At 73.3% G+C, this 56,657-nt stretch carries 51 protein-coding genes (1 of these 51 running past the window's edge); 32 read left to right on the top strand and 19 right to left on the bottom strand.

Annotated elements, in window-relative coordinates; translation table 11 throughout:
- The 11 genes from ABZ930_RS25905 to ABZ930_RS25855 all read left to right on the top strand — a co-directional run.
- Positions 1-795: the 3' portion of a hypothetical protein gene (locus ABZ930_RS25905; RefSeq protein ID WP_361552198.1), read on the top strand. It extends 159 nt beyond the left edge of the window; 795 of the gene's 954 nt are visible here — the last part of the coding sequence; its start codon lies off the left edge, out of view; the stop codon is at positions 793-795.
- 473 nt (positions 796-1,268) lie between these two features.
- A complete protein-coding gene (locus ABZ930_RS25900) occupies positions 1,269-2,843 on the top strand; it encodes an ABC transporter substrate-binding protein (RefSeq protein WP_361552195.1) in 1,575 nt (524 codons plus the stop codon).
- Positions 2,840-3,871 (top strand): ABC transporter permease, encoded by a 1,032-nt coding sequence (locus ABZ930_RS25895; protein WP_361552192.1) that lies wholly within the window; start codon positions 2,840-2,842, stop codon positions 3,869-3,871. Before ABZ930_RS25900 ends, ABZ930_RS25895 begins: the two co-directional genes overlap by 4 nt.
- Positions 3,868-4,806: an ABC transporter permease gene (locus ABZ930_RS25890; protein WP_361552189.1), complete on the top strand. Its 939-nt coding sequence runs from the start codon at positions 3,868-3,870 to the stop codon at positions 4,804-4,806. The genes ABZ930_RS25895 and ABZ930_RS25890 overlap by 4 nt, the downstream gene beginning before the upstream one ends.
- Complete coding sequence (locus tag ABZ930_RS25885) at positions 4,790-5,818, top strand: ABC transporter ATP-binding protein (protein WP_361552186.1); 1,029 nt, start codon at positions 4,790-4,792, stop codon at positions 5,816-5,818. Before ABZ930_RS25890 ends, ABZ930_RS25885 begins: the two co-directional genes overlap by 17 nt.
- Positions 5,815-6,816 carry an ABC transporter ATP-binding protein gene (locus tag ABZ930_RS25880; RefSeq protein ID WP_361552183.1) on the top strand — a complete coding sequence of 334 codons (1,002 nt, stop codon included), beginning with the start codon at positions 5,815-5,817 and terminating at the stop codon, positions 6,814-6,816. Before ABZ930_RS25885 ends, ABZ930_RS25880 begins: the two co-directional genes overlap by 4 nt.
- A 38-nt stretch (positions 6,817-6,854) precedes the next feature.
- Entirely contained in the window at positions 6,855-7,946 is a 1,092-nt protein-coding gene (locus ABZ930_RS25875; RefSeq protein WP_361552180.1) for an LLM class flavin-dependent oxidoreductase, read from the top strand.
- Positions 7,943-9,160: an acyl-CoA dehydrogenase family protein gene (locus ABZ930_RS25870; protein ID WP_361552177.1), complete on the top strand. Its 1,218-nt coding sequence runs from the start codon at positions 7,943-7,945 to the stop codon at positions 9,158-9,160. Before ABZ930_RS25875 ends, ABZ930_RS25870 begins: the two co-directional genes overlap by 4 nt.
- Positions 9,161-9,201: 41 nt before the next feature.
- Positions 9,202-10,284 carry an LLM class flavin-dependent oxidoreductase gene (locus ABZ930_RS25865; RefSeq protein ID WP_361552312.1) on the top strand — a complete coding sequence of 361 codons (1,083 nt, stop codon included), beginning with the start codon at positions 9,202-9,204 and terminating at the stop codon, positions 10,282-10,284.
- Entirely contained in the window at positions 10,281-11,048 is a 768-nt protein-coding gene (locus ABZ930_RS25860) for an alpha/beta hydrolase (RefSeq protein WP_361552174.1), read from the top strand. The genes ABZ930_RS25865 and ABZ930_RS25860 overlap by 4 nt, the downstream gene beginning before the upstream one ends.
- A 26-nt stretch (positions 11,049-11,074) precedes the next feature.
- Positions 11,075-11,614: a flavin reductase family protein gene (locus ABZ930_RS25855; protein WP_361552171.1), complete on the top strand. Its 540-nt coding sequence runs from the start codon at positions 11,075-11,077 to the stop codon at positions 11,612-11,614.
- Positions 11,615-11,649: 35 nt separating this feature from the next.
- On the opposite strand, the gene ABZ930_RS25850 is transcribed toward ABZ930_RS25855, so the two are convergent.
- Positions 11,650-12,093, bottom strand: coding sequence for a hypothetical protein (locus tag ABZ930_RS25850; RefSeq protein ID WP_361552168.1), 444 nt, complete (start codon positions 12,091-12,093; stop codon positions 11,650-11,652).
- Between the two features lie 124 nt (positions 12,094-12,217).
- Positions 12,218-12,709: a nuclear transport factor 2 family protein gene (locus ABZ930_RS25845; protein WP_361552165.1), complete on the bottom strand. Its 492-nt coding sequence runs from the start codon at positions 12,707-12,709 to the stop codon at positions 12,218-12,220.
- 93 nt (positions 12,710-12,802) lie between these two features.
- Here ABZ930_RS25845 and ABZ930_RS25840 point away from each other — a divergent pair, with 93 nt between their 5' ends.
- The gene (locus ABZ930_RS25840; RefSeq protein ID WP_361552162.1) at positions 12,803-13,282 is read left to right on the top strand and encodes a MarR family transcriptional regulator; all 480 of its coding nucleotides are present in this window, start codon (positions 12,803-12,805) and stop codon (positions 13,280-13,282) included.
- On the opposite strand, the gene ABZ930_RS25835 is transcribed toward ABZ930_RS25840, so the two are convergent.
- From ABZ930_RS25835 to ABZ930_RS25825, 3 genes are read right to left on the bottom strand one after another with little or no spacing between them, the layout of a single operon-like run.
- Positions 13,260-14,618, bottom strand: coding sequence for an MFS transporter (locus ABZ930_RS25835; RefSeq protein ID WP_361552159.1), 1,359 nt, complete (start codon positions 14,616-14,618; stop codon positions 13,260-13,262). The two genes, ABZ930_RS25840 and ABZ930_RS25835, sit on opposite strands and share 23 nt — an antisense overlap.
- A 60-nt stretch (positions 14,619-14,678) precedes the next feature.
- On the bottom strand, positions 14,679-15,599 hold the full coding sequence (locus tag ABZ930_RS25830) for an amidohydrolase family protein (RefSeq protein WP_361552156.1): 921 nt from the start codon (positions 15,597-15,599) through the stop codon (positions 14,679-14,681).
- 48 nt (positions 15,600-15,647) lie between these two features.
- The gene (locus ABZ930_RS25825; protein ID WP_361552153.1) at positions 15,648-16,673 is read right to left on the bottom strand and encodes an amidohydrolase family protein; all 1,026 of its coding nucleotides are present in this window, start codon (positions 16,671-16,673) and stop codon (positions 15,648-15,650) included.
- Positions 16,674-16,869: 196 nt separating this feature from the next.
- Between ABZ930_RS25825 and ABZ930_RS25820 the strand changes: the two genes are divergently transcribed.
- From ABZ930_RS25820 to ABZ930_RS25800, 5 genes are all read left to right on the top strand, one after another.
- Positions 16,870-17,538, top strand: a complete 669-nt coding sequence (locus ABZ930_RS25820; protein ID WP_361552150.1) for a response regulator transcription factor — start codon at positions 16,870-16,872, stop codon at positions 17,536-17,538.
- A 12-nt stretch (positions 17,539-17,550) separates the two neighbouring features.
- Entirely contained in the window at positions 17,551-18,957 is a 1,407-nt protein-coding gene (locus ABZ930_RS25815) for a HAMP domain-containing sensor histidine kinase (protein WP_361552147.1), read from the top strand.
- Entirely contained in the window at positions 18,954-19,934 is a 981-nt protein-coding gene (locus ABZ930_RS25810) for a TAXI family TRAP transporter solute-binding subunit (protein WP_361552144.1), read from the top strand. Before ABZ930_RS25815 ends, ABZ930_RS25810 begins: the two co-directional genes overlap by 4 nt.
- Before the next feature lie 117 nt (positions 19,935-20,051).
- On the top strand, positions 20,052-21,281 hold the full coding sequence (locus ABZ930_RS25805) for an ROK family protein (RefSeq protein WP_361552141.1): 1,230 nt from the start codon (positions 20,052-20,054) through the stop codon (positions 21,279-21,281).
- 95 nt (positions 21,282-21,376) lie between these two features.
- Positions 21,377-22,849, top strand: a complete 1,473-nt coding sequence (locus ABZ930_RS25800; protein ID WP_361552309.1) for a sulfatase-like hydrolase/transferase — start codon at positions 21,377-21,379, stop codon at positions 22,847-22,849.
- Positions 22,850-22,913: 64 nt separating this feature from the next.
- Here ABZ930_RS25800 and ABZ930_RS25795 read toward each other — a convergent pair whose 3' ends face one another.
- Positions 22,914-24,239, bottom strand: a complete 1,326-nt coding sequence (locus ABZ930_RS25795; protein WP_361552138.1) for a family 43 glycosylhydrolase — start codon at positions 24,237-24,239, stop codon at positions 22,914-22,916.
- A 380-nt stretch (positions 24,240-24,619) separates the two neighbouring features.
- Here ABZ930_RS25795 and ABZ930_RS25790 point away from each other — a divergent pair, with 380 nt between their 5' ends.
- The 5 genes from ABZ930_RS25790 (at position 24,620) to ABZ930_RS25770 (ending at position 28,919) form a co-directional block, all read left to right on the top strand.
- Entirely contained in the window at positions 24,620-25,849 is a 1,230-nt protein-coding gene (locus tag ABZ930_RS25790) for an ROK family transcriptional regulator (protein ID WP_361552306.1), read from the top strand.
- A gap of 19 nt (positions 25,850-25,868) precedes the next feature.
- The gene (locus ABZ930_RS25785; RefSeq protein ID WP_361552135.1) at positions 25,869-26,681 is read left to right on the top strand and encodes an ABC transporter permease; all 813 of its coding nucleotides are present in this window, start codon (positions 25,869-25,871) and stop codon (positions 26,679-26,681) included.
- Complete coding sequence (locus ABZ930_RS25780) at positions 26,678-27,457, top strand: ABC transporter ATP-binding protein (RefSeq protein WP_361552132.1); 780 nt, start codon at positions 26,678-26,680, stop codon at positions 27,455-27,457. Before ABZ930_RS25785 ends, ABZ930_RS25780 begins: the two co-directional genes overlap by 4 nt.
- A gap of 108 nt (positions 27,458-27,565) precedes the next feature.
- Complete coding sequence (locus ABZ930_RS25775) at positions 27,566-28,501, top strand: aliphatic sulfonate ABC transporter substrate-binding protein (protein ID WP_361552303.1); 936 nt, start codon at positions 27,566-27,568, stop codon at positions 28,499-28,501.
- 46 nt (positions 28,502-28,547) lie between these two features.
- Positions 28,548-28,919 carry an SRPBCC family protein gene (locus ABZ930_RS25770; RefSeq protein ID WP_361552129.1) on the top strand — a complete coding sequence of 124 codons (372 nt, stop codon included), beginning with the start codon at positions 28,548-28,550 and terminating at the stop codon, positions 28,917-28,919.
- Between the two features lie 17 nt (positions 28,920-28,936).
- Here ABZ930_RS25770 and ABZ930_RS25765 read toward each other — a convergent pair whose 3' ends face one another.
- Complete coding sequence (locus ABZ930_RS25765) at positions 28,937-29,812, bottom strand: oxygenase MpaB family protein (protein ID WP_361552126.1); 876 nt, start codon at positions 29,810-29,812, stop codon at positions 28,937-28,939.
- Between ABZ930_RS25765 and ABZ930_RS25760 the strand changes: the two genes are divergently transcribed.
- On the top strand, positions 29,702-30,091 hold the full coding sequence (locus ABZ930_RS25760) for a DUF6480 family protein (protein WP_361552123.1): 390 nt from the start codon (positions 29,702-29,704) through the stop codon (positions 30,089-30,091). The two genes, ABZ930_RS25765 and ABZ930_RS25760, sit on opposite strands and share 111 nt — an antisense overlap.
- A 3-nt stretch (positions 30,092-30,094) precedes the next feature.
- On the opposite strand, the gene ABZ930_RS25755 is transcribed toward ABZ930_RS25760, so the two are convergent.
- From ABZ930_RS25755 to ABZ930_RS25740, 4 genes are read right to left on the bottom strand one after another with little or no spacing between them, the layout of a single operon-like run.
- Complete coding sequence (locus ABZ930_RS25755) at positions 30,095-31,108, bottom strand: DUF5914 domain-containing protein (protein ID WP_361552120.1); 1,014 nt, start codon at positions 31,106-31,108, stop codon at positions 30,095-30,097.
- Positions 31,105-32,133, bottom strand: coding sequence for a phytoene/squalene synthase family protein (locus tag ABZ930_RS25750; RefSeq protein ID WP_361552117.1), 1,029 nt, complete (start codon positions 32,131-32,133; stop codon positions 31,105-31,107). Before ABZ930_RS25750 ends, ABZ930_RS25755 begins: the two co-directional genes overlap by 4 nt.
- Positions 32,130-33,668, bottom strand: coding sequence for a phytoene desaturase family protein (crtI, locus tag ABZ930_RS25745; protein WP_361552114.1), 1,539 nt, complete (start codon positions 33,666-33,668; stop codon positions 32,130-32,132). The genes ABZ930_RS25750 and crtI overlap by 4 nt, the downstream gene beginning before the upstream one ends.
- On the bottom strand, positions 33,665-34,900 hold the full coding sequence (locus ABZ930_RS25740; RefSeq protein WP_361552111.1) for a polyprenyl synthetase family protein: 1,236 nt from the start codon (positions 34,898-34,900) through the stop codon (positions 33,665-33,667). Before ABZ930_RS25740 ends, crtI begins: the two co-directional genes overlap by 4 nt.
- Before the next feature lie 217 nt (positions 34,901-35,117).
- Between ABZ930_RS25740 and ABZ930_RS25735 the strand changes: the two genes are divergently transcribed.
- From ABZ930_RS25735 to ABZ930_RS25725, 3 genes are read left to right on the top strand one after another with little or no spacing between them, the layout of a single operon-like run.
- Positions 35,118-36,302 carry a lycopene cyclase family protein gene (locus tag ABZ930_RS25735; protein WP_361552108.1) on the top strand — a complete coding sequence of 395 codons (1,185 nt, stop codon included), beginning with the start codon at positions 35,118-35,120 and terminating at the stop codon, positions 36,300-36,302.
- A 24-nt stretch (positions 36,303-36,326) separates the two neighbouring features.
- Positions 36,327-37,049, top strand: a complete 723-nt coding sequence (locus tag ABZ930_RS25730; RefSeq protein ID WP_361552105.1) for a class I SAM-dependent methyltransferase — start codon at positions 36,327-36,329, stop codon at positions 37,047-37,049.
- Positions 37,046-38,620 (top strand): FAD-dependent oxidoreductase, encoded by a 1,575-nt coding sequence (locus ABZ930_RS25725; protein WP_361552102.1) that lies wholly within the window; start codon positions 37,046-37,048, stop codon positions 38,618-38,620. Before ABZ930_RS25730 ends, ABZ930_RS25725 begins: the two co-directional genes overlap by 4 nt.
- Here the strand turns inward: ABZ930_RS25725 and ABZ930_RS25720 are convergent.
- The 4 genes from ABZ930_RS25720 to ABZ930_RS25705 form a co-directional block, all read right to left on the bottom strand.
- The gene (locus ABZ930_RS25720) at positions 38,593-39,363 is read right to left on the bottom strand and encodes a polysaccharide deacetylase family protein (protein ID WP_361552099.1); all 771 of its coding nucleotides are present in this window, start codon (positions 39,361-39,363) and stop codon (positions 38,593-38,595) included. The genes ABZ930_RS25725 and ABZ930_RS25720 overlap by 28 nt on opposite strands.
- A 155-nt stretch (positions 39,364-39,518) precedes the next feature.
- Entirely contained in the window at positions 39,519-40,343 is an 825-nt protein-coding gene (locus tag ABZ930_RS25715) for a carbohydrate ABC transporter permease (protein WP_361552096.1), read from the bottom strand.
- Positions 40,340-41,314 carry a sugar ABC transporter permease gene (locus ABZ930_RS25710; RefSeq protein WP_361552093.1) on the bottom strand — a complete coding sequence of 325 codons (975 nt, stop codon included), beginning with the start codon at positions 41,312-41,314 and terminating at the stop codon, positions 40,340-40,342. The genes ABZ930_RS25715 and ABZ930_RS25710 overlap by 4 nt, the downstream gene beginning before the upstream one ends.
- A complete protein-coding gene (locus ABZ930_RS25705) occupies positions 41,311-42,636 on the bottom strand; it encodes an extracellular solute-binding protein (protein WP_361552090.1) in 1,326 nt (441 codons plus the stop codon). The genes ABZ930_RS25710 and ABZ930_RS25705 overlap by 4 nt, the downstream gene beginning before the upstream one ends.
- Positions 42,637-43,432: 796 nt before the next feature.
- Here ABZ930_RS25705 and ABZ930_RS25700 point away from each other — a divergent pair.
- The 3 genes from ABZ930_RS25700 (at position 43,433) to ABZ930_RS25690 (ending at position 49,165) form a co-directional block, all read left to right on the top strand.
- On the top strand, positions 43,433-47,326 hold the full coding sequence (locus tag ABZ930_RS25700) for a Pls/PosA family non-ribosomal peptide synthetase (protein WP_361552087.1): 3,894 nt from the start codon (positions 43,433-43,435) through the stop codon (positions 47,324-47,326).
- A gap of 71 nt (positions 47,327-47,397) precedes the next feature.
- The gene (locus tag ABZ930_RS25695; protein ID WP_361552084.1) at positions 47,398-48,723 is read left to right on the top strand and encodes a M1 family metallopeptidase; all 1,326 of its coding nucleotides are present in this window, start codon (positions 47,398-47,400) and stop codon (positions 48,721-48,723) included.
- Positions 48,724-48,733: 10 nt separating this feature from the next.
- Positions 48,734-49,165: a MazG nucleotide pyrophosphohydrolase domain-containing protein gene (locus tag ABZ930_RS25690; RefSeq protein ID WP_361552081.1), complete on the top strand. Its 432-nt coding sequence runs from the start codon at positions 48,734-48,736 to the stop codon at positions 49,163-49,165.
- Positions 49,166-49,184: 19 nt separating this feature from the next.
- Here ABZ930_RS25690 and ABZ930_RS25685 read toward each other — a convergent pair whose 3' ends face one another.
- Positions 49,185-50,084, bottom strand: coding sequence for an Lrp/AsnC family transcriptional regulator (locus ABZ930_RS25685; protein ID WP_361552078.1), 900 nt, complete (start codon positions 50,082-50,084; stop codon positions 49,185-49,187).
- 172 nt (positions 50,085-50,256) lie between these two features.
- Here ABZ930_RS25685 and ABZ930_RS25680 point away from each other — a divergent pair, with 172 nt between their 5' ends.
- Together ABZ930_RS25680 and ABZ930_RS25675 are read left to right on the top strand one after the other, a co-directional pair.
- The gene (locus ABZ930_RS25680; RefSeq protein WP_361552075.1) at positions 50,257-51,270 is read left to right on the top strand and encodes a C-terminal binding protein; all 1,014 of its coding nucleotides are present in this window, start codon (positions 50,257-50,259) and stop codon (positions 51,268-51,270) included.
- Entirely contained in the window at positions 51,267-52,055 is a 789-nt protein-coding gene (locus tag ABZ930_RS25675; RefSeq protein WP_361552072.1) for a class II aldolase/adducin family protein, read from the top strand. The genes ABZ930_RS25680 and ABZ930_RS25675 overlap by 4 nt, the downstream gene beginning before the upstream one ends.
- 21 nt (positions 52,056-52,076) lie before the next feature.
- On the opposite strand, the gene ABZ930_RS25670 is transcribed toward ABZ930_RS25675, so the two are convergent.
- Positions 52,077-52,526, bottom strand: a complete 450-nt coding sequence (locus tag ABZ930_RS25670) for a hemerythrin domain-containing protein (protein ID WP_361552069.1) — start codon at positions 52,524-52,526, stop codon at positions 52,077-52,079.
- A 4-nt stretch (positions 52,527-52,530) separates the two neighbouring features.
- Positions 52,531-54,234, bottom strand: coding sequence for a SpoIIE family protein phosphatase (locus ABZ930_RS25665; RefSeq protein ID WP_361552066.1), 1,704 nt, complete (start codon positions 54,232-54,234; stop codon positions 52,531-52,533).
- A gap of 184 nt (positions 54,235-54,418) precedes the next feature.
- Between ABZ930_RS25665 and ABZ930_RS25660 the strand changes: the two genes are divergently transcribed.
- The gene (locus ABZ930_RS25660; RefSeq protein ID WP_361552063.1) at positions 54,419-55,309 is read left to right on the top strand and encodes an aminoglycoside phosphotransferase family protein; all 891 of its coding nucleotides are present in this window, start codon (positions 54,419-54,421) and stop codon (positions 55,307-55,309) included.
- A gap of 16 nt (positions 55,310-55,325) precedes the next feature.
- Here ABZ930_RS25660 and ABZ930_RS25655 read toward each other — a convergent pair whose 3' ends face one another.
- Positions 55,326-56,417: a mechanosensitive ion channel family protein gene (locus ABZ930_RS25655; protein WP_361552060.1), complete on the bottom strand. Its 1,092-nt coding sequence runs from the start codon at positions 56,415-56,417 to the stop codon at positions 55,326-55,328.
- Positions 56,418-56,657 lie beyond the last annotated feature (240 nt).

Below are 56,657 nucleotides of genomic sequence, written 5' to 3'. Positions count from 1 at the left end.
CTCTTCGACGAGGACGACGACCCCGCGCCCGACCCCGACGCCGAAGCGCGCTGGTACGAGGGGTTCATCGAGGGCGTCGCGGGCCACACCCGCGCACCGTACGCCGCCCGGCTGCACTGGCTGACCCGGACCAGCTGGCCCGCGTCCGTCGTGGCCAAGTCCGCCGAGGCGCAGGGCCCGCAGGTGGCCGACCGGGTGCTGCGCAGGCTCCGCGAGACCACCTTCGTCCTGGGCCGCCCCGCGGACGGCCCCGCCGCGGTGGAGGAAGCCGTCCGAGGGGTGCCGGGTCTCGACGTACGCCGGCTCCTCGACGAGCGGGCCCTGGCCGCCGCGCGCGAGGCCGTGCGCGCCGACCGGGCGGAGACGCGCCGCCCCCTCGCCGAGGTGTACGGCCTGCAAGGCCCGGGGCCCCATCCGGGCCGCGCCAAGGAACTGGCCGACGGACACCGGTACGCCCTGCCGACCCTCCTGTTCGAGGGCCCGGGCGGGCGGATCTGCGTACCGGGCTGGCGGCCCCTGCGGGAGTACCTCGACGCGGCGTCGACGGCCGCCGGGGCGCCCCTGGGCCTGCCCGAGCCGCTCGCCCCCGACGCGGCGTCGCGGCTCTGGCGCAGCCTCACCGGGCCCGAACTGCGGCTGCTCACCGGCGGATCGGAGCCGCCCGCGGACGCCGTGCGGGCCGTGACGGGGAACGGCCCGCTGTGGCTGCACCCCGACGAGGCGAAGCACCACCCGGCGACGAAAGCGCAGGCCGCAGGGGTCTCGGCCAATGAGACACCTAAAGGTGTCCATTGACAGCCCGGCGGCCGGCCGTGAGGATATGAGCATGCCTTCGACGCATCCCGGCGTGGTCTGCCGTTACGTGGACTTCCGGCGCACCTCCAGCGCACTCTGTCGCTGAGAAGCCGTGTCGTGACCTCCGCACGGCACCCGTGGCGCCCAGCACGCACCCTCGTCGCACCGGCCGCAAGCCCGAGCAGCTCCGCCGCCGGGACATCCGTCCGCCACACCGAGGGCACGCACTGAACACCACGGGCACCACACGGGGTCAATGACACGGCTTCTGCCCCTGCGGCCGCCGCCTGCCCCTCCCGGCAGCGCGGGCCCGTGCCGAAGCCGGCCCGCCCCGCCTCTCGTGCCGACGCGGCCCTGTCTCCGCGTCGTCCTCCCCTGGCCTCCACCTCCTGTACCCGCGCCCCGCCGTCCGGGCGTTCCATGACCCGCCCGTGCGCCCGTCCGGCGCGGCGCGGTCAGAAAGGTGTGCTCCCATGCCTGCGTTCCGCCTGCCCACCGTCCCCCGACCGCCCTCGGGGCCGTCGTCACCCCTGCTCGACCGCCGCTCCTTCCTCGGCGTCTCGCTCGCCGCCGGGGCCTCCCTCGCCCTGACCGCCTGCGGCGGGCAGTCCACGTCGGCGGCCGGCAGCGACGGCGGCACCCTCAAGTGGGGCTGGGACCTGCCCACTTCATGGGATCCGGTCACCTCGTCGGCGGGCTGGGACGTGCACTCCCTCTCCCTCGTCTACGCGGCCCTGACCCAGCTCGACCCGCAGGGCGACGCCGTACCCGCGCTCGCCGAGAAGTGGACGTACAACGACGAGGGGACCGTGGTCACCTTCACGCTCCGCCAGGGAGCGACGTTCGGCGACGGCGGCCCGGTCGACGCGACGGCCGTGAAGAAGAGCCTCGAACGCGGCCGTGACGACGAGAAGTCCCTCGTGGCCTCCCAGCTGACCGGTGTGCGGAAGATCAGCGCCCTGGACGCGCACACCGTCGAACTCCGCCTGGCCGCACCCGACTTCCAGATACCGACCCTGCTCGCGGGCAAGACCGGGATGATCGTCGATCCGAAGGTCTTCGAGAAGGACCCCGCGAGCCTGGCCACGAAGCCGGCCGGCGCCGGACCGTACGCACTCGTCTCCTACGTGGAGAACTCCAAGGCGGTCCTCAAGCGCAACCCCGCCTACTGGGACGCGAAGAGAATCAAGACCGAGAACTTCGAGCTGTATCCGCTCCCGGAGCCCTCCACCGTCGTCGCGGCGCTCACGTCCGGCCAGTACAACGTCGCCCAGATCCCCGGCAGCCAGGTCAAGGCCGCCCGCGCCGCCGGACTCAAGGTGCAGGTCATCCCGTCCATGGTGGTGGCCGTCCTCGATGTGCACAACGGCCGCGAGCCCTTCACCGACCCGGACGTCATCCTCGCCCTGAAGTACGCCATCGACCGCGAGGAACTGCTGAAGACGGCCTCCTTCGGCTACGGCGAGACCACCCGACAGCCCTTCCCCAAGGGCTACGCGGGCCACGACCCCGCACTCGACAAGCTGTTCCCCCACGACCCGCAGAAGGCCAGGGAACTCCTCGCGAAGGCCGGCCACGCCGACGGGCTGAAACTCACGCTCACCACCCAGAAGGCGGAAGGCGTACCGGAGTTGATCCAGGCCCAGCTGAAGAAGGTCGGGATCACCGCCACCATCGAGACGATCCCCGCCGACCAGGCGACGCAGATCGTCTACATCCAGCGCGCCAAGGCGCTCAACGTCGACCAGTTCGCCGGACGCGACTCCGCCACCCAGGCCTTCCAGGTGCTGTTCGGCAAGGAGGGCCTGATGAACCCCGGGCGCACCACGACGCCCGCACTCGAAAAGGCCCTCGACGCCGTCCGCCGCACCCCGCTGGACGCGGCCGACTACCCCGAGGTGCTCCAGAAGGCCACCGGCATCGCGGTGCGCGACATGCCGAACGTGTTCCTGTACACCGTCCCGCGCATCCTCGCCCGCAACCCCGAGGTCTCCGAGATCCCCGCCTACACCGTCGTCCAGCGCTTCGACGGGGTGACCGTCGGATGAGCGCGCCCGCCGTCGGCTCCCGACGGGCCCGGCCGCTCGGCCGACTCGCCGCGGCGCCCCGCCCCCTCGGCCGGGCCGCCGTCACCACCGGCACCGTCTTCCTGCTCGCCTCGCTCCTGACGTTCGCACTCGGCGCGCTCTCCGCGGCCAACCCCGCGGCGGCCGTCCTCGGCGACCTCGCCACACCGGCCGACATCGCGCGCATGGAGGCCCAGTTCGGCCTCGACCGGCCGCTGCCCGTCCAGTACGTGAGCTGGCTCGGGCACGCGCTCAGCGGCGACCTCGGCGTCTCCTGGTTCACCGGGGTGCCGGTGGCGGACAGCATCGCCCAGGCCCTCCCCGTCGACCTGTCCATCGCCGGACTCGCGCTGCTGCTCGCCGTGGTGATCGGCGGCGGCGCCGGGATCGCCGCCGCGCTGCACGCGGGCGGGCGGATCGACCGGGCCGTCACCCTCGTCTGTTCGGTGCTCGCGACACTGCCGCCGTTCCTCATCGGGATCGTCCTGATCGTCGTCTTCGCCGTCCAGTTCGGCGCGCTGCCCACCGGCGGCTACGAGCCGCTGAACGCGGGCGCCGGGCCCTGGCTGCGGTACGCGATCCTGCCCGCCCTCGCGCTCAGCCTCGACGCCGCCGCCTCCCTCGCCCGGCAACTGCGCACCTCCCTGGTCGGGGCGTTGCGCGAGAACTACGTCGTCGGCGCCGAGATGCGCGGATTCTCCGCCCGGCGCGTGCTGTTCGGCCACGTCCTGCGCAACGCGGCGGGGCCCGCCCTCACCGTCCTCGGCATGAGCGTGCCGGTCATCCTCGGCGGCGCCGTCGTCACCGAGAAGATCTTCAACCTGCCGGGGATCGCCCAACTCTCCCTCCAGGCCGCCGAACGGCACGACATCCCCGTCGTGCAGGGCACGCTCCTGGTCACCGTCGCCGTCGTGCTCGTCGCCAACATCGCCGTCAACGCGGCCCTCGGCGCGCTCAATCCGGCCGCCCGCAGGAACGGGCGCGCCGCACGCAAGGGGGAGTCCGCATGAGAATCCTCCGGATCACCTGGCGGCAGCGCTCGGCCAAGGCCGCCCTCGCCGTGCTCGCCGTGGTGGCGGTGCTCGCCGTCGCGGGCGGCGCGCTCGCGCCGGCCGACCCGCTGGCGCAGCACCCCGCCGACATGCTCCAAGGTCCCAGCGCCGCCCACCTGTTGGGCACCGACTACCTCGGCCGGGACGTCCTGAGCCGTGTCGTGTCCGGGACGGCCCTCTCGATCGGCGGCGCGCTGGAGGCCGTCGGCGCCGCCCTGCTGGTCGGCGTCGTCCCGGGGCTCGCGTCGGTCTGGCTCGGCCCGGCCGTGGAATGGAGCACCCAACGGGCCGCCGACACGCTGATGATCATGCCGTTCACGGTCTTCGCGATCGCCGTCGTCGGAGCCCTCGGCAACGGCATGCACCAGGCCATGCTCGCCCTCGGCGTCCTCTTCGCGCCGCTGTACTTCCGCGTCACCCGGGCCGCCGCGCTCGGCCTGAAGCAGGCCCAGTACGTCGAGGCCGCCGAGCTGATGGGCGCCTCCCGCCGCTGGATCCTGCGCACCCACGTCTGGGGCAAGATCCTGCCGACGGTCGCGGTGACCACCGCACAGGTGACGGGCCAGGCCCTGCTGGTCGTCTCCTCGCTCACCTTCCTCGGCCTCGGCGTCAAGGCGCCCGCGCCGACCTGGGGCGGGATGCTCGCCTCCGACCTCGGCTATCTCGCCCAGCAGCCGTGGGCGCCGCTCGTGCCCGGCGCCGCGATCATGATCACCGTAGGGGCGCTCAACCTGCTCGCGGACGCGATCCGCGACGGCGGCGCGCAGCCCGTGGCCCTCGCCGCCGCGCCCCCCGCGCACCCGGCGCCGGAGAAGCCCGCCGCCGCGCCGGCGGCCCCCGTACTGGATCCCCGCCGGACCGAGGAGGCCGAGCGCCGTGTCACCACTGGCTGAACTCACCGGAACAGAGACGCCGACCGCCCCCGTCCTCACCGTCGAGGGCCTCGACGTGACCGTCGGCCCCTCCGTGACCGCCGTCCGCGACGTGTCCTTCACCCTCGCCCGCGGCGAGTCGGTCGGCCTGGTGGGGGAGTCGGGCAGCGGCAAGAGCCTCACCTGCCGCTCCGTGCTCGGCGTCCTGCCGCACGGCTGCGCGGTCGCCGCCGGAACGGCGACGCTCGCCACGGACGCCACCGACCTGACCGCCCTCACCCGCCGCGAGTGGAACGCCGTACGCGGCCGACGCGTCGGAGCCGTCTTCCAGGACCCCGCCTCGTACCTGAACCCCTCGCTCACCGTGGGCGGACAGCTCGCCGAACAACTGCGGGTCGGCCTCGGCCTCGCACGGTCCGCCGCACGACGCCGCGCCGTCGAACTGTTCGCGGCGGTCGGGCTGCACCGGCCGGCGGAACTCTTCCACCAGTACCCGCACGAGCTGTCCGGCGGCATGCTCCAGCGGGTCCTCATCGCCATCGCCGTCTCCTGCGAGCCGGAACTCCTCATCGCCGACGAGGCGACGACCGCCCTGGACGTCGTCATCCAGGCGGAGATCCTCGAACTGCTCCGGACCCTGCGGGCCGAACGCGGTCTCGCGCTCCTGCTCGTCACCCACGACCTCGCCGTCGTCGCCGAGGCCTGCGACCGCGTGATCGTCATGTACGCGGGCGAGATCGTCGAGGACGGGCCGACCGCCGAGGTGCTGGCCGCGCCCGCGCACCCGTACACCGAGGCGCTGCTGCGCGTGGCCTCCCTCGGCGACTGGGGACGCCGGGAACTCGACACCATCCCCGGCCGCCCGCCCGAGACGGGGGCCGAGCTGCCGGGCTGCCGGTTCGCCGAGCGGTGCGCCCACGCCACCCGCGAGTGCGACGACGGGCCGATCGCCCTGCGCACCCTGGGCGGTGGCCGGCGCACCCGCTGCATACGCCCCGCAGGACCCGCCGCACCGGAAGGAGCCACGCGGTGACCACCACTCCCGACACCCTGCTGGAGATCGACGGCCTCGCCGTGTCCTACGGACGCCGGGGCGCCGTCCGCGGAACCGCCCGGCGCACCCGGGTCCTCACCGGCGTCGAACTCGACGTCCGGGCGGGGGAGATCGTCGGCGTCATCGGCGAGACCGGCTCCGGCAAGACCACCCTCGCCCGGGCCGCCGTCGGCCTGGTGCGGCCCGATGCCGGCGCCGTGCGCTTCGGCGGCCGGGAGCTGACCGGGCTCGACCGGCGCGCCCTGCGCGCGTTCCGGCGCTCGGGCCAGGTCCAGTACATGTTCCAGGATCCGCTGCGCTCCCAGGACCCCGACCTGACGGTCCGCCGGATCGTCGCCGAACCCCTCACGGTGGCGGGCTTCCTCACCCGGCAGGAACGGGCCGCACGCGCCGACGAGGCGCTGGCCCTCGTCGGCCTGGAGGCCGACCGGTTCGGGGACCGCGTCCCCGCACAGCTCTCCGGCGGCCAGCGGCAGCGCGTCTCGCTCGCCCGGGCCATCGTCACCCGGCCCCGGCTGCTGTTCAGCGACGAACCCGTCAGCGCCCTCGACGCCTCCAACCGCAATCTCGTCCTCGCCCTCCTCGACCGGCTCCGCAGGGAACTGGGCCTCTCCATCGTCGTCATCTCCCACGACCTGTCCTCCCTCGCCGGCATCGCCGACCGGGTCGCCGTCCTCTACCGGGGCCGGCTCGTCGAACAGGGCCCCATCGGCGACGTCCTCCAGCACCCGCGCCACCCCTACACGGCCCTGCTCACCGCCTCCGCCCCCAGCGTCCGGGGCGAACACCGGCTGCTCCCGGCCCAGTTGAGGGCGCCCGGCGACCGCGAGCCCTGGCCGGACGGCACCGGCTGCGTGTTCGCCGCGCGCTGCCGGTTCGCCGACGACACCTGCCGCACGGAGCCCGAAGCGGTCCGCGCCGCCGAGCGCACCGTGGCCTGCCACCACGCCGCGACGTGGCGCGAGCGCATCAACTGAACCGTCTCTCTCCTCACCCCTTCTGGAGTCACCCCGCCATGTCCGTCGAATTCATCGGCTTCGCCGCCACCCACGAGTCCAGCGAGAGCGGCCCCCGCCCCGAAGGCCCCGTCGTCCAGCCCGAGTACGTACGCGAGGTCGCGCGCGTCCACGAGGCGTCCGGCTTCGACCGGGTCCTGATCGCCCACTCCTCCGCGAGCCCCGACGGCTTCGTCGTCGCCGACCAGGTCCTTCAGCACACCAGCCGCCTCGGCGTCCTCCTCGCCCACCGGCCCGGCTTCGTCGCCCCGACCCTGGCGGCCCGCAAGTTCGCCACCCTGGACGCCTTCCACCCGGGCCGGGTCGCGCTGCACGTCATCACCGGCGGCGACGACGCCGACCAGGCTCGCGACGGCGACTTCACCGACAAGCCGACCCGCTACCGCCGCACCGACGACTTCCTCGACGTGGTCCGCAAGGAATGGACCTCCACCGAACCCTTCGACCACGAGGGCGAGTTCTACCGGGTCGCGGGCGGCCTCTCCACGGTCCGCCCGGCCGCCCCGATCCCCGTCTACTTCGGCGGCGCCTCCGCCGACGCCGTCCGCACCGGCGGCAGGCACGCCGACGTCTACGCCTTCTGGGGCGAGCCGCTGGCCGGTGTCGCCGAGCGCATCCGCGAGGTACGGGCCGCCGCCGCGCCGCACGGCCGCAGCCCCCGGTTCAGCGTCAGCCTGCGGCCGATCGCCGCCGCGACCGAGACCGAGGCATGGGAGCGGGCCAGGGAGATCCTGCGCCTGACCAAGGAACGCTTCGGCGACCTGCGGAAGTCCTTCCCCCTCGACCACGCCGAGCAGCGCGGCTCCCAGCGTCTTCTGGAGTACGCGGCCCAGGGCGAGGTCCACGACAAGCGGCTGTGGACCGAGATCGCCCGGACGACGGGCGCCGCCGGCAACTCCACCGCTCTGGTGGGCAGTTACGAGCAGGTCGCCGACGCCCTCCTGGACTATGTGGCGCTGGGCGTCACCACGCTCCTCATCCGCGGCTTCTCCCCGCTCGCCGACGCCCGCGACTACGGCACCCTCATCGACCTGGTGCGCTCCTCGCCCGCGGCGGCCGCCTCGACGGACGAGGCCGTGGTGCCCGCGTGAGCCTGGCCCGTACGCATCCCCGTCCCGAACCCGCCGCCGACCGGGGCACCGACCTCCCCGCCCTGCGGCTCGACCGGCTCCCCGAGATCACCCGCGCCCTCGCCGCCCGCGCCGACACCCACGACCGGGAGGCGTCCTTCCCCGCCGACGGCATCGCCCTCGTCCACGACGCGGGACTGCTCACCGCGACCGTCGCCGCCCGGCACGGCGGGCCCGGCGCCGGACTCACGGACACCGTCCGCATCCTGCGCGCCCTCGGCACGGGCGACCCCGCCGTCGCCCTGATCAGCGCCATGACCCTGTTCGTGCACGCGGCCGAGGCCCGGACGCCGCGCTGGCCCACGGCCGCGTACGCCGAATTCCTCGACACCGCGGCGGTCCGCCCCGCCCTGGTCAACCATCTGCGCGTCGAACCCGAGCTGGGCAGCCCGGTCCGCGGCGGACTGCCCGCGACCACCGCCCACCGCGCGGGCGACCACTGGCTGCTCACCGGCCGCAAGATCTACTCGACGGGCGCCGTCGGACTCGACCGGATGCTCGTCTGGGCCCGCACCGACGAGGACCCGGTGCGCGTCGGCTCGTTCCTGGTCCCCGGGGACAGCCCGGGGCTGACCGTCGAGCCGACCTGGGACCACGTCGGACTGCGGGCGAGCCGCAGCGACGACGTGCTCCTCGACCGCGTACGCGTCCCCGTGGACGACGTCGTCGCGCTGGCCGCCCCCGGTCCCGCGACGCCGGACGCCGTGAGCGGCGCCTGGGGCGCGCTCGGCCTCACCGCCCTGTACCTCGGGGTCGCCGAGGCCGCCCGCGACTGGCTCGTCGGCTTCCTCCACGAACGCGTCCCCACCGGACTCGGCGCCCCGCTCGCCACCCTGCCCCGCTTCCAGAGCGCCGTCGGCGAGATCGAGACCGCGCTGACCGGCGCCACCGTCCTCGTCGACGCGCTCGCGGCTGCCGTCGACGCGGGCGACCCGGACGCCCCCGGCCGGGCGGGCGCCGCCAAACTCCTCGGCACCCGCGCCGCCATCGGCGCCGTCGAACAGGCCCTCCAGCTCACCGGCAACCACGGCCTGACCCGTGCGGGCCCGCTCCAGCGGCACTACCGCGACGTGCTCTGCAGCCGGATCCACACCCCGCAGGACGACTCCCTCCTCACCGCCGCCGGCCGCGCGGCCCTCGACCGCCACCCCCTCGCAGCGAAGGACACCCAGTGACCACGACCCGACCCCCCTCCCGGACCGTCGAGTTCATCGGCATGATCGGCACCCGCGACGGCTCCGAGACCCGGCCGGCCCACGGCCCGGTGATCGACCCGGCGTACACCGCCCGGTTCGCCCGCGCCCACGAGGACGCCGGCTTCGACCGCATCCTCATCGGCTACAGCTCCACCCGGCCCGACGGCGCCCAGGTCGCCGCGTACGTCGCCGCCCGCACCGAACGCCTCGGCCTGCTCATCGCCCACCGGCCCGGCGTCATCGCCCCGACGCTCGCCGCACGCAGCTTCGCCACCCTCGACCGATTCACCGGGGGACGGGTCGCCGTCCACACCATCACCGGCGGAGACGACACCGAACAGCGGCGCGACGGCGACTACCTGGACAAGGACGAGCGCTACGACCGGACCGACGAATACCTCGGCATCCTCCGGCGCGCCTGGTCCGCCGACACGTCCTTCGGCCACCAGGGCCGCCACTACCGCTTCGAGGACTACACCCCCGGCGTGCTGCCCCACCGGGAGTCCGGCATCCCGCTCTACTTCGGCGGATCGTCCGAGGCCGCCTACCGGGTGGGCGGCAAGCACGCCGACACGTTCGCGCTGTGGGGCGAGCCGCTCGCCGAGACCGCCCAGCAGATCGCCGCCGTCCGCGCGGCCGCCGAGGCCGCCGGCCGCACCGAACCCCCGGGCATCAGCGTCTCCTTCCGTCCCATTCTGGCCCCGACCGAGGAACTCGCCTGGGAACGCGCCCACCGCATCCTCGACACCATCAAGGCCGGACCGGGCCGCCCCTTCTTCCCCAACTCCGCCGCCGTGCCGCAGAACACCGGGTCCCAGCGGCTGCTCGCCGCCGCGGCCAAGGGCGATCTGCACGACCGCTGCCTGTGGACGCCGACCGCCACCGCGAGCGGCGCGGGCGGCAACACCACCGCCCTCGTCGGCACCCCCGAGACGGTGGCCCGGGCCCTGCTCGACTACATCGACATCGGCGCCACCACGATCCTCATCCGCGGTTACGACCCGCTCGACGACGCCATCGACTACGGACGCCATCTGCTGCCCCTGGTCCGTCAGGAACTCGCCCACCGCGCCGCCCTCACCCCCGCAGGAAGCACCCGATGACCCACGTCGCCCCGGCCGCCACCGCGCACAGCTGGCGGCCGCCCGCACCGATCGCCCCGCGCGGCACCCTCGTCGTCCTCCCCGGACGCGGTGAACACGGCCCGGTCTACGAGCGGTTCGGCCGCCGCCTGTCGGCGGACGGGTACGTCGTGCACGCCCTGGACACCACACCCGAGCACGACGCCGCCGACATCCTCCTGGCGGTGGCCGGGGTGCTCGGCACGGCCCCCGCCGCCCCGGTCGTCCTCGTCGGCAGCGACACGGGCGCCCTCCAGGCGCTGAACGCCGCCGCGCGGGCCGGGGGAGAGGTGCCGCTCGCCGGACTCGTCCTCGCCGGGACGGCGTCGGCGGCCGGGGGCGAGGCCCTGGACTGGGACGCGGAGCTGACCGCCCGCACCTCCTGCCCGACGCACCGTCAGAAGCTCAACGAAGACGCCGAGTTCGGCCGTGGCAGGCTCACCGACGCTCTCCCCGTCCACCTCCTGACCGCGGACGGCGCCCCGGCCGTCCCCGTGCTGCTGTTGCACGGCGGCGCCGACCCGCTGACACCCCTCGAAGAGGCCCGCGCGCTCGCCCGCCGCCTTCCGCGCGCCGACTTCGGTGTCGTGCGCGACGGCGTGCACGACGTCCTCAACGACGCCTCCCACCGCACGACCGCGGCCGCCGTCGTCCAGTGGCTGGAACGCCTGCGGGCCGACGACGGCCTGCGCCCGATCCTCACCCTCGAACGGCCCGATCCGCTCCAGCCGCTCGAACAGCACTGACCGCGACCGACCGAAAGGCGAGCGCCATGACCACCACGTCCCTCCAGCCCGTACACCCGTCCACGGCCACCGGGGCTCCCGGGGCCGCCGACGCCGTCGGGGCCGACGCGATCCTCCGCCGCACCCTGCGTCGGCACGCCTCCGGCATCACCGTGATCACCGTTCCCGGACCCGCCGGATTCACCGCGACGTCGTTCACGTCCGTCTCGCTCGAACCGGCCCTCGTCTCCTTCTGCCTCGGCGCCACCGCGTCGACCGCCGCCGCGGTCCAGCGCGCCGAGCGGTTCGCCGTCCACCTGCTCGGTGCGGAGAACACCGACCTGGCCCGGCAGTTCGCCCGCAGCGGCATCGATCGCTTCGAGGGAGTCCGGTACCGGCGGGAGGCCGACGGTCTGCCCGTCCTGACCGACGCCCCGGCCTGGCTCACCGCCCGGGTCGTCTCCCTCCAGCGCCTCGGTGATCACCACCTCGTCGTCGGCCAGATCGACTCCGGCGACGTCCGGCAGGAGGCTCCGGCGCTGGTGCACCACGCGGGAGAGTTCGCGTCGGTCTCCGCCGTGGGCTGACCGGTCCGGAACGGACGAACCGGGCACGCGTGCGTTCAGGCGGTGTGCGGTTCGTCGTTCACGCCGGCCGACGGTGCGGCGGTCGGCGGGGTGAGGGAGTGGTACGCGGCGCGGGCGTGGGCCAGGCGCGCCGCCGTGGTGCCGACGAGGGTGGCGCCGAGGAGGCAGGTGAGCCAGAGGCTGTCACGGTCCGCGGTCCAGCTCAGCGTGCCCGTGGGCGGGATCGCGAACCCGTTGAGGAACAGCCAGCACAGCACGGCGGTGCCGGGCGCCGCCGTGAAGCGGGCGAAGAAGCCCAACAGGGTCGCGAGCACGGACAGCACCGTGAGCGCGAGCAGCGGCCGGGTCTGCCCGGCGACCGAGTTGAGGAGCACCACGAACAGCAGCGCCGTGGCGCAGGCGGCCGCCCACACCAGCGGCGTCGCCACGGGCCGGGGGACGGGGCGCTGCCCGGCTCTCAGGAACACCCACTTGATCACGTTCGTGCTTCCTTCCGGCACCGGCGACGGACGGGCAGGCCGACGCACACCGCCGATGCGGCCACGGCCGTACGGGCTGCCAGGACCGCCATTCTCCCACCCGCCCCACGCCGACCGGCCGGGGTCACCCGGCCTGTGCCGCCGCGGCCCTGCCCCGCGCCGTAGCCCGGGCCAGCACCTCGGGGTCGGAGGCCCACAGGAGGGTGCCGCCGAGACGGGTGATGCGCCAGCCGTCCGCCGTGCGGGTGGCCTCGACGCGGCACCGTTCGCCCAGGGTGAGGGCCGGCGCGGGGACCGTCGCCGGTGTCCCCGCCGGATCGTGGGCCACCAGGAAGATCAGCCGGTTGAGGTCCACGGCGGCGCGGTCGCCGTCGAGCTCGACGGCCGGGTTGGTGTGCAGGTGCTGGGTCACGGCCCAGTTCGACCGGCCGCGCGCCGCCTGCGCGGTGAGCGCGTCGATGCCGCGGGAGAGCCCGCCCGGCGTCACCGCCTCCGCGTCCGGGGTGAAGATCGCCGCGGTCTCGTCGGCGGTGAAACGGCTCTCGTCCAGCCAGCGGTCCCAGCGGGCGAGCAGATCTAGCAGAGCGGCGCGGTCGTCGAGCATGGCGTCGGACATGGAGAACCCCTCGTTGCGTTAGCCGTACTAACGTTTATGTCGCTAACGAAAGTAGGCCGTTAGGGGAACTAACGCAAGGGGTACGATCCCGCCATGCCCGCAGAACGCCCGGAGTCCCCGGAACCCCCAGGGGTCGCACCCCCGGTCCCCGCCCGCCTCGACGGCCTCCCCAGCAGGTTGCTCAACCTCGCCGCCATGCGCGCCGACCGGGTGGTGGGGGAGAAGCTCGCCGGCGCCGACTCCCGCCGGTGGCACTACGCGGTGCTGGCCGTCCTCGCCGAGAGCGGCCCCGCCAGCCAGGCCGGACTCAGCCGCCGTACCGGCATCTACCGCAGCGACATGGTGGCCGTCCTCAACGAGCTGGCGGAGCGGCGGCACGTCGAGCGTGCCCCCGACCCCGACGACCGCCGGCGCAACGTCGTCACCGTCACCCCCTCGGGCCGCCGCCACCTCGCCCGCCTGGACCTGCTGATCGCCGAGGCCCAGCGGGAGCTCCTGGAGCCGCTGACGGAGCCTCAACGCGGCCAACTGGTCGAGCTGTTGACCCGGCTCACCGCGGGAGGGCATCCCTGACCGGAGCGGGGGCGGCCGGCCGGACGCGCCGTGTGCGCGGGCCGAAGACGGCCAGCACCAGCGCCCCGACCGTCCACGTGCCGGCGATGAAGAAGAAGACGCTCCGGTAGCCGTGGCCGTTGTAGAGCGCCGCCACGATCAGCGGTCCCGCCGCGTTGGACAGCCGGCCGAGCCCGTACGAGACGCTCGTGCCCAGCGAGCGTCCTGGAGTGTCGAACAGCTCGGGGGAGTAGGCGTACGCCAGGGCCGTGTAACCGCGCTCGAAGAAGTTCACCAGGAAGCCGAACACGACGATGAGCGCCGGGCTGAACGTGAGCCCGTACAACAGGCCGCACACCGCGATGACCAGGCCGAACGCCGTCAGCGACCACTTGCGTTCGAAACGGTCGGTGACCAGGGAGGCGAGATAGGAGCCCAGCGGCGCGCCGACCGTCGTCAGCGCCACGTAGAACACGGACTTCTCCACACTGAAGCCCTCTTTCGCCAGCAGGGTCGGCGCCCAGCTCGAATAACCGAAGAAGCCGATGGTCTGCGTCACCCACAGCACGGTGAGCAGCAGCGTCGGGTAGAGGTACTTCTTCTGCAGGAGCAGCTTCAACGGCCGCTTGGGGGAGGGGACTTCGGCGACCGGAGGGGCCGGTTCGGGGAGCGGGCCGTGCTCCGCGGCGACCCGCGCCTCGATCTCGCGCAGCACCGCGTCGGCGGCGGCGTGGTCGCCCCGGCTCTCGTGCCAGCGCGGCGACTCCTTGAGATGCCTCGTGAACAGGACCAGCAGGATGCCCAGGGATCCCCACAGATAGACCAGGCGCCACGACCAGTCGCTGAGCGGGACGACCAGGCTGGCGATGAGGTTGGTGACCGGGGTGCCGCAGATGCCGATGACGATCGCGTACGCCTGGTACTTGCCGCGGACCGCCGCCGGGTACATCTCGTTGACGTAGACGACAGCGACCACGGTCATCGCCGACAGGCCCGCCGAGGTCAGCACGCGGAACACGCCCAGGGACCACAGGTCCCAGGAGAAGACCGAGGCGAACGAGAACAGCGCGAAGAAGAACGTCGTCCACAGCAGCGCACGTTTGCGGCCCCAGCGGTCGGCGATCACTCCGCCGACGAGCGAACCGATGAACATGCCGACGAACGACAGCGAGGTGACATAGGCGACCTGATCGACCGTCACCCCCCATACGTCGACGAGCTTGGGCGCCGTGGTCGCGAAGCTGTTGATGTCCGCGAACTCGAAGAAGTACGCGAAGGACACGGCGAGCAGGGTGAGTTTGTGGAACCGGGCGATGGGGAGCCGGTCGAGCCGGTTCAGCGCGTTGGCAGAGTGCACGGGGACGCCTTTGTCGAATTCGTCGAACTGGTCGAAGGGTGGGCGGGAGGGCGAGGGAGGTCAGGCCTGCTCGCCGGGCCAGTACAGGCGCATCGGGTTGGCGACGAGGAGCCGGTGCCGCTGGTCGTCGGTGACCGCCACGTGCCGTACGTGGTCCACGAGGAGCCCGTCGTCGGGCATGTGGTCGGTGAGGTTCGGGTGCGGCCAGTCGGTGCCCCACAGCACCCGGTCGGGGAACTCCTCCACCACGCGGCGCCCGAACGGCACGACATCGGTGTAGGCGTGCCGCTCGCCGTCGAGGGCGGCGGGCCCGCCGACGCTCAGGCGCTCCGGGCAGGTCACCTTCACCCACACGTCGTGCCGCTCCACGAACCGCAGGAACCCGCTGAACTCCGGGCCGTCCACGGGCCTGCCCACGTCCGGGCGTCCCATGTGGTCCACCACCAGCGGCGCGGGCAACGAGCCGAAGAAGTCCGCCAGTTCGGGCAGCTCCGCGCTCTCGAAGTAGAGGACGATGTGCCAGCCCAGCGGGGCGATCTTCCGGGCGATTCTCCGCAGCGCCTCCTTCGGCGACGCGTCCACCAGGCGCCGTACGAAGTTGAAGCGGACCCCGCGCACACCCGCGGCGTCGAGGTCGCGCAGCTCGGCCCCGCTGATGTCCGGCCGGACGGTGGCGACACCGCGCGCCCTGCCGCCCGAGGCACGGACGGCGTCGACCATCGCGGAGTTGTCCGCGCCGTGACAGGTGGCCTGCACGATCACGTTGCGGGCGATGCCGAGGTGGTCGCGCAGCGCGAACAGCTCGTCCTTGCCGCCGTCGCAGGGCGTGTACTTGCGCTCGGGCGCGAAGCCGAACTCGGCCTGCGGGCCGAAGACATGGCAGTGCGTGTCGACGGTCCCGGCCGGCAGCCGGAACTCCGGCACCGACGGATCCCGGTACCAGTCGAGCCAGCCGGGGGTCTTGGGGGAGAGCGTGTGCATGAGAGGGGAACTCCTGAGGGGAGGGAGGGTCTTGTGCCGGTCCGGAAGTCAGCGGCCCTGGCGCTTCAGCAGGGCGTCGAGGCGCGGGTAGACCGCGCGGGCGTTGTGCTCCTGGACCGCCGCCAGCTCGTCCGCGGGCAGCCGCGCGGCCTCGGCGTACCGGCGCGTGTCGTCGAAGTGGTGGCCCGTGCACGGGTCGATGTCGCGGACGGCGCCGATCATCTCGGAGGCGAAGAGGATGTTGCGGGACGGCACGACGTCGTAGAGCAGGTCGGAGCCCGGCTGGTGGTAGACGCAGGTGTCGAAGAAGACATTGCCGAGGACGTGCTCCTCCAGCGGGGGCTTGCCGAGCGCCATCGCCAGTCCGCGGAAGCGGCCCCAGTGATACGGCACGGCGCCGCCGCCGTGCGGAATGACCAGGCGCAGCGTGGGGAAGTCGGCGAACAGATCGCCCTGGACGAGCTGCATGAACGCCGTCGTGTCCGCGTTCAGATAGTGGGCGCCCGTGGTGTGGAAGGCCGGATTGACGCTCGTACTGACATGGACCATCGCCGGAATGTCGTACTCCACCATCTTCTCGTAGACCGGGTACCACGACCGGTCGGTGAGCGGCGGCGCCGTCCAGTGGCCGCCCGACGGGTCCGGGTTGAGGTTCAGGGCGACCGCGCCGAACTCCTCAACACAGCGCGTGAGTTCGGGAACACAGGTCGCCGGATCCGCGCCGGGGGACTGCGGGAGCATCGCGGCCGGGGCGAACCGCTCCGGATAGAGCCGGCTCACCCGGAAGCAGAGTTCGTTGCAGATCGCGGCCCAGGCAGCCGACGTGGCGAAGTCCCCGATGTGGTGCGCCATGAACGAGGCGCGCGGGGAGAAGACGGTCAGATCGATGCCGCGCTCGTCCATCAGCCGCACCTGGTGCGGCTCGACGCTCTCCCGCAGCTCGTCGTCGCTGATCCGCAGCTCCGCACGGGCGGGGGTGAGCGAGGGGTCGTCCAGGGCGGCGATCTGCCGCGTGCGCCACGCCTCCAGGGCCGGCGGCGCGGTCGTGTAGTGGCCGTGACAGTCGATGATCATGGCGGTGGTGTCCTCCGGGGTCCGGGCTCGGGGTCGACCGCTGCACCCTCACCCCGCCCGGCCCGCCCGCCGGCGAGCCCGCGCACGGAACTAACCGTCCCTTAACATTCCGGCCCGCGAAGCCCTCACATCCCTGTGGTCTACATTCGGAGGCGAGCGGTATCCGCGCAGACACCGCTGATGGGAGGCGGGAAACGTGCAGATACTGCTGGCCGAGGACGACGACGGCGTCGCCGGAGCGCTCCTCGAGGTCCTCTACGACCACGGGCACGTCACCCGGCGCGTCCGGCACGGCCAGAGCGTGCTCACCTACCACCGCAGCGCCGATCTGCTCCTGCTCGACCTGGGACTGCCCGACGTGGACGGCCTCGACGTGCTGCGGTCCCTGCGGGCCGTGAGCGAGCTGCCCGTCGTGGTGCTGACCGCGCGCGGCGACGAGTGGTCGGTGGTCCGCGGCCTGCGCCTCGGCGCCGACGACTATCTGGTCAAACCGGTACGTCTCGCCGAGCTGCTGGCCCGTATCGACGCGGTCACCCGCCGGGCCGCGGCGCGCGGCGACCGGGCCGCGCGGACCGTCCGCGCCGGAGACGTCGAGGTCGACCTCGACGCGCGGCGGGTCCTCGCCGACGGCACCGCCGTCGAACTGACCACCAAGGAGTTCGACATCCTCGCCGTGCTCGCCGCCCGCGCCGGCACCGCCGTCAGCCGCGAACAGGTCCTCGACGAGGTGTGGGGCGACGCCCGCCACGGCGTCTCCCGCTCGCTCGACGTGCACCTCACCCAGCTGCGCGCGAAGCTGTCCCGCCCCGAGCTGCTGACGACGATCCGGGGCTTCGGCTACCGCTTCGGCGACCGGGCCGCCTGAGGAGCCCCGCACGTGCGCCACCGGGTCCAGGCCGCGCTGCTCGCGTTCGTCGTGCTCGCCGTGGCCGCGTTCGCCGTGCCGCTGCTGCTGTTCACCGCGTCGGACCGGACCCAGGAACTGGTCCTGGCCCGTAGCTCCGACCTGGACCGCTTCGCCTCCCTCATGGACCAGGCCGCCGCCACCGGCGACACGGCCGCGCTCGTCGCCGAGGCCCAGCGCTACACCGATCTCTACGGGGAACCGCTCGTGGTCACCGACGCCCGGCACCGGGCCGTCGTCGAGACCGGCGGCATGCGCGCCGCAGACCCGGCCGTGTCCCGGCTCATCGACGCGGCCCTGCGCAACCAGACCGCCCACCCGACGGCGTCCCTGACCCCCTGGTCACGGGGGAGCCGGATGTTCGCCGAACCCGCGGGCGCCGGCACCCGGGTGTCCGGAGCCGTCGTCCTGCGCGCCTCGGTCCGCACCGCGGCGGACGACATCACCTGGCGCTGGGCCGCCGTCCTCGCCGCCGCCGCCCTGGTCGCCCTCGCCTGCACGGCCCTCGCCCACGCGGTCACCCGCTGGGTGGTCAGACCGCTGCGCCGCCTGGACCGCGCCGTCGGCCAGCTCGCCGCCGGACTCCCGCCCGAACACACCCGCGCCTCCGGCCCGCCCGAACTGCGCCAGCTCGCCACCGGCTTCAACCGCATGGCGAGCACCGTCACCGTCGCCCTGGAACAGCAACGGCGGCTGGTCGCCGACACGTCCCACCAGATGCGCAACCCGATGGCGGCGCTGCGGCTGCGCGTCGACGCCCTGCACACCCACCTGCCCGCATCGGCCGACCGCACCTACACCGGCGTCACCACCGAACTCGACCGCCTGGAGATCCTGCTCGACGACATGCTCGCCCTCGCCACGGCAGAACACCGCGCCGGGGAACTGACCGTGACCGACGGGCCGCACGCCCGCTGCGACGCCGCGGCCGTGACGGCCGAACAGCACCGCCGCTGGGAACCGCTCGCCCGGCAGGCGGGCGCCCACCTCGCCACGCGGCCCGCCGACGCCCCGTCCGGCGCCGCCTGCACGGAGCACGAACTCGTCCAGATCACCGACATCCTCCTCGACAACGCCATCAAATACGCGGGCCCGGACGCCCGGATCGTCCTGCGCTGCACCGTCGACGGCTCCCACACCGTGCTCACCGTCACGGACGACGGCCCCGGCCTGGACCCACACGACCTCACCCGAGCCACCGAACGGTTCTGGCGCTCCTCCCACCACACCGGCACCACGGGCACCGGCCTGGGCCTCGCCATCGCCGAACGACTCCTCGCGGGGCGCGGCGGCCGGCTCGAACTGGGCGCCGCTCACCCCCACGGCCTGCGCGCCCGCGCGGTCCTGCCCCGCGCCCGCGAGGAAGGGACGCCCCGGTGAACCGCCGCACCGCCCTGCGCGCCGCACTCGGCACCGCGTCCGCCGTCGCCCTCGGCGGCGCCCTCGTGGGCGACACCGGCGGACAGGGCCGCGGGCCCAGCGGCGTCCTGCGCCTGGCGACCGGCGAACCGACCGCGTTCTACGAGGCCTTCGGCCACCTCCTCGCGCAGCAGCTCGGCGCCGCGCACCCCGGCCTGAGCTGTCGCGTGCGGACCACCGCGGGCAGCGTCGACAACATCGGACTGCTCCGCGACGACCGCGCCGACCTCGCCCTCGTCCTCACCTCCACCGCACGGGACGCCGCGGGCACCGCCGTGTTCCCCCGCCCGGTGCCGCTGCGGGCGATCGGCCGCGTCTACGAGACGTACCTCCAGTTCGCCGTGCGCGCCGACACCGGCGTACGGACCATGGCCGACCTGCGCGGACAGGTCGTCTCGCTGGGCGCCGCCGGATCCGGCGCGGCCGTCTTCGGGGAACGGCTGCTGCGCGCCGCCGGACTCTCCGCCGGGACCGACGTCCGGGTCCGCCATCTGCCCCTGAACGACGCCGCCGACGCCATGCGGGCGGGCTCCGTCGCCGGGCTCCTCGTGGCCGGCGGTGTTCCGCTGCCCGCGCTGAAGGACCTCGACCGCAGGCCCGGCCTGCGCTTCCTGCCGCTGGCCGAACTGCTGCCCCGCCTCGGCGGCCGCGCGGCCCGCGCCGCCGCGGGACTGGAACAGGTGACGCTGCCGCAGGGCGCCTACCGCTCGGCGGGCGGCGTCGCCACCATCGGCGTCTCCAACCTCCTCGTGTGCCGCCCCGACCTGGACCCCGCACTGGCCGGAGCCCTCACCCGGGTACTGGTCCGGCGCGCGACCTCCCTCGTCCCCGGGGGCGCGGTCGGCACCCAGTTCCTCGACGTCCGCAGCCTGATCGGCACCGGCGGCGTCGCCCTGCACCCCGGAGCGCTCGCCGCCTACCGCTCGCTGCACGGCTGAGACCGCCGCACCCGCAATAGCGTCAACACCGCGTCGTAAATCGGGACGGCCTGCCGCAGCCCGGAGAATTTATTTCAAGGTGTTGACGAAAATAAGGGGCCTGGGCAGCATGGGCCCATGGCAGTGGTCAAGAACCCCACCGTGCTGCGCCGGTTGCGCTACGGGAACGTGGAGCGGGTGCTCGCGGTGCTGCGCCGGCAGGGGCCGAGCACCCGGGCCGACGTGGCCGCGGCGACCGGCCTCTCCCGCACCACCCTCTCCGGCATCGTCGGCCAACTCCTCGCCGACGCGGTGCTGCTGGAGGAGCCCGCACCGGCGGCGGGCGCACCGGCCGGCCGTGGCCGCCCCGTGCACCGGCTCTCCCTCAACCCGAACTCGGCGCAGGCCGCGGGCGTCGAGGTGGGCCGCGAGCGCATCAAGGTCGTGATCGCCAACGCGGCGCACGAGATCACCGCCTTCGACGGCGTCCACTGCCCGCCGCGCACCAGTGCCCAGGAACAGGCCGCAGCGGCGCTCGGGCTGCTGCGCGACCTCGCCGCCCGCGAGGCCATCGACCTCACCGGCCTCGGCGGTGTCGGCATCGGCACCCCGGGCCCCGGCGAGACCACCGGCGGCGGCAGCGCCCCGGCCGAAGCGGGGCACGGCGTGCCCCGGCACCGCCAGACGGTCGCCGACAGCTTCGCCGAGGCCCTTCAGGTCCCCGTCCTCGCCGACAACAACACCCGGCTCGCCGCTCTCGGCGAGGCCATCTGGGGCGCCGCGCGCGGCGCGGGCGACGCCCTGCACGTGACCCTGTCCTACGGCGTGGGCGGCGGACTCGTCGCGGGCGGCCGGCTGTTCCGCGGCGCGCAGGGCGCGGCCGGGGAGATCGGCCACATCAGCGTCGATCCGGACGGGCCCCGCTGCTGGTGCGGCGGCCATGGCTGCATGGAACAGCTCGCCTCCGTGCCCGCTCTGCTGCGGGCCGCCGGACGGCGCAGTTGGACCCGGTTCGGCGAGGCGCTCGCCGCGGGGGAGGAGGCCGAGTGCGCCGCCGTGGAGCGCGCCGCGCACGCCGTGGGCCGGGCCCTCGCCGCCGCGTGCGGCACCGCCAACCCGCAGCGCGTCGTACTCGGCGGCGAGGTCGCCGCCCTGGGCGGCGTCTTCCTCGACCCGGTCGAGGCCGCCTTCCGCCGCTACACGCCCACCCGCGTGCACCGCGGCGTCCGGCTGGTGCCCGCCGCGCTCGCCGACCGGGCCGGGCCGCTCGGCGCCCTCGCCCTCGTCTTCCACGAATCGCCGCTGCTCGCCGGCTACACCACTCCCGACGCCGCGCCCCCCGACCCCTCGGCGACCGAGGCGTCCTGACCGTCCCCTGACCGCCGTCCGGCCCGGGCGGCCCCGGCCGGGACCGCATCCGTACGACCCGCCACGACCCGAAAGGCACCGCCGTGCGCCACAACATGCTCTTCCTGATGACCGATCAGCACCGGGTCGACACCCTCGGCGCCTACGGCAACCCGCACGTGCGCACCCCGAACCTCGACCGGCTCGCCGCCGATGGCACCCGGTTCGACAGCGCCTACACGCCGACCGCGATCTGCACCCCGGCCCGCGCCAGCCTGCTCACCGGCGCGGCCCCGTTCCGGCACAAGCTGCTCGCCAACTACGAGCGCAACGTGGGCTATCTGGAGGACCTCGCCGACGACCAGTTCACCTTCGCCGGGCAACTGCGCGACGAGGGCTACAACCTGGGCCTGCTCGGCAAGTGGCACGGCGGCGTGCGGCGCACCGCGGCCGACTACGGCTTCGAGGGCCCGGACCTCGCGGGCTGGCACAACCCCGTCGACCACCCCGACTACCTGGCCTACTTGAAGGAGAACGGCCTGCCCGAGTACGCCATCAGCGACCGCATGCGCGGCACCACGCCCAACGGCAGCCCGGGCAATCTGCTGGCCGCCCGCCTCCACCAGCCCGTCGAGGCGACCTTCGAGTACTACCTCGCCACCCGGACCATCGAGATGCTCAGGCGGTTCGCCGACGGCGAGCGCGGCGGCGACGGAGCCCCGTTCTTCCTGGCCACCCACTTCTTCGGCCCGCACCTGCCGTACATCGTCCCGGACGCCTACTTCGACCTGTACGACCCCGAACTGGTCACCCTCCCCAAGTCCATGGGGGAGACCTTCGCGGGCAAACCGCCGGTGCAGAGCAACTACAGCAAGCTGTGGGCGTTCGACACGATGCCGCTCGAGGACAGCCGCAAGCTCATCGCCGTCTACTGGGGATACGTCACCCTCATCGACGAACAGATAGGCCGCATCCTCGACGCCGTAAGGGAGTTGGGGCTCGACGACCGGACCGCGGTCTGCTTCACCGCCGACCACGGCGAGTTCACCGGCGCGCACCGGCTGCACGACAAGGGGCCGGCGATGTACGAGGACATCTACCGCATCCCGGGGCTGCTGAAGGTGCCGGGCGCGGTGCCCGGACAGGTGCGGGACGAGTTCGTCTCCCTCACCGACTACACGGCGACGATCCTGGAACTCGCGGGCAGCGACCCGGCCCCCGCCGTCGACAGCCGCAGCCTGGTCCCGCTGGCCCGCGGCGAGCACCCCGAGTGGGACGGCCACCACCTGGCCGAGTACCACGGCCACCACTTCCCCTACCCGCAGCGCATGCTCCGCACCCGGCGGTACAAGCTGGTCGTCAACCCCGAGTCGCACAACGAGCTGTACGACCTGGAGAGCGACCCGGACGAACTCCTCAACCGCTACGAGCACCCCGAACTGCACGAGGTGCGCACGGAGTTGATGAGCCGCCTGTACCACCTGCTCAGGGACCGCGGCGACAACTTCTACCACTGGATGACGCCCATGTACGACGTGCCGACCGACTACGACACGACCCTCTCGGCGTTCGAGACGGAGCAGGCCTGACGCGAACCGCCGTCGGCCCCGCACGGATGCGGGGCCGACGGCGGGCGGGTCACCGGGATCGAGGTCAGTCCCGTCGTTGCACGTAGAGGCGGTTCCCTCGCGGCCCCGTCCATTCCAGCCGGACGACGCCGGGCACCGCCGCGTCGTCGACGCGGGCGGGATCGGCCCAGTAACCGGCCGCCGGGTTACGGAAGAAGGTGCCCCACAGGCCGCCGTGGTGGTCCTTGAAGAAGTTGTTGTGCCCGGCGCCCACGCCCGCGGTCCAGCGCTTCGAGTAGGGGCCCTCGAACCGGTCGGCGACGGCGACGATCGCGTCGTACTGGTACTGCGTGCGTCCGGCGGCCGCCGTGTCGTAGGCGTTCCTGGTCGAGCCGTCGGCGGCGGTCGAGCTCCGGTCCCACGCGGCCTGCAGCAGGTAGTACTTGCCGCCGTGCTTGAACACGTAGGCGCCCTCGAGATAGGGCTCGGGCGTGTACGCGGTCTGCTGGAACGCCGGCAGGTCCGTCGGCGTGACGATGTCCTCCATGTCGGGGCGGAACTTGGCGTACAGGTTGTTGTGCAGCACCAGCCACGCGTCGCTCCCTTCGGTGTAGATGCTGCCGTCGATGTGGAAGTACGCGCCGGGCTCGATGAACGAAGGACCGCCGATGAAGGACTCCCCGAAGGGCTTGTCGAGATTGCCCTCGACGAGGCGGTACGGGCCCGCGACCCCGCCCTCGCTCACCAGCATGAACGAGCCGACCTTCTTGGAGTGGTCGCCCATGCACGCGACCATGTACCACTTGCCGCGGAAGTAGTGCAGCTCGGGCGCCCACGCGTTGCCGCGCTTGCCGAACTGGCCGTCGTCGTACCAGTGCTCCTGCCACGGCGCGACGACCGTGCGGCCGGGACGGTTCTCGCCCACGAACTCGGGGGACCACACCTTTCCGCGCTCGGCGCCGGGCCGGATCCTCGTGGTGTCGGCCAGCTTCCACGGCCCGTGCAGGGAGCGTGCCGTCCACACGAAGATGCCGTCGTTCCAGGGCCCTGCCGCCGTCAGGCCGGGCACCCGGGTGGTGCCGGTGGCGACATAGAGCGGACGGCCGTCGACGACGAAGCAGTTGACGTACGTGTCGCGCATCCAGACGCGGCCCAACTCCTCGTCCCGCGGACGCAGTTCGAGCGGCAGGACGAAGGAGTTGTCCGCGCGCGGCCACAGGTCGTCGCGGACGTCGGCGATGCCGTACGGCTCGGGCTCCGGCCAGTTCGACGGATACCCGTGCCGTGCGGCGCCCGGCGACGGGAGCGCCTGGGCGGCGGCCGAAGGCAGCGCCACGGCTCCCATCGACCCGGCGATACCGGCCAGCAACGACCGTCGGCCCAGGTGCGGCACGTTCTCCGGTCTCGTCATCAGTCGCGTCTCCTTCGTCGTCCGGGGTGCGGATGCCTGCGGGGAGTGGCTGCCGCCCAGCATCAAAGGCCCCGATGAATTTCGTCAAGAGGTCGGAAAATTAATCCCGGGACCGGCCCGGAGGGTTCGGGGGCGCCGGGACACGGGAAGTCTCGTCGTCCTGGCCGGGGAGAAACCACCCGGGCCGCCGCGTGTCACACGATCTTCATACGGCGCCCAGCATGGCAATCGTGTTGCGGAAACATTGCGGGAGCGCCGGATCTGCCCCATCGGGCCCATCATCGGTGCAGGTCAGGACAGTTGGCGGCCGGATGCTCCGGGGTGTCGGACGGCGGTGACTTTTTCTGTCCGACTCATTGACGAAAATGAGCGCTGCTCACATGCTGTCGGGCATGCACGAACACGACGGTCCGCTGACGCGGCTCCGACGCAGCCACGAGCACTCCGTCCTCGACCTGCTGCGCAAGCACGGCCCGCTGAGCCGCGCCGAGTTGGGCACCCGCAGCGGTCTTTCCCGCACCACGCTCTACGACATCGTCGCCGGGCTCGTCGGCAGCGGCGCGGTGGTCGCCAGCACCCCGCACGTCGAGGTGCGCAAGCGCGGCAGGCCCGTGGAGAAGCTCAGCCTCAACCCGGCCGCGGGCGAGGCCGTCGGCATCGACTTCGCGCGCCGGGCGGTGCACGTCGCCGCGGTCAACTTCGCCCACGAGGTGATCGGTTCGGCGAGCGAGCCGCACAACGCGGACCTCTCCTGGCCCGAGCGGGTCGACATCGCGGAACGCCTCCTGGGCTCGCTGGCCACCGTCCCGTCGGACGACGCGGCACCCGCGGAGTCGGCCGTCCACCTCGACGCGCTCAGCGCGATCGGCGTCGGCGTGGTCGGCCCGATCACCGACCCGGGCAGCGAGAGGGCCCACGCCCAGGGCATCGACGGCCTCCCCGACCTGCTGCGCAAGAGATTCGGCGTGTCGGTGCTGATCGACAACAACACCCGGCTCGCGGCCCTCGCCGAAGCGGTCTGGGGCGCGGCCGCCGACAGCAGCGACGTGCTCTATCTGCGCCTCTCGCACGGTGTCGGCGGCGGCCTGGTCGTCGGCGGGGCGCTGCACCGGGGCCGGTACGGCCTGTCCGGCGAGTTCGGGCACGTCGTCGTCGACCCCGTCGGCCGGCAGTGCGAATGCGGCGGCACCGGCTGTCTGGAGACCCGCGCCGCCCTCGACGCCGTGCTCAACCGCTACCGGGAGGCCGGCGGACGCGCCGGCGACCTGGCCGGATTCCTCGCCGCGGCCGCGGCGGGCGAACCCCCCGCGCTCCAGGTCCTGGAGCGCGTCGGCCACGACGTCGGCAGCGTCCTCGCCGCCGTCTGTCACGCCGTCGGCCCCGGCGTCATCGTCGTCGGCGGCGAACTCGCGGAGGCGGGACCCGCCCTCCTCGACCCCGTCGAGCGCTCACTGCGGCAGCACCTGATGCCGATGGCCCGCCACCACGTCGACGTCCGGCGCGCCACGCTCGGCGAGGCCGGCAGCGCGCTGGGCGGCATCGCCCTCGTTCTCCACGAATCCCCCCTCCTTTCCCACTATCCGCGGCCCGTCTCCGAGGAGAACGCGTGAAGCCACCAGTGAGGTACCCATGGCTGTGATCACTCCGGTCAAGAAGACCGCCGCCGAAGAGCCGAGGCAGCAGCCCCGGCGCTCCCGGCGCCGTCCCCTGATCCTCAACGCCGTGTCCGTGGTGGCCGGAATCGCCCTGTGGGCCGTGGTGGCCGCCCTGGGCCTGGTCGAGAACCTGCCCGCCCCCCTGGCCGTCGCCCAGAAGGCCGGCAGCATGATCGCCGACGGCACCCTGGGGACCGACGTCCTCGCCAGTCTCCAGCGCGTCCTGATCGGCTACGCCCTCGGTGTCGTCGTCGCCGTGCCGGTCGGCTTCCTGATGGGCTGGTACCCGACGGCCCGCGCGCTCATCGAGCCGTACATCCAGTTCTTCCGCACCATCCCGCCGCTCGCGCTGATCCCGCTCGCGGTCGTACTGCTCGGCATCGGCGAGGTCCCGAAGATCGCCGTGATCTTCCTCGCCTCGTTCATGTCCTGTGTCGTCTCGGCCTTCCAGGGCGTCGTCGACGTCGACAAGACGCTGATCAACGCGGCCCGGGTGCTCGGCGCCTCGGACCGCACCATCTTCGCCAAGGTGGTCGTCCCCGCCTCCACCCCGTTCATCCTCGTCGGCATGCGGATCGGCCTCGGCGCGTCCTGGGCCACCGTGGTCGCCGCCGAACTCATCGGCGCGCAGGAGGGGCTCGGCTACCGGATGCAGAAGGCGTCCACCTGGTTCGAAATGGACACGGTCTTCGTGTCCCTGATCACGATCGGTGTGCTCGGGCTCGTCATGGACCGGCTGCTGCTGCTGGCCGAGCGACGCCTGACCGGCTGGCAGGAGCGACGATGAACAGCAAGATCAGTTTCCGCGACGTGGTGAAGACCTTCCCGCTGAAGGGCGCGACGTTCACCGCGCTGGGCGGAGTCAGCCTGGACATCGCGGACCAGGAGTTCGTCACCGTCGTCGGCCCGTCCGGCTGCGGCAAGTCCACCCTGATGAGCATGGCCGCCGGGCTCCAGGAGCCCGACTCCGGCGCCGTCCTGGTCGACGGCACGCCCGTGTCCGGACCCGGCCCCGACCGCGGCGTGATCTTCCAGCAGTACGCGCTCTTCCCCTGGTTGACGGTGCGTCAGAATGTGGAGTTCGGGCTCAAGCTGGCCTCCGTGCCCGGGCCCGAGCGCCGCCGCAAGGCCGAGCAGGCCATCGACCTCGTCGGCCTGGGCGACTTCGCCGATGCCCTCCCGAAGACGCTGTCCGGCGGCATGAAGCAGCGCTGCGCCATCGCCCGCGCCTACGCCGTCGACCCCCAAGTCCTGCTCATGGACGAGCCGTTCGGGGCGCTGGACGCACTGACGCGCGTACAGCTCCAGGACCAGCTGCTGCGCACCTGGAGCCAGGAGAAGCGCACCGTGCTGTTCATCACCCACGATGTCGACGAGGCCGTCTATCTCGCCAGCCGGGTCGTCGTCATGGCCGCGCGGCCCGGCCGCGTCCACCGGATCGTCGACGTCGACCTGCCCTATCCCCGTACCGAGGAGATCCGGCTCTCGCCCGAGTTCCGGCGCATCCGCAACGAGGTGTGGACCTCGGTCTACCACCAGGAAGCGCCACCGCAGGCCGCCTGACTCTCCCTTCTCTTCCCCGCTCCCCCTCAGACGCGCACCACCCCGAGAGGAACCTTCAGCATGCCCGGAAAGACCATCAGGCACGGCTATCTCGCCCTGCCCGTAGCGATGTTGCTCGTCCTCCCGCTCAGCGCCTGCTCGGGCAGTGCCTCCGGGGACGACTCCACCGTCCGCTTCGGCTACATCGGCGACTACAACGGCGCCAGCCTGCTGGCGATCGCCGAGAAGCAGGGGCTGTGGAAGAAGGAGGGCCTGACCGCCAAGGTGAAGGTGTTCAACAACGGCCCGGTGCAGATCCAGGCGCTCAACGCCGACAGCCTCGACTACGGCTACATCGGCCCCGGCGCGATGTGGCTGCCGGCCTCCGGCAAGTCCAAGGTGATCGCCATCGACACCCTCACCTACGCCGACCGGGTCATCGGCCAGCCCGGCATCACCTCGATGAAGGACCTGAAGGGCAAGAAGGTCGGCGTCCCCGAGGGCACCTCAGGCGACATGGTCCTCAACATCGCCCTGGAGAAGGCGGGGATGACGGCGGGCGACATCGAGAAGGTCAACATGGACCCGTCGACCATCGTCTCCGCGTTCTCCTCCGGGAAGATCGACGGCGCGGGCTTCTTCTACCCGGCCATCGACACCATCAAGAAGAAGGTCCCCGGCCTGGAGGAGATAGCCAGCACCAAGGACACCGGCGACGCCTTCCCCACCGCCTTCGTCGCGGGCAACAAGGTGTCCGGGGACAAGAACGCCAAGGTGATCAAGGTCCTCCAGAAGGCGAACGACTGGCGCAGCGCGCACCCCGACGAGACCATCGCGCTCACCGCCAAGATGCTCAAGGTCACCGAGGCCCAGGCCGAGGCCGACGCCTCGCACGTGCAGACGCTGTCCACGAAGGACCTGGTCGCCAAGACCAGGAGCGGCGAAGTGGACTCCTGGCTGAAGAAGCTCGGCGAGTTCTTCGTGCGCAACAAGGAGCTGGACGAGAACACCGACCCGGGCAAGTACTACGACGGCGACCTCTACACGAAGACGTACGCCGAGTAGCCCGGAAAGTCCGGGTCTGTGACACGCTGACGGAGTGCGACTGACGTTGAGTGAGCGGGGTGCCGCCGACGCGGAGACGGTGTGGGAGCGCTACGCGCGGCCTGCCCGCTGGCCGACGTGGGCCCCGCAGATCCGGTCCGTGGAGACGGAACCCGCGCTGCGCGCCGGGATGCGGGGGAGGGTGCGGCCCGTCGTCGGCCCGGCGGTGCGGTTCGTCGTCACGGCCGTCGATCACGACGCCCGCACATGGAGTTGGCGGGTGCGGGCCGGCCCGTTCCGCCTGCGCCTCGACCATGCGGTCGACCGGTGCGGGAGTTCGGGCGCCGCGACCCGGCTGACCCTCGCCGGACCCGCGCCCGTCGTCCTCGCCTACGCGCCGCTGGCCCGCCGCGCGCTGCGCCGGCTGGTCCGTCCCTGAGCCGTCCCGGACGGTCGTCAGCGCTCCGCCTCCGGGTCGCGCATCGCCCAGCGGATCAGACCCGTGATCATCCTGCCGGTGGGCAGCACCGTCCACCGCTCGGCCCGCTCCCAGCGGGGCAGCCGCAGCTCGGCCGCCGCCCAGCGGGGCAGCAGGGCGATCGCGTTCGACGCCAGGGCCGCGTAGAACGGCAGGGCCGGGACCGGCAGCGGTGGATCGAGCAGCAGATAGCGGGCGGTGTCGAGCGCCTCCGGCGTGGCCCGGAGCTCCGCGCGGTAGGCCGCGAACCTCGCGCCCAGCTCGGCCACGGACCGCGGGGGCTCGGACACGCCGAGCGCCTCGGCGACGCGGGCGGTCTGCGCCACGTACTGATCGCATTCGCTCCTCGTCAGCCGAGAAGAGGCGAAGCGCTGGTGGGCGCGGAGGAAGGAGGCGATCTCGGCGATGTGCACCCACTCGAGCAGGTGCGGGTCCGAGGCGCGATAGGCGACACCCTGGTCGGTGACCCCCTGGATCCGTGCGTGCACGGCGTTCAGCCGGTCGCAGGCGGCCTGGGCGCTGTCCGCCGTGCCATAGGTCGTGGTGGCCAGGAAGGTGCTGGTGCGGTGCAGCCTGCCCCACGGGTCCCCGCGAAAGCCGGAGTGGGTCGCGACGGCCGCCATCGCGGAGGGGTGCAGCGTCTGCAGGAGCAGCGCGGACAGCCCGCCGACGAACATGGCGCTGTCGGCGTGGACCCGGCGGATCGGACTGCCCTCCGGGAACCACCGGGGGCCGGGAGTGCGGTGGATCGCCTCCCGGTTGCGCGGCCCCTCCGGCCCGGCGACCCGGGCGAACAGGGCCTTACCGGCCCGCAGCCGCAGTGGCTCGACGACGTGCGCCGCGACGACGGCCATGACGACACCTCCTGCCCTTCTTTCGCCGTGCCTCCCGGGACGGATGCGGCGCCGGCCTCCCGGCGTGCGGATCCGTCGCATCGGGAGGACCGTGGAGACATGACCCACTCACTCGTCCCGCCGTCGGAGACACCCCCGGCGGAAGGATCCACAGCCGAGGCGCACCAGGAACGGGCCGACGGCGGAGTCTGGGAGCACCCCTACTGGTGGGTGCTGCTCATCCTCGTCGGCTCCGTCCTGGTGGCGGGCTTCTTCGTGGCACGCATCTGGGGCCTGTGACCCTCAGTAGGGCAGCTCGGCCCGGGTGCGCAACGTCCAGCGGCGCTCCGCGTAGGCGAGGTCGTCGCGCCACAGGCGCTTCGCCGCGGCCCGCATCAGGGGCCGCAGCGCGAAGGCGGCCTGCCGCGCCACCGTGAAGCCGGGCCGCTCGGACGTGGCGATCACCGCCTCCACCACAGCGGTCCGCGGCGCCGGATGGCCCGCGGGCGTCAGTGGAGTCGCATGCGTCTCCACCACCGAGTCGCGCCCCTCGCCGTCCGTGATGTGCATGACCACGGTGCGCGGCTCCGGCGCGGTGAAGACGGCACGGACGGGCACGACGAGCCGCGAGGTGAGCCGGAAGGACACGTCCACGGCGAACCCGTCGTCCTCCGGCTCCGCACCGTCACCGGACGGACTGTCCACGACCCGCAGATCGACGAACGAGTACGGGTGGAACCAGGCCCCGTGCCACGGGTCGAGCCGGTTGGCGACGATGTCCTCCGGCTCGCAGCGGCCGAAGCCGGTGTAGACGGCGGCGACCGAGCGGGCCGGATCCGGCCGCGGCGGGACGACGGGCCGCTCCAGGGGCTGCCCGCCGTCGGCGCCGTCCAGCCGGACCCAGATCAGGACCCCGTCGTCGTGGACGGGCAGCGTCCGCCATCCCGCCGTGCCCTGGGGGCCGAGCGTGAGCCCGTGCCAGTGGCAGACGAGCGTCCCGCACCGCAGAGGGCTGTCCTTCAGCGGCGCGCCCAGATGGGGACAGGCGCCGGGGCCGGCGGCCAGCCGCCCGTCGGCGTCGCGCCAGAGCACCAGCTCACGGCCGGCCACGGTGCGCCCGAGCGGCGCGTCGGACGGTACGTCACCGGAGGCACCGGCGACGTACCAGTTGCCCGAGGGCCGCGTCTGGGACCGCTTCAGGGCGCTCTCGATCACGGCGGGCCGCGCCTGGCGCCAGGTGGGCTCCTGCCGCTCCCACGCGAGGGGGTTCTTGCGGACGGTCAGCGGGATCCGGTCCGTCCAGGGCCGCTTGCTCATGCCGCCGCCTCCTTGTCCACGAGCGGACGCTCCACCCGGGCGGGAACGTGATGCGGGCCGGGCCGGTGCGGCAGGGCCGCCAACGGCGTGGACCGGTGCCGGATCCGGGCGTGCGCGATGCGGACGAGCCCGTCCAGGGCGACGACCGCCCGACGGCGCCGGGGCACGACGGCCCGGCGGTGCAGCACGCTGTACCGGTCGTCCGCGACGGCGTCGAGAATGCCCGCGTACAGCACGAAGGCACTGCGGATACAGGGCCGGGACACCGGGTCGAGCAGCGCGATGCCGGGCACCGCCTCCCGGTAGACGTCCCGGGTGAGCGCCTCGAACGCCTTCAACGCCCCGGTGATACGGGCATCCTGGCGGCCGGTGTCCCGGCTCCACCGCAGCAGGTCCCGGTCGACGCCGTGCGCGGCCAGCAGATCCGCGGGGAGGTAGACGCGCCCGCGGTCGAGGTCCTCGCCCACGTCGCGCAGGAAGTTGGTGAGCTGGAACGCCACGCCGAGGGCGGCGGCGTGCGGCTCCGCCTCGGCGCGCGGCACCGTCGTCCCGAGCACCGGGAGCATCTGGAGTCCGATGACCGCCGCCGAACCGTGCATGTAGCGGCGCAGATCGGCGTAGCCCGGATAGTCCGTCACCGTCAGGTCGTCGCGCATCGCCGTCATGAAGTCCTGGAAGTGCGCGGGGTCGATCGCGTAGCGGTGCGCGGTGTCGGCGAGGGCCCGGACGACGGGCTCGTCGCTGTGTCCCGTGGCGAGCCCGTGCCGCAGCTCCGCCGACAGCTTCTCCAGCGCCGCGCCACGCTCCCGCGCCGTGGTGTCGCCGCCGTGACAGTCGACGATGTCGTCGGCCCAGCGGGCGAAGCCGTACAGGGCGTGCACGGCGGGCCGACGGTGGGCGGGCAGCAGCCGGGTGGCCAGGAAGTAGGTCTTTCCGTGGCGGGCGTTGAGTTCTCGGCACCGGGTGTAGGCGCTGCGGAGGCCGGGGTCGGTGATGCCCGCGGCATCGAGTTCTCGCGCGGTCACAGGGGCGCCTTTCCAAGGGTGTCGTGCGGGGAGCGGGACCGGGAGGTCCCCCTCGTGCGGGTGCCCGTGATCCTCGCGGCGGCGAGCTTTCCGGACAGCAGCACCGTGGGAACGCCGACACCGGGTGTCGTCCCGCATCCGGCCAGCACCGCGTTCTCCGTGCCGCGGACGAGGTTGCGGGGACGGAACGGCCCGGTCTGGGCGAAGGTGTGCGCGGCCGAGAACGGGGTCCCGGCGGCGTGCTCCTGGGCGTGCCAGTCGGCGGGGGTGACGAAGCACTGCTCGTCGATCGCGTCACCGATGCCGTCCAGACCGCGCCGCTCCAGCTCGGCCAGCAGCTCGCCGCGGTAGCGGGGCGCGAGATCGCCCCACTGGGCGGGGCTCGGCCCGATGTCGGTGTTCGGGCAGGGCGCCAGGATGTAGTGCAGATGCTTGCCGGGCGGGGCCAGCGTCGGGTCGGTGGCGGTGGGACGGGTGATGAGCAGCGACGGGTCGCTCATCAGGCGTCCGCGCCGGGTCAGTTCGTCGAACGTGTCGTGCCAGGCGCCCCCGAACGAGATCGTGTGGTGCGCCAGTTGGGGCCAGGTGCGGTCGGTCCCGGCGTGCAGGATCACCGCCGACGGGGCGTGGCGCAGGGCGACCGAGCGGCGCGGCGCGCGGCCGAGCAGCCGGTAGACGACCGGCAGATCGGGCGTGAGGACGACGGCGTCGCACGGGATCCGCTCGGTGTCCGTCACCACGGCGGTGACCCGGTCGCCCGAGCGCTCCAGGCTCCGCACCGTCCGGCCGAACCGCAGATCCGCGCCCGCGTCGCGGGCCGCGTCCGCCATGGCGCGGGGCAGCGCGTGCATCCCGCCGCGCGGGAAGTACACGCCGGCGACGGTGTCCATGTAGGCGATGACGGCGTACGCGGCCAGCGCGCGGGCCGGCGGGACACCCGCGTACAGCGACTGGAAGGAGAAGACGCGGCGCAGCCGTTCGTCCTTGATGAACCGGCCGATCCGGGAGTCCATCCGGCCGAAGCCGCCGAGCGCGGCGAGGCGGGCCAGGTCGGGGGTGAGCAGTTGCAGCGGAGAGTCGAAGTTGGTGTCGATGAAGTGCTTCATCTGCGCCCGGTACAGCCGCTCCAGCCAGTGCCGCAGCCGCACGTAACCGGCCGCCGCGTCCGGTCCGGCGAACTCCTCGACCGCCTGCTCCATGGCCTGCGCGTCGGTGTGGACGTCGATCGAGCTGCCGTCGGCGAACGCCGCCCGGTAGGCGGGGTGCAGCGGGACGAGATCCACCCGGTCCGCGAGGCGTTCCCCCACGGCGGCGAACGCCTCGTCGGCGAGGTGGGGCATCGTCATGACGGTCGGTCCCGTGTCGATCCGATAGCCCTGACGGTCCAGCAGGCCGGCTCGGCCCCCGGGCCGGTCGTCCCGCTCGACGAGCGTGACCTTCCGTCCGGCGCCCAGCAGATGCAGGGCGGCCGCCAGACCGGACAGGCCCGCGCCCACCACGACCACATGATCCGTCTTTCCGCGTACGGTCCTCACCGGGCCGCTCCTTCGACCGCGCCGGCCGGGCTGCGCGGCGCCGTGGGGGTGCCCGCCACCTGCCGCAGCAGGAGGCGCAGCCGGGCATGGGCCACCGGGTCGAGCGACACGGAGTCCAGATGGCGTGCGCTCTGCGCGATCAGGCGGCCGATCTTGTCCTCGACGAGCTGCCGGGCGCCGGTGCGTTCGAGGACGTACCGCAGATCGTCGAGATCGCCGTCGTCCAGGACCTGCCGCCCCGACCGGGCGAGGACCGCCAGGGCGCGGTGGTCGCCGTCCCGCTCGGCACGGGCCTGGGCCAGCGCCACCAGGTACGTGGGTTTGCCGGACCGGAGATCACCGGCCGCCGGCTTGTCCCGCCGGACGGGATCGCCGAACGCGTCGTCGAGGTCGTCCCGCAACTGGAAGGCGAGCCCCGCGCCACGGCCCGCCGAACACAGGGCCCGCAGCGTGGCGTCGTCCGCACGGCCGAGGATCGCGCCCAGTTGCAGCGGGCGCTCCACCGTGTAGAGGGCGGTCTTCAGACACGCGGCACTGATGGCCTGGCGCAGCGACCTGTTCCCCGTGTGCTCGCCCTGGACGTCCAGGTACTGCCCGGCGACCATCTCCAGCCGCATCTGCGACCACGTCTCGCGCAGCCGCCGCGCCTGCGGGCCCGTCAGATCGACCCCTGCCGCCTCGTCGTCGGCCCAGGCCAGCGCCAGGTCACCGGCGAGGATCGCCGCCGACTCGCCGAACCGGGCGCCGCCCGCGCGCGCCTGGGACCGGTACTGCGCGGTGAAGTCGACGTGCAGGGCGGGACGGCCGCGGCGCGTCGGGGCCTGGTCCATGATGTCGTCGTGCACGAGGGCGCAGGTCTGTATGAGCTCCAGCGCCGCGCCCAGTTGGAGGGCCGCCTCGACCTGCTCGTCGTCGGGGAGACCACAGGCGCGCAGCCCCCACCACAGGAACTGCGGACGGATCCGCCGCCCGCCGCCGAGGGTGAACCGCGCGACGCGCTCGGCGACATCGGCGCCGAACGTCGCGTCGACCGCGGTCGCCCGCTCGACACGCCGGGCCAGCAGCCGCGTCAGCCGCTCGTGGACCGTACGGGGAAGATCGGCATCGATCCGACGCACCCGCACGGACCGGGACGGAGGGGCGCCACGCGCGGGGACGGAAGCGTCCCGACGGGGCGTCCCACCGTGGGGCACCACCGCCGTGGCGACGCCCAGGGCCTGATCGGGGGGCATGTCAGCTCCTTAGGGATGCCGGTGACCGGGGAGAGTATGTAGGGCATTCCCCGCCGCACGCGTGATCGGATGCGGTGGATTGCGGCAACCGGAGCAACATCGTTCACGCGTTCCGCCGCCGGGTACCCGCATGCGGAAGACGCGAATCGGCGCATCCGGCACCGGGGCGACGACAGAAGGGTGTCCGGAGCAAGGTGACTCGACACAGGAGGTGCGCGTGCGGTCGGACGTGGTGATCATCGGCGCCGGTGCCGCCGGGCTCTCCCTGGCGGAGCGACTCTGCGCGGCGGCGGGGTCCGCACCGGCCGTCCGGCTCGTCGACGCGCCCGCGGGCCCGCTGCGGCCCCCGCCGCGCACCTGGTGCTTCTGGGAGCACGGACCCGGCCGCTACGACGACGCCGTCACCGCGTCCTGGAACCGGATCCGCGTCCACGGCCCCGACGGCCGCATGATCGACGCCGGGACCGGAGCACTGCGCTACAAGATGATCCGCTCCGCCGACTTCGAGGCGGCGGTCGCGCCCCGGCTCGCCGCCCACGGCTCGCTCACCCGCACCGAGGGCACCGTCGAGACGGTCGAGGAGGACGCGGACGGCGCACAGGTGATCGTCCGCACCGCCGACGGCCGCCGCGAGAGCGTCCCCGCCCGCTGGGTGTTCGACTCGCGCCCGCTCGGCAGCCTGCCGCCCGCCCGCACGACGCTCCTCCAGCACTTCCGCGGCTGGTTCGTCCGCACCGCGCGACCGGCCTTCGACCCGGACGCCGTCGACCTGATGGACTTCCGCACCCCGCAGCCGGAGCGGGGCCTCGCCTTCACCTACGTCCTGCCGACCGGCGAGCGGACCGCCCTGGTCGAGTACACCCAGTTCTCCCGGTCCGTCCTGCCCGGCGAGCGGTACGACACCGCGCTGCGGGCCTACCTCGACGACGTGCTCGGCGTCCGCGACGTCCAGATCGAGGCCCGCGAGGAAGGGGTCATCCCCATGACCGACGCCCGCTTCGCCCGCCGGGTCGGCCGGAGCACCTTCCGGATCGGCGCGGCCGGCGGCGCCACCCGCCCCGCGACCGGCTACACCTTCGCCACCATCCAGCGGCAGACCGCGGCGATCGCCGCGGCCCTGCTAGCCGGACGCGACCCCGCACCGCCGGCCCCGCACTCGAAGCGGTCGATGGCCATGGACGCGGTCCTGCTGCACGGCCTCGACAGCGGCCACGTCGACGGAGCGGCCTTCTTCACCCGCCTCTTCTCCCGCGTGCCCATGGAGCGGCTGCTGCGCTTCCTCGACGGCGACACCGCCCTGCACGAAGACCTGTCGATCGGACTCAACAGCCCGATCGTGCCCCTGCTGCGCAGCGCCGTGGAACTGCCCACCCGCCCGCTGCGACCCGCCCCCACACCCTGACCCGCCCGGGCCCGGAGGAGAACCATGCCCACGATGCGCGATGCCGCGCTCGCCTCAGCTTTCGACCACGCCGCGCGCACCTACGACACCCTGGTGAACGCCAATCCCGGCTACCACGCCCACCTGCGGCGCTCGGCACGCCGCCTGGGCCTGCCCGCGCAGGGGCGCGGTCTGCGGGTCCTGGACCTGGGCTGCGGGACGGGGGCGTCCACCGCCGCGCTGCTGTCCGTGCTGCCCGACGCGGAGATCACCGCCGTCGACGCCTCCGCGGGCATGCTGGAGCGGGCCGCGGCGAAACCCTGGCCGTCGAGCGTCACCTTCGCCCACACCCCGGCCGAACACCTGGCGGCGGCCGGGATCGACGGCGGCTTCGACGCGGTGTTCGCCGCCTACCTGTTCCGCAACACGGCCGACCCCGACCGCGTACTGACCTCCGTACGGGACGTGCTCGCGCCCGGCGGCCGGGTGGCGGTGCACGAGTACACGCTCAGCGGCAAGCACCGCCACCGCGCGGTCTGGTCGGCGGTCTGCGCCGGGCTGCTCCCCGTCACCACGGCGCTGGGCGACGGCGCCCTCTACCGGCATCTGTGGCGCAGCGTCGTCGAGTTCGACACCGCCGCCCTCTTCGCCCGCCGGCTGTCGGCGGCGGGCTTCTCGCGGGTCGCGGTGCTGCCGCTGCCCGGCTGGCAGACCGGCATCACCCACACCATCGTCGGCCAGGTGCCGCAGGAGAGGACCCGAGGATGAAGCGCCACAGGCAGGCCCCGCCGCAGGCACGGGACCGCCGGGCGGCACACATCCCGGCCCCGCCCGGAGCGTCCCGGGTCACCGACCCGGCCCCCACGACGGCCGTGGTCGGCGGCGGCATCGCGGGGCTCGCCGCAGCCGTCGCACTGGCCGAACGCGGCGTGCGCGTCACCCTCTTCGAACGCGAGGCCACGCTCGGCGGCCGGCTCGCCGGCTGGACCACCGAACTCGCCGACGGCTCGTCGGCCACGATGAGCCGCGGCTTCCACGCCTTCTTCCGCCAGTACTACAACCTGCGGGCCCTGCTGCGCCGCACCGATCCGCACCTGGAACGGCTGACCGCGCTGCCCGACTACCCGCTCTGGCACGCCGACGGCCTGCGGGACAGCTTCCGGCACGTCCCGCGCACCCCGCCGTGGAGCGCCCTCGGCTTCGCCCTGCGCAGCCCCACCTTCACCCTGCGCGACCTGCCCCGGATCAACGCGCGGGCGGCCCTGCCGCTGATGGACGTACGCGTACCGGAGATCTACGACCGCCTGGACGACGTCAGCGCGCACGACTTCCTGCACGCCATCCGATTCCCCGAGGCCGCCCACCACTTGGCGTTCGAGGTGTTCTCCCGGAGCTTCTTCGCCGACCCGCGCCGGCTCTCGGCCGCCGAGATGGTGCTGATGTTCCACATCTACTTCCTCGGCTCGGCCGAGGGCCTGCTCTTCGACGTGCCCGACGACCCCTTCCCGACCGCCCTGTGGGACCCCCTGGGCCGTTACCTCGAAGAGCGCGGCGCCGACATCCGCGTCGGGCAGCCGGTCGATCGTCTCGCCTCGTCGTCCGACGGAGGGTTCACCCTCACCGCCGGGTCGCACACCGGGCACTACGACGCCTGTGTCCTCGCCCTCGACACCGGCGGCCTGCAACACCTCGTCCGCGACAGCCCCGACGTCGCCGACGCGTCGTGGAACGCCCGGATCGCCCGGCTGCGGACGGCCCCGGCCTTCCTCGTCTCCCGGCTGTGGCTGGACCGGCCGGTCGCCGCCGACCGGGCCGGATTCCTCGGGACCAGCGGGTACGGCACCCTGGACAACGTCAGCGTCCTGGACCGCTGGGAGAAAGAGGCACACCAGTATTTCCGCCGCACGGGCGGCTCCGTCGTGGAACTCCACGCCTACGCCCTCGACGGCCTCGTCGACCGGGCGACCGAGGAGAAGCGGCTGATCGACCAGTTGCACCAGGTGTACCCGGAGACCCGCGCGGCCCGCGTGGTCGACGTCCGGCACGAGTGGCGCGACGACTGCCCGATGTTCTCGGTGTCGGGATACGGGGACCGGCCGACGGTCCGTACCTCCAACCCGCGCCTCATGGTCGCCGGCGACCTGGTCCGCACCGATCTTCCGGTGGCGCTGATGGAACGCGCCGCGACCAGCGGCATGCTCGCCGCCAACGCGCTGCTGCGCCAATGGCGGGTGCAGGGGCACGAGTTGTGGACCGTCCCCCTGAGCGGCCGCGATCCGCTGCTGCGGCAGATGGCCCGCTGGAGCGGGCGTCAGCGCACGGGGAAGCCGAAGGAGTAGCCCTCTTCCTTGAGTTCGGGCAGGACCTGGCGCAGGGCTTCGACCGTCTGGGTACGGTCGCCGCCCGCGTCGTGGAAGAGGAGCGTCGGCCCGTTGGGCAGCTCCTCCTCCACGGTCGCGACGATGGCGGCCGTACCCGGGCGCTCGAAGTCCTTGGTGTCCACGTTCCAGCCCAGCGGGCGCATGCCGCGGGAGGCGGCCAGCTTGCGGCTGTACGGGGTGAAGGCCCCGCCGGGCGCCCGGTAGTACATCGGCCGCACCCCGCCCGACGCCTTGGTGATCATGCGTTCCGCGTCGAGGATCTGCTGCGACTGGTACGCCTCGGGCCGCTTGTCCATCGCGGTGTTGTGCGACACCGTGTGGTCGCACAGGCGGTGCCCGGCCGCGACGATCTTCTTGACGAGATCCGGGTGGGCCTGCGCCTGGGTGCCCACCATGCAGAAGGTCGCCTTCACCCCGTTCTCCTCGAGGACGGCGAGGACCTGGGGGGTCCACTCGGGGTCGGGACCGTCGTCGATGGTGATGTTCACCCCGCGGCTCCCCGCGTCGGAGGCGTGCGCGATGGTCACGCCGACCGCCTTCGGAGCCTTGCCCCGCGCGCTCGCGCCCGCCTTCGGCGCCGTCCCGGTCGCCTCGCCCGCCTGCGCGGTCCACACCGAGACACCCCCGGCGAGCACGGTCACCGCGAGCGCCGCCCCCACCACTCTGCTGTTCCAGCCCTGTCCGACACTCCGTCGTGCCATGTCCGTGCCTCCCGCGCCGTGCCTCACCGCTGCCCTTGACCTCACGGTCACTTGGCAGGACGGGACGCACGGGCCCGCGGCTCCCTCCGTTACCGATCACGGACAATTCCGGGGGCGTTCGCGGACATGAGGGGCCACCCGGGGCCCGTGCAGGACTACTTGACGGCACCGGCCGCGATGCCGCGGGTCAGGGTGCGCTGGAAGAGCAGGAAGAACACGATCGCCGGGAGGACGCCCAGCAGCGCCGCCGCGTTCGTCATCGTGGCGTCCATCAGACGCTGCCCCTGGAGGACGCCGAGCGCGACGGACACGGTCTGGTGGTCGTTGGAGAGCAGCATGACGAGCGGCAGCAGGAACTCGTTCCACGTCCAGATGAAGAAGAAGACGAGGAGCACCCCGATCGTCGGGCGGTTCATCGGCACGACGATCCGCCACAGGACCTGCCACTTCCCGGCGCCGTCGATCCGTGCCGCCTCGACGACCTCGCGCGGGAACCGGCCGAGCACCGACGCCAGGAGATAGGTGCCGAACGCCGACTGGATCACCGTGAAGACGATGATCACGCTGAGCCGGGTGTCGTAGAGGTCGGCCTTCTTCGCCAGGAAGTACAGCGGGTAGACGAGCGATTCCTGCGGCAGCATGTTCGCGAGGACGAAGAAGGCGAGCACCCAGGTGCGGCCCCGCACCCGGCCGATGCCGATCGCGTACGCGGTGAGGATCGACAGCAGTACCGCGAGCACGGCCACCGAGCCGCTGATGAGCGTCGAGTTCCACAGCTTCTGGCCGAAGTCGACCCGCTCCCAGAAGCCGGTGACGCCGTCGGTGTATAACCCCTCGGGCGGGGCGAGCGGGCCGTTGTTCGAGTATTCCTCGGGGGACTTGAAGGCGTTGACGACGACGATGACGAACGGCGCGACCATGAACAGGGCCGCGACGCACAACGCGGCGAGCACCGGATGGCGGCGGACGGATCCCCTCATGCGGCAGGTCCTTCCTCGGCGTCCTCGGCGCGCGTCTGCAGCCGCAGTCCGACGAGCGCGAGAAGCAGGATGATCACGGTCAGGACGGTGGAGATCGCGGCCCCGTAGCCGACCTGGGTCTGCTCGAAGAACGTCGTGTACGAGAAGTAGGACGGCACGTCGGTCGCGCCGCCGGGGCCGCCCTTGGTGAGGACGTAGATCGCGCCGAAGACCTTCAGCGCCGCGATGGTGCACCACAGGAGTACGACGTATATCTCGGGCCTGATCTGCGGCAGCGTCACGTGCCAGAGACGGCGCCACCAGCCGGCGCCGTCCAGCTCCGCGGCCTCGTACAACTGCGGTTCCACGCGCTGCAGTCCGGCCATGAAGACCACGAGCGGGAAGCCGATCTGCACCCACGCCATCACGCCCATCACGGACCAGAGCGCGAGGTCCGGGTCGCCGAGCCAGTCCTGCTGCCAGGAGCCGAGCCCGATCGCCCGGAGGAAGGCGTTGAGGGCGCCGTCGTCGGGGGCGAGGATCCAGCTCCACACGATGCCGGCCACGGCGATCGGCAGCACCTGCGGAAGATAGAAGCAGGCCCGCAGCACGGCCGCGAGACGGCTGCCGTAGTGCTTGGCGACGAAGTCGAAGAGGGCGGCGGCGAGCACCAGGCCGATGACGGTCGGGACGACCGACATCGACAGCACCATGAAGAGGCTGTGCCGGAAGGAGGCCCAGAACTCCGCGTCCCGGAGCAGCTCGCGGTAGTTGGCGAGCCCGGACCAGTGCAGCGGCCCCACGCCCTGCCAGTCGGCGAAGCTCCACGCCGTGTTCATCGCGAACGGGGCGACGATCACGGCGAGGAAGGCGAGCGCGCCCGGCAGCAGGAAGAGGGCGTAACCGTCACGGCGCCGGCCGCGCGGCGGACGGACGGGTCCGCCGCGCCGGTTCGCGGCCGCGTTCTCCTTGCGGAGGGCGGTCAGGCTCATCCCTTCGACGCGCCCTTGTCGTAGGCGGCCTGGAGCGCGTCGAGGTATTGATCAGGTGAAGCGCTTCCGGTCATCAGCCGCTGGGTCTGGGAGACGAGCGTGTCGTAGAAGCCGGCGACCGGCCAGTCCGGGTAGTAGGCGAGGCCGTTCTGGTCCGACAGCGCGTTGAAGTCCTTGATCAGCTGCTGGGACTTGGGGTCCTTGACGGCGGAGGCGTCGGCCGCGACGGGGACGCCGCCCTTGTCGCCGAGCAGGTTCTGGATCCTCTTCGACATGGTGATGTCGATGAAGTCGTAGGCGAGTTCCTTGTTCTTCGACTTGGCGGGTACGACCCACAGATTGCCGCCGGAGCCGGGGGTGAGCGCGGCGCCGGGGAACAGGCCGGACGACCAGTCGAACGTGGCCTCGTCCTCGAAGCGGCCGAACCACCAGGTGCCCGAGAAGATGATCGGCGCCTTCTGCCGGAGCCAGGACACGCCCGCCTTCTCGGCCGTGGCGCTGGTGGTGTCCTTGGCTATGTAGCCCTTCTTCACCCAGTCGGCGAAGGTCTCCGCCGCGTACGTCCAGGCCGCGTCGTGGAAGTCCGCCGTGCCCTTCAGCTCGTAGTCGTCGACCCAGGCGCGGTCCGCCTTCGTGAGGGCGAGCTGGTAGACGTACTGGTGGGCCAGGTACTCGGCGCCGGAGTTGGCGAGCGGGGTGACGCCGTGCTTCTTGAACTCGGCCAGCACGGCGGTCAGTTCGTCGAAGGTCGTCGGGACCTCGATCCCGTACTTCTCGAAGAGGTCCTTGTTGTAGTACGCCTGGAGGAACTCGCCGTAGTTCGGTACGCCGTACCACTTGCCCGAGCCCATCGTGCCGGCCGGTGAGTAGCGGCTCGTGGTGGTGATCGACGGGGAGAGCCGCTTGTCCCAGCCGCGCCGGGTGACCTCGGCGGTCAGGTCCGTGAGCAGGCCCTGCTTCGACAGCAGGCCGGCCGTGGCGTTGCCCTTGTTGTACTCCATGAGGTCGGGGGCGTCGTCGGAGCCGAGGACCATGGACGCGGTCTTCTGGATCTGGTCGAAGCTCTTCTCCTCGAACTTGACCTTCACACCCGGGTGCCGGGACTCGAACTCCTTGATCGACTCGTTCCAGGCCGCGCCCATCGCGCTGTTGGCGGCCTCGTAGTGCCACAGGCGGAGGGTCTTCGACCCGCCGCCGCTGTCGTCGGAGCTGTCGCCGCCGCAGGACGTGAGGGCGAGGACGCAGGTCAGGGCCGCCGCGGCGGCGCCCAGGGCGCGGTGGCGCGGGGCTCTGGCGTGCGTGGTGCTTCGTGTCGTCAACATCCGCGGCTCCCTCAGAGCTCGGCAAAGGTATGTCGAAGCGCTTCGACGGGCGACGGTAGGGGGCGCGGTGCGGGGGGTCAATGGGGCGGGCGTGATCTGGGCCGGTGACGGGTGGCGCGGGGAGGGGTGGGTGGTCTTGCGGGTGCGGCTCTCGTCGTGGCTGGTCGCGCAGTTCCCCGCGCCCCTGAGATGCGCACTTCGTGCGGCATCTCATCAGAGAGGCGCGGCCCGTGCGGCACATCGGCGGGGAGGCGCGCTCCGTGTGGCGTTTCGGTGGGGAGGTGCGCCCGTGTGGCGTTTCGACAGGGGGGGCGCGCCGCGTGTGGTGTTTCGGCGGGGAGGCGTGCCCCGTGTGGTGTTTCGGCAGGGAGGCGCGCCCGTGCAGCCTTTCTGCAGGGGGGCGCGCCGCGTGTGGCGCTTCGGCGGGGAGGCGTGCGCCGTGCGGCGTTTCGGCAGGGGGCGCGCTCCGTGCGGCGCCTCGGTAGGGAGGCACGCCCCGTGTGGCGTTTCGGCAGGGAGGTGCGGCGGCGTCGTGGCCTCTTGGGGAGGCTGCGCGGAGCGCATGCCTCAGGGGCGCGGGGAACTGCGCGAGAAGAGGCCGCCGGGGCGCGCGTGGCGGACTGCCCTGTGTGAACGGCGCACGTCAGAGCGGCAGTTGGCGAAGTCCGGGGATGCGGATCCCGGGCCGGGATTAGGATGTGGCGCTTGTCCGGCCGCCGGGCCGGACGGGCTCAGGCAGACCTGGGGCGGGTCGGACGCGCCCTCAGGGATGCGCGGCCCCCGACGTCAGGACCCGATGTCAGCCACGCGTGCGAACGCCGAACTCGGCCTGCTCGAAGCGGAGATGAGCGAGCCGGCCGAGCAACTCGCCCTCTTCACCGGAGGACGCGCCGCACCACCGCGCACCCTCATGGACATCCTCGACGCGACGGTACGGGCCCACCCCGACGAGCCCGCCCTCGACGACGGCACCCGCCAACTGACGTACCGTGCGCTGGCCGCCTCGGTGGAACACCTACGGCGCGGACTCGACGCGGCCGGAGTGCGCCACGGCGACCGCGTCGGCATCCGCCTCCCGAGCGGCACGAACGAGCTGTACGTCGCGATCCTCGCCGTCCTCGCCGCGGGAGCGGCCTACGTCCCGGTCGACGCCGACGACCCCGACGACCGCGCCGAGCTGGTCTTCGGCGAGGCGCGGGTCAGGACCGTCATCGGCGCCGGACACCGCTTCACGGTGGACAAGCCCGCCGACGTACCCGCCGCGCGGCCCGGGACGTGCGACGACGCGTGGATCATCTTCACGTCCGGTTCGACCGGCAGGCCCAAGGGCGTGGCCGTCCACCACCGCGCCGCCGCCGCGTTCGTGGACGCCGAGGCCGCGCTGTTCCTCACCGACGATCCGATCGGCCCCGGCGACCGGGTGATGGCCGGGCTGTCCGTCGCGTTCGACGCCTCCTGCGAGGAGATGTGGCTGGCCTGGCGGCACGGCGCCTGCCTGGTACCGGTGCCGCGGTCACAGGTGCGCGGCGGCGCCGACCTCGGGCCGTGGCTCGTCGAGCAGGAGATCACCGTGATCTCCACGGTGCCCACCCTCGCCGCGCTCTGGGAGCCCGAGACCCTGGACGACGTCCGGCTGCTGATCTTCGGCGGCGAGGCATGCCCGCCCGAACTCGCCCGGCGCCTGGTCACCGAGGGCCGCGAGGTGTGGAACACCTACGGGCCCACCGAGACCACCGTCGTCGCCTGCGCCGCCCTGATGACCGGCACCGAACCGGTCCGCATCGGACTGCCCCTGGGCGGCTGGGAGCTGGCCGTCGTCGACGACACCGGCCGGCCCGTACCGATGGGCGGGAGCGGTCAGCTCGTCATCGGCGGCACGGGCCTCGCCCGCTACCTCGACGCCGACAAGGACGCCGAGAAGTACGCGCCGCTGGAGGCACTTGGCTGGCAACGCGCCTACCGCAGCGGTGACCTGGTCAAGGCCGACCCGGAAGGGCTCGTCTTCCTCGGGCGCGGCGACGAGCAGATCAAGCTCGGCGGCCGACGCATCGAACTCGGCGAGGTCGACGCCGCCCTCGCCGCGCTGCCCGGCGTCGCGGGCGCGGCCGCCGCCGTCCGCACGGCCCCCGGCGGCAACCAGCTGCTCGTCGGCTACCTCGTCACCCAGGACGGCTTCGACCGCACGGCCGCCCTCGGCCGGCTCCGCGCCGAACTGCCCGCCGCCCTCGTACCGTTGCTCGCCCCCGTCGCCGACCTGCCCACCCGCACCTCCGGCAAGGTCGACCGCGACGCGCTGCCCTGGCCGCTGCCCGGCACGGACACCGGCGCCGACGGCACGGCCGAGCAGCTCTACGGCACCGAGGCCTGGCTCGCCGAGCAGTGGAGCGACATCCTCGGCATCCCCGTGACCGGCGCCCGCGACGACTTCTTCGCGCTCGGCGGCGGCAGCCTGGCCGCCGCCCGGCTCACCACCCGGCTGCGCACCCGCTACCCGAACGCCGCCGTCCTCGACATCTACGAACGGCCCGTCCTGCGCAAGCTGGCCCGCAGGCTGGAGAAGTCCGCGCAGCACGACGGCGCCGCCCGCACCGTCGCCCCCGTTCCCCGACGCACCCAAGCGGCCCAAACAGCCCTGCTGCTCCCGCTGTTCACCCTCGTCGGGCTGCGCTGGACCGTCGTGCTCGCGGCCCTCGGCAACGTCCTGCACCGGCTCGGCCCCTACCCGTGGGCGCCGTCCGCGTCCTGGTGGCTCGTCGCCGCCGGCGCGCTCGCCCTGTACAGCCCGCCGGGGCGCCTGGCCATCGCGGCGGGCGGCGCCCGGCTGCTCCTGCGCGGCGTCGGACCCGGCACCTACCCGCGCGGCGGCCGGGTCCACCTGCGCCTGTGGACCGCCGAACGCCTCGCCGAGTACAGCGGCGCGACCTCCCTGACCGGCTCCTGGCTCGAACGGTACGCGCGAGCGCTCGGCGCCAGGATCGGCGCGGACGTCGACCTGCACTCGCTGCCCCCGGTCACCGGCCTGCTCAAGCTCGGCCGCGGCTGCGCCGTCGAGACCGAGGTCGATCTGTCCGGGCACTGGCTCGACGGCGACCGGCTGGAGATCGGCACCGTCAAGGTCGGCGCGGGAGCCGTCGTCGGCACCCGCAGCGTCCTCTTCCCGGGCGCCCGGGTCGGCAAGCGCGCCGAGGTCGCCCCCGGCTCGGCGGTGCGCGGACAACTGCCCACCGGTCAGCGCTGGGCGGGCTCACCCGCCGTCAAACTCGGCCGGGCGCGCCGCGACTGGCCGCGCGAGCGCCCCCCGCGCGCCGTGCACTGGCGCGCCATGTACGGCCTGACGGGCAGCACGCTCAGCCTGCTGCCGGTCCTCGCCGCGCTCCCCGCGCTGTGCCTGGCACGCGTCTTCGTCCCCGCCGACGCCACCCTCGGCGAGGCCGTACGCGGCGCCCTGGGCGCGCTCGTGCCCGCGACCCTGCTCTTCGGCCTCGCCTACGCCGCGCTGATCCTCATCGGCGTCCGGCTGCTCAGCCTCGGCCTGCACGCCGGCATCAGCCCCACGCACAGCCGCACCGGCTGGCAGGCGTGGACCGTCACCCAGCTCATGGACCTGTCCCGGCAGACCCTCTTCCCGCTCTACGCCGGGCTCGTCACGCCCGTCTGGATGCGGCTGCTCGGCATGCGCGTGGGACGCGGCGCCGAGGTGTCCACGGTGCTCGGCCTGCCCGGCCTGACCACGGTGGGCGAGGGCGCGTTCCTCGCCGACGACACCCTGACCGCCCCGTACGAACTCGGCGGCGGCTGGATCCGCGTCGGCCGCGCCGACATCGGACGGCGCGCCTTCCTCGGCAACTCCGGCATGACCGCGCCCGGCCGCGCCGTCCCCGACGACGGCCTGGTCGGCGTGTTGTCGGCCACCCCCAAGAAGGCCCGCAGAGGCAGCTCCTACCTGGGCCTGCCACCGGTCGAACTGCCCCGCACGGTCGCCGTCCGCGACGACCGCCGCACCTACGCGCCGCCCGCCCGGCTCAAGGTGGCCCGCGCCCTGGTCGAGCTGTGCCGGCTCGTCCCCGTGTGCTGCTCGGCGGCGCTCCTCGTCCTGGTCGCCGCGGCCCTCACCGCCGCCGCCGCGCACGGCTGGTGGCTCGCGGCGCTGGTGTCCGGCGCGGTCCTGATCGGCGCCGGAGCACTCGGCTGCCTGGTCTCCGTCGTCGCCAAGTGGCTGCTCGTCGGCCGGCACCGCGCCGGGGAGCACCCGCTGTGGTGCGGTTTCGTGTGGCGGGGCGAACTCGCCGACACCTTCGTCGAAACGGTGGCCGTGCCCTGGCTCGCCGGAGCCGTGCCCGGCACCCCGGTGCTGACCCTGTGGCTGCGCGCCCTCGGCGCCCGGATCGGCCGGGGCGTGTGGTGCGAGACCTACTGGCTCCCGGAGACCGACCTCGTCACCGTCGGGCCCGCCGCGAGCGTCAACCGGGGCTGTGTCCTGCAGACCCACCTCTTCCATGATCGGATCCTGCGGACGGATACTGTGGTTCTCCGGGCGGGCGCCACGCTGGGCCCGGGCGGAATCGTCCTGCCGGGCAGCGAGATCGGAGCCCGTACGACCCTGGGCCCCGCGTCCCTCGTCATGGCCGGCGAGTCGGTACCGGCGGACACCCGCTGGCTGGGCAACCCGATCGAGGCCTGGCGCCCCTGAGGCGGCGGGCCGCCGTCGGCGGCGGCCCGCCGGCGCACCGTACGAGGACAGGGCAGGGGAGCGGACCAGGCGTGAGCGGGCACCACAGATCGGCACCGGACCCCTACTTCCCGGGCCACGGCGACGCCCGCTTCCGGGTCCACCGCTACGAACTGGCCCTCGACTACCGGCCGGTGCCGAACCGGCTCGCGGGCACCGCCCGGCTCAGCGCGATCGTGGGCCGCGCCCCGCTGAGCGAGTTCCAGCTCAACCTGGGCGACTTCCGCATCGACCGCATCCGCGTCGACGGCCGGCCCCCGCACTACACCCTGCGCGGCGGCAAACTGCGGGTGCGCCCCGCCAAGTCGCTGCCCGCGAGCGCCGCGTTCACCGTCGACGTGCACTACTCCGGCAACCCCCGGCCGGTCGACAGCCCCTGGGGCGGTCTCGGCTGGGAGGAGCTGACCGACGGCGCGCTGGTCGCCAGCCAGCCGGTGGGGGCGCCGTCCTGGTACCCGTGCAACGACCGGCCCGCGGACAAGGCCGCGTACCAGATCGCCGTCACCGCGCCGTCGGCGTACCAGGTGGTGATCGGCGGCCGGCTGCTGACCCGTACCACCCGGGCCTCCACCACCACCTGGCTCTACGAACAGCCCGCGCCGACGTCGAGCTATCTGGTCGGCCTGGCCATCGGCAAGTACCAGACGGCGCTGCTCGGCGACCCGGGGCTGCGCGGCGTGCCGCAGACCGGCCACTTCCCGGCCCGGCTCCTCGCCGAGTTCTCCCGGGACTTCGCCCGGCAGCCGCAGATGATGGACCTCTTCGAGGAGCTTTTCGGGCCCTACCCCTTCGGCGAGTACGCGGTCGTCGTCGCCGACGAGGAACTCGACATCCCCGTCGAGGCGCAGGGGTTGTCGCTCTTCGGCGTCAACCACGTGGACGGCGCCCGCGGCGCGGAGCGGCTGGTCGCGCACGAGCTCGCCCACCAGTGGTTCGGCAACAGCGTCACCGTCGCCGACTGGCGCCACATCTGGCTCAACGAGGGCCTGGCCAAGTACGCGGAGTGGCTGTGGTCCGAGCGCTCGGGCGCCCACCGCGCCCACGATCTGGCCCTGAGCGCCCACCGCGCGCTCGCCGCCCGGCCCCAGGACCTCCAACTCGCCGACCCCGGGCGCAAGTCGATGTTCGACGACCGGCTCTACGAGCGCGGCGCGCTCACCGTGCACGCGGTGCGCCTCGTCCTCGGCGACGCCGCGTTCTTCCGGATGCTGCGCGAGTGGACCGCCGTCCACCGGCACGGGGTGGTCAGCACCGAGATGTTCACCGCGCACGCCGCGCGCTACGCGCCCCGGCCGCTGGACGACCTCTTCGAGGCCTGGCTGTACGAGCGACCGCTGCCGTCGCTGTCCACTCTGTGAGGATCGGGGCATGGATCACGAACCGATGCGCCGCGTCGCCGAATTCCGGGCGGCGTTCGACGGGCGGGCGGACGCCGCGCGCCCCGAACTGGCCGAGCTGAGACGTGAGTTGCTGACCGAGGAGGCGCGGGAGGCGGCCGAGGCCCTGACCCAGCTCGCCGAGTCCCTGCGCACCGGCGACGACCCCGCCGGGGCGTACCGGGCGCTGGCGAAGGAACTCGCCGACGTCCTCTACGTCACCTACGGCGCCGCGGACGCGCTGGGCATCGACCTGCCGGCCGTCTTCACCGAGGTGCACCGCTCCAACATGAGCAAACGGGACGCGGACGGCCGGGTCCTGCGCCGGGCCGACGGCAAGGTCCTCAAGGGCCCCGGCTACCGGCCGCCGGACCTCGACGGGCTCGTCGAGTGGCCGGGCGCGACGGCCCGCGGCGAGCGCTGAGGCGGCGGGGCCGCGCCGCTCAGACGGTGTGCGGCCCCATGTCGTAGCGCTCCTTGACCAGTTCGAGGTGGAGCCAGCTCTCCACCTCGCGCACCTGCGGCAGCTCCCGCATCTCCTCCAGGGTGGTGCGGACGGCGGCGAAGGACTCGGCGGTGATGGTGCCGACCACCTCGGCGCTCCCCAGGCACGTCGACAGGAACGTCACCCGGGGGAGCGCGGCCACCCGCCGCGCCGTGTCCGCCGCCGCGCCGGCCACCCGCAGGCTGAATCCGCACAGATAGCCCATCCCGAGGACTTCGGGCCGCACCAGCGCGACGACCTGGGCCACGCCCCCGTCGAGCAGGCGCAGCGTGCGGGAACGGGTCGCGCCCGCCGACAGACCGATCCGCGCCGCCAGCTCGGCGAACGGCAGCCGCCCGTCCTCCTCCAGCTCCGCGAGGATCCGCTCGTCCACGTCGTCCTGCGGCGCGACGGTCGGCTCCTCCGCCGGCAGATACGGGTCCTTCACGTGCCGCGTCGCGATCAGCGGATCCACGCTGCCCACCCCGTCGAGCGTCCGGATGCGCTCGATCGTCCGCTCCAGCTCCCCGAACCCGGCCGTCCGCAGCTCCGTCATGATCGACCGGCGCCCGCTCGTCAGCGTCACGAAGGGGGCCTCCGACAGCTCGGCGATCGCGCGCGCGACCGGCCCCGCGGCGCCCTCCGTGGCGATGGCCAGATGCGCGGAGGCGGTGAGCCTGCGCACGGCGGGATGCGTGATGGCCACGACGCGCACCGCGCCCGACTCCTGGAGCCGCTGCACCCGCATCCGGGTCGCGGGCCGGGACAGACCCACCCGCTGGGCCAGCGTCTCGTAGGTCAGCCGGCCGTCGGTCTGCAGTCCGCGCACGATCGCCAGGTCGGTCTCGTCGAGATCCACGGGTCGGTCCCCTCGGTCAGCGGTTCGGCCCGGCCGTGGCGCGGCCGGGGTCTGGGGTCATTCTCGGACAGTCCCCGAACCCTGCGGCCGTACCGTCGGAGGTGGACAGGAGTGACAGTCGAAACGTAAGTTTCATTCCCATGTTGCGATCGAATCATTCCTGGAGGACGGTGTGACGCGTCCCGTCGCCGTGATCACCGAGACGGCGGAGCTCGACCCCGAGCCGGGCCTGCGACTGCTCACCGAGGCCGGCTTTGAGGCCCGCCTCGTCGGCAGCCGCGACCCGGAGGCCATCGCCGCCGCCGCGCATGACGCCGTCGCGCTGATCGTCGGGTACGCGCGTGTCGACGCGGCGCTGCTCGACCGGCTGCCCGCCCTGCGGATGCTCGCCACCATGTCCGCGGGGGTCGACATGATCGACGTCCGGGAGGCCGAGCGGCGCGGCCTGTGGGTGGCCAACCTGCCCGACGCGGCCACCGAGGACGTCGCCGTGCACGCCCTCGCCCAGTCGCTCGCCCTCGTCCGCCGCCTGCCCCAGGCCGACGCCCTGGTCCGGGGCGGCGGCTGGAGCGACGACTTCACCGAAGTACCCCGCCGGGCCAGCGAGTTGACGCTCGGGCTGCTCGGCTTCGGCCGCATCGCCCGCACCCTCGCCCGGATCGCCGCCCCGCTCTTCGGCCGCGTCGTCGCCCACGACCCGCACGCCACCGGCCGGCCCGACGGCGTCGACCTGGTCGACCTCGACACGCTGATCGCCGACGCCGACGTGCTCTCCCTGCACATCCCGTCCACCCCGCGGACCCAGGGCATGATCGACGGCCCGCTGCTGACCCGGATGCGGCCCGGCGCCCTCCTCGTGAACGTCGCCCGGGGCGACCTCGTCGACCCCGGCGCGCTGCTCACCGCCCTCGACGAAGGCCCGCTCGCCGGTGCCGCCCTCGACGTCTTCCCCACCGAACCGCCCGCCGCCGACGACCGGCTGCGCACCCACCCCCGCCTGCTGCTCTCCCCGCACAGCGCCTTCCTCACCGACGCCTCGCTGCGCGCCTACGCCACCGACCCCGCGCGCAACGTCATCGCCTGGTGGACCACCGGCCGCCCGAACACCCCGATCACCGGGCCCGCCCCGGACCGGGCCACCACCCCCGCATCCGCCACCGCACCCCGGCAAGGAGCCCCCGCGTGACCGACCTCCTCACCACCCCCGCCCCGGCCGCCGACGCCGCCGAGGAACTGCGCCTGCGCCGCGAACTCGCCGCCGTCTACCGGCTCGTCGCGCACTTCCGCATGACCGACCTGATCTTCACCCACATCTCCCAGCGGCTGCCGGGCCCCGACCACCACTTCCTCATCAACCCCTACGGGCTGCTCTTCGAGGAGATCACCGCCTCGAACCTGGTCAAGATCGACCTCGACGGCAACCCCGTCGAGCCGACGCCGCACCCGGTCAACCCGGCCGGATTCGTCATCCACAGCGCGATCCACAAGGCCCGCGCCGACGCGCACTGCGTGCTCCACACCCACACCAGGGCGGGCTGCGCCGTCGCCGCGCAGCAGGGCGGCCTGCTCCCCGTCAACCAGATGTCGATGGAGTTCCACAACCGCGTCGGCTACCACGACTACGAGGGCGTCGCCCTCAACCTGGCCGAGCAGGAACGCCTCGTCGCCGACCTCGGCGGCCACCCCGCGCTGATCCTGCGCAACCACGGCCTGCTGACCGTCGGGGACAGCGCCAAGCAGGCGTTCCTGCGCATGTACTACCTGGAGAAGGCCTGCGAGATCCAGGTCACCGCCCAGGCCGCCGGGACCCCGCTGATCCTCCCCTCGGACCAGGTCGCCGAGTACACCGCCCAGCAGCTCACCGGCGAGGGCGACGCCGCCTCCGACTTCGAGGACCACGACGCCTACGACCTGGCCTGGGGCGCGCTGCTCCGCCTCGTCGAGCGGGTGGCGCCGGACTACAAGGACTGAGCCGCCGACCGCGGTACGGGCTCAGGGACGAGCCTGCCGCCACGCCGCCATGGACGCGTCCCACGCGTCGCCCGACAGCGCCGTCAGGGAGGCGGGGAACAGGCCGTCCTCCTCCTTGGCGATGTGCCGCCGCAGCTCGTGCATCGCCTCGGTGAACGTGGCGACGTCGGCGGGCGCGGTGAGGTCGAGCGCCGGGAGCAGCGCCGCGAGCTCCCGGTGCTCGGCCTCCAGGGCCGCGATGTACGCGGCGTACTCGGGATCCCGGCCCATCTCGCGGAACAGGCCGTCCTCCTCGCCCCGCCAGTGCGCGGCCAGCTCCCCGGCCATCCGGTCCACGAGGACGCGCGCGGTCGCCGGATCGCCGCGGTCGAGCGCGCGCAGCGCGTCCCCCGCGGTGTCGGTGACGCGCTCGTGCTCGGCGATGAACTCCTTGATGAGCGGGATGTCCCGGCAGCCGCAGTAATGGCACATGCGGTCAGTCTCCCCGGCCGGGGCCGCCCGCCGGCGCATGGCCGCGCCGCAGAGCCAGCAGACACGAGTCGTCCTCCTGCGGCGTGGGCAGCAGCTCCGCGCTGACCGTGTCCACCAGCTGCTGCGGCGACAGACCGGCGTGCCGCTCCACCGCGCTCAGCAGCGCGGCCAGCCCATCGGTGATGTCCTCGTCGCGGCGCTCCACCAGGCCGTCCGTGCACATCAGCACCGTGTCGCCGTCGCGCAGCGGCAGCTCGGAGGCCCGGTACGTCACCTCCGGCAGCACCCCGAGCAGCAGCCCGGTGGTCTCGTCCAGCAGGCCGGCCTTCCCGTCGCGCAGGAGGACCGGCGGCAGATGACCCGCGCACACCCAGCGCAGCAGCCCACGGTCGGGGTGGTAGCGGCAGACGACCGCGGTGGCGGTGCCGTCCGTGCCGGTGTCGAAGGTGATGCGGTTCAGCCAGGCGGTGAGTTTCTCCACCGGCTGTCCGGTGTGGGCGAGCCCGGCGAGACCGCCGCGCAGGGCCGCCATCCGGGCCACCGCGTCGAGACCGTGGCCCGCGGCGTCGCCGAGCGCGTACAGCACCCGCCCGTCGGGCAGCGGTTGCACGTTGTACCAGTCGCCGCCGATCGACGACCGGGTCTCGGCCGGCCGGTACGCGACCGCCGACGTCACACCCTGCACCGTGATCTCGGGCGGATGGGAGGGCAGCACCGCCTCGCGCAGCCGGGCCGCGACCCGGGCCTCGGCGTCCGCCCGCTGCCGCCGCCGCTCCGCCGCGTGCACCGCCGCGTCCAGCTGCACCCGCCGCAGATAGGACTTCGACACATCCCGTACGAGGGCCTGGAGACCCCACACGGGACCGCTCGCCGCCCGCAGCGGCTCCAGGGTGAACCGGATGTGGCGGGTGTCGTCGGTGAGGCGCAGCCGCAGATCCAGCTCCACCGGCAGGCCGGACACGACGTGCTCCAGGGCGACCCGGAACGCGGTGCGGTCCTCCGCCACAAGGCGGCGGGCCAGCTCACCCAGCGTGAGCGGCGCCGAGCCGGGCGACCGGTCGAAGATCACGTACAGGCCGGGTGACCAGTCGCTGTGCCCCGAGGCCAGTTCCCACTCGCCCCAGCCGATCAGGCCCCGCTCCTGCACCCGGTCGCTGATCAGCTCGTGCCGGCGGGTCGTGCCGTCGAAGGTCACCACCACATGACCCCGGTGCCGCGTCGCGGTGATCCGCAGCCGCCGGTGCAGCGGCTCGCCGCCGACCAGCAGGGTCGCGTCCCAGTCGCGGCCGGTCACCGGCTCGCCGGTGGCCAGCACCCGGCGCAGCGCCGGGAACAGCCCGGACGCCTCCGACGACGGCTGGGACACGGTCAGCAGCTGCCCGTGGCGGGGCCGGGAGCGCGGTGTCAGGGCCCGGCCCGCGGCGTTCACGGCCACGTCGACGAAGTCCACGACCTGCCCCGACGCGTCTTCGACCGGGGCGAACACCACGGTCGGCTCGGCCGACGCGTCCACGACGCCCCGCGCCCAGTCCGGCGGGTCCACGGGCAGCTCGGGCGCGGTCAGGGCGGCGTCACGCACCGCCTCACCGCCCAGGAGCCGGAAGGAGTGCCGCAGCGCCTCGCGGGCCTGCCGCGTCAGCAGTGCGTCGATCGCGGTCAGCTCCGGCGGGGCGGGCGGTTCCGGTGCGCCGGGTGCCGCCTGGGCCATGGTGGTTCCTCCGGGTGTCCCTCGGGGCGCGTACGGGCGCGTACCACCAGTTGACCTTGTGCCGTGGCCGCGCGCACACCGGAGGCGGCCGGACCCGGGCTACGGGCGGGGAAAACCGGGTGATCCCCGAGCGGGGCGGGCGGTACTCTCGCCCGTCGGACCACCGCCCCGGGGAAAGGCGTCCATGACGACCCCGAGCAAGCTGCACGACGACGAGCCGGACATCGACCACGCGCTCGTCGCGGGCCTGCTCGCCGACCAGTTCCCGCACTGGGCCGGCCTGCCGCTCCGGTACGTACCGTCGGACGGCACCTCGAACATGCTGTTCCGGCTCGGTGACGACCTGGTCGTGCGGATGCCGCGCACCCCGGGGTCCGCGGCGGACGTCCCGGGGGAGCAGCACTGGCTGCGCCGGCTCGGACCCGGACTGCCCGTCGCGGTGCCGGAGCCGGTCGGCGAGGGGGCTCCCGGGCGCGGGTATCCCTGGCCGTGGTCCGTCCAGCGGTGGATCGACGGCGTGCTGCCGACGGTCGGCACCGGCGGCCAGCCCGCGCTGCTCGCGCAGGACGTGGCGGACTTCGTCCGGGCCCTGTGGCGGGTCGACACCACCGGCGCCCCGGCCGCGGAGCGGGGCGCACCGCTCGCCCCGCGCGACGCGGCAACCCGTGCGGCCCTGGAGCAGCTCGCCGGCGTCGTCGACACGGCCGCCGCGCTCGCCCTGTGGAAGAGCGCGCTCGACGCGCCCCGCCGGGACGGCCCCGGCGTCTGGCTGCACGGCGACCTGGAGCCGGGGAACCTGCTGGTCGACCCGGACAGCGGACGGCTCGCCGCCGTCATCGACTTCGGTTGTACGGGCGTCGGAGACCCGGCGGTGGACCTGATCGTCGCCTGGTACGTCCTCGACGACGACCTGCGCGACGCCTTCCGCGCGGCCGTCGGCTGCGACGAGGCCACCTGGACCCGCGGCCGAGGCTGGGCGCTCAGCATCGCCGCGCTCGAACTCTCCTACTACCGCGGCCGGAACGCGTTCATGGCCGACACCGCGGCACGGGTCATGGGCCGGCTGCTCGGCTGACCCGTGCCGCGCGGCCTCAGACGATCCGGGTCTCCACGCTCACCGACGTCTCGCGCTGCTGCGGGATCACGATCTGCGGGCTGCCCTGCGCGATGGCCACCTGCCGCACCGGCGACGGGATCCGGATGCCCTCGGCACGGAAACGCTGGTGCAGGCGCTTGATGAACTCGTGCTTGATCCGGTACTGGTCGCTGAACTCGCCGACGCCCAGGATCACGTTGAAGCTGATCCGCGAGTCGCCGAAGGTGTGGAAGCGCACCAGCGGCTCGTGCTCCGGCACCGCGCCCTCGACGTCCTTCATGACCTCGGCGACGACCTCCACCGTGACCCGCTCGACCTGCTCCAGGTCGCTGTCGTAGCCCACGCCCGCGAGCACGGTCAGGGTCATCTCCTGTTCCGGGCGGCTGAAGTTGGTCATGTTCGTGCCCGACAGCTGGGTGTTCGGGATGATCACGAGGTTGTTGGAGAGCTGCCGGACCACCGTGTTGCGCCAGTTGATGTCGACGACATAGCCCTCCTCACCGCTGCTGAGCCGGATGTAGTCACCGGGCTGCACGGTCTTCGAGGCGAGGATGTGCACGCCCGCGAAGAGGTTCGCCAGCGTGTCCTGGAGCGCGAGGGCCACCGCCAGACCGCCGACTCCGAGGGCGGTGAGCAGCGGCGCGATGGAGATGCCGAGGGTCTGCAGCACGACGAGGAAGCCCATCGCCAGCACCACGACCCGGGTGATGTTCACGAAGATCGTCGCCGAGCCCGCCACCGCGGCGCGGGACTGGGCCACGGTGCGGACCAGGCCGGTGATGACGCGGGCCGCCGTCAGCGTCGCCGCGACGATCACGAACGCCGTGAGCACCGTGTTCACCGTGCGGCCGGTGCGCGCGGTCAGCGGCAGCACCTCGGCCGCCACCGCGGCGCCGCCGGCGACCGCCGTCCAGGGCACGAGGGTGCGCAGGGCGTCCACGATCACATCGTCGCCGCCCCAGCGGGTGCGGCCCGCCCGGACGCCGAGCCAGCGCAGCAGCATCCGCAGCAGCAGCCCGGCCAGCAGTCCGCCGCACAGCGCCGCGCCGGCGATGATCAGGTCGTGGAGGTCGGCCGTGCGGTTCATCTCTCACCTCCGGTCCGGGGGAACCCGGCGGCGGGGGCGGATATGTGATGTTTCGTCAAGTGACACCTGCTCGTTCGGGAAACGGACCGGCCCATCCTCCCGTACGAGCCCGAACCGCCCCGTTGCCGGGTGCCGGCCGGTGGGGCTTCCCGCGCAGTTCCCCGCGCCCCTGGACGAGCGGAGCTCGTCCGTACGTGGCGGCCCTGATCACCCTCGACGAGGAGTCCGTGGCGGGCTGGC

Source organism: Streptomyces sp. NPDC046716 (genome assembly GCF_040645755.1).
Lineage (GTDB): Bacteria > Actinomycetota > Actinomycetes > Streptomycetales > Streptomycetaceae > Streptomyces.
The sequence above is the reverse complement of the archived record's forward strand: the minus strand, read 5'-3'. Positions and strand labels throughout refer to the sequence as shown.

Bases quoted from the DNA above. Each gene is read 5' to 3' on its own strand.
- ABZ930_RS25900 (WP_361552195.1), top strand. From the start codon at position 1,269: ATGCCTGCGTTCCGCCTGCCCACCGTCCCCCGACCGCCCTCGGGGCCG.
- ABZ930_RS25895 (WP_361552192.1), top strand. From the start codon at position 2,840: ATGAGCGCGCCCGCCGTCGGCTCCCGACGGGCCCGGCCGCTCGGCCGA.
- ABZ930_RS25890 (WP_361552189.1), top strand. From the start codon at position 3,868: ATGAGAATCCTCCGGATCACCTGGCGGCAGCGCTCGGCCAAGGCCGCC.
- ABZ930_RS25875 (WP_361552180.1), top strand. From the start codon at position 6,855: ATGTCCGTCGAATTCATCGGCTTCGCCGCCACCCACGAGTCCAGCGAG.
- ABZ930_RS25865 (WP_361552312.1), top strand. From the start codon at position 9,202: ATGATCGGCACCCGCGACGGCTCCGAGACCCGGCCGGCCCACGGCCCG.
- ABZ930_RS25860 (WP_361552174.1), top strand. From the start codon at position 10,281: ATGACCCACGTCGCCCCGGCCGCCACCGCGCACAGCTGGCGGCCGCCC.
- ABZ930_RS25855 (WP_361552171.1), top strand. From the start codon at position 11,075: ATGACCACCACGTCCCTCCAGCCCGTACACCCGTCCACGGCCACCGGG.
- ABZ930_RS25845 (WP_361552165.1), bottom strand. From the start codon at position 12,709: ATGTCCGACGCCATGCTCGACGACCGCGCCGCTCTGCTAGATCTGCTC.
- ABZ930_RS25840 (WP_361552162.1), top strand. From the start codon at position 12,803: ATGCCCGCAGAACGCCCGGAGTCCCCGGAACCCCCAGGGGTCGCACCC.
- ABZ930_RS25830 (WP_361552156.1), bottom strand. From the start codon at position 15,599: ATGCACACGCTCTCCCCCAAGACCCCCGGCTGGCTCGACTGGTACCGG.
- ABZ930_RS25825 (WP_361552153.1), bottom strand. From the start codon at position 16,673: ATGATCATCGACTGTCACGGCCACTACACGACCGCGCCGCCGGCCCTG.
- ABZ930_RS25805 (WP_361552141.1), top strand. From the start codon at position 20,052: ATGGCAGTGGTCAAGAACCCCACCGTGCTGCGCCGGTTGCGCTACGGG.
- ABZ930_RS25800 (WP_361552309.1), top strand. From the start codon at position 21,377: ATGCTCTTCCTGATGACCGATCAGCACCGGGTCGACACCCTCGGCGCC.
- ABZ930_RS25795 (WP_361552138.1), bottom strand. From the start codon at position 24,239: ATGACGAGACCGGAGAACGTGCCGCACCTGGGCCGACGGTCGTTGCTG.
- ABZ930_RS25790 (WP_361552306.1), top strand. From the start codon at position 24,620: ATGCTGTCGGGCATGCACGAACACGACGGTCCGCTGACGCGGCTCCGA.
- ABZ930_RS25785 (WP_361552135.1), top strand. From the start codon at position 25,869: ATGGCTGTGATCACTCCGGTCAAGAAGACCGCCGCCGAAGAGCCGAGG.
- ABZ930_RS25780 (WP_361552132.1), top strand. From the start codon at position 26,678: ATGAACAGCAAGATCAGTTTCCGCGACGTGGTGAAGACCTTCCCGCTG.
- ABZ930_RS25775 (WP_361552303.1), top strand. From the start codon at position 27,566: ATGTTGCTCGTCCTCCCGCTCAGCGCCTGCTCGGGCAGTGCCTCCGGG.
- ABZ930_RS25765 (WP_361552126.1), bottom strand. From the start codon at position 29,812: ATGGCCGTCGTCGCGGCGCACGTCGTCGAGCCACTGCGGCTGCGGGCC.
- ABZ930_RS25755 (WP_361552120.1), bottom strand. From the start codon at position 31,108: ATGAGCAAGCGGCCCTGGACGGACCGGATCCCGCTGACCGTCCGCAAG.
- ABZ930_RS25740 (WP_361552111.1), bottom strand. From the start codon at position 34,900: ATGCCCCCCGATCAGGCCCTGGGCGTCGCCACGGCGGTGGTGCCCCAC.
- ABZ930_RS25730 (WP_361552105.1), top strand. From the start codon at position 36,327: ATGCCCACGATGCGCGATGCCGCGCTCGCCTCAGCTTTCGACCACGCC.
- ABZ930_RS25725 (WP_361552102.1), top strand. From the start codon at position 37,046: ATGAAGCGCCACAGGCAGGCCCCGCCGCAGGCACGGGACCGCCGGGCG.
- ABZ930_RS25720 (WP_361552099.1), bottom strand. From the start codon at position 39,363: ATGGCACGACGGAGTGTCGGACAGGGCTGGAACAGCAGAGTGGTGGGG.
- ABZ930_RS25715 (WP_361552096.1), bottom strand. From the start codon at position 40,343: ATGAGGGGATCCGTCCGCCGCCATCCGGTGCTCGCCGCGTTGTGCGTC.
- ABZ930_RS25710 (WP_361552093.1), bottom strand. From the start codon at position 41,314: ATGAGCCTGACCGCCCTCCGCAAGGAGAACGCGGCCGCGAACCGGCGC.
- ABZ930_RS25705 (WP_361552090.1), bottom strand. From the start codon at position 42,636: ATGTTGACGACACGAAGCACCACGCACGCCAGAGCCCCGCGCCACCGC.
- ABZ930_RS25700 (WP_361552087.1), top strand. From the start codon at position 43,433: ATGTCAGCCACGCGTGCGAACGCCGAACTCGGCCTGCTCGAAGCGGAG.
- ABZ930_RS25690 (WP_361552081.1), top strand. From the start codon at position 48,734: ATGGATCACGAACCGATGCGCCGCGTCGCCGAATTCCGGGCGGCGTTC.
- ABZ930_RS25670 (WP_361552069.1), bottom strand. From the start codon at position 52,526: ATGTGCCATTACTGCGGCTGCCGGGACATCCCGCTCATCAAGGAGTTC.
- ABZ930_RS25665 (WP_361552066.1), bottom strand. From the start codon at position 54,234: ATGGCCCAGGCGGCACCCGGCGCACCGGAACCGCCCGCCCCGCCGGAG.
- ABZ930_RS25660 (WP_361552063.1), top strand. From the start codon at position 54,419: ATGACGACCCCGAGCAAGCTGCACGACGACGAGCCGGACATCGACCAC.
- ABZ930_RS25655 (WP_361552060.1), bottom strand. From the start codon at position 56,417: ATGAACCGCACGGCCGACCTCCACGACCTGATCATCGCCGGCGCGGCG.